This window comes from Methylobacterium sp. A54F (assembly GCF_053346035.1).
This window is the reverse complement of sequence record NZ_JBKFBF010000006.1, coordinates 277,881-329,912: the sequence shown is the minus strand read 5'-3', so window position 1 is coordinate 329,912 and position 52,032 is coordinate 277,881. Positions and strand designations below refer to the sequence as shown.

The following is a 52,032-nucleotide window of genomic DNA, read 5'->3' as shown; positions in this document are numbered from 1 at the left end:
GCCTCGGCCAGACGACGGCGGTGGGGATTGGGGGCGACCCCGTGAAGGGCACGGAGTTCATCGACGTGCTGGAGCTGTTTCTGGGCGATCCGGAGACGGACGCGATCGTGATGATCGGCGAGATCGGGGGCTCGGCGGAGGAGCAGGCTGCGCAATTCCTGGCGGACGAGGCGAAGCGGGGTCGCCGGAAGCCGATGGTGGGCTTCATCGCGGGCCGCACGGCGCCTCCGGGTCGCCGGATGGGTCACGCGGGGGCGATCATCTCGGGCGGCAAGGGCGGGGCGGAGGACAAGATCGCGGCGATGGAGGCGGCGGGCATCCGCGTCTCCCCATCCCCCGCCCGCCTCGGATCGACCCTCATCGAGGTCCTCAAGGGCTGAGCCGACCGAGGCCGCGCGGCTGACCTGCGCCCGTCGCAGGCGCCGCCGGCCCATATGACACGACGCGGCGCCGGTCGGCCGGCGCCTTCAGAGGGGCCCGCGCCGGGCGCGCGGGCAATCCGGCGGGGCGGGCGCACGCGCGATCCGGGACCTCGCCGCCAGGAGTGGGATGACCGGACGATGGCACGCCAGGACGTGAACGAAGCGCTCCTCGAAACCTCGTTCCTCTACGGCGGCAACGCCGCCTACATCGAGGAACTCCAGGCGGCCTTCGCCCGGGATCCGTCCTCGGTCGACCCCGAGTGGCAGACCTTCTTCCGGGCGCTCGGCGAGGACAGCCAGGTCGTCGCGCAGAACGCCGCCGGCGCCTCCTGGGAGAAGCCGAACTGGCCGGTGCCGCTCAACGGCGAGATCGTCTCCGCCCTCGACGGCAACTGGGGCGCCCTCGAGAAGGCGGTCGGCGACAAGATCCGCGCCAAGGAGGCCGGCACGGACAAGGCCGCCAACGGCGCCGCCGTCGTCGCCGCCACCGGCGTCTCGGTGGAGCAGGCCACCAAGGACTCGGTCCGCGCGATCATGCTGATCCGCGCCTACCGCATGCGCGGCCACCTCCACGCCAAGCTCGATCCCCTCGGCCTCGCGCCCCGCGGCGACCACGAGGAACTGCACCCGCAGCATTACGGCTTCCAGGAGAGCGACTGGGACCGCCCGATCTTCCTCGACAACGTGCTCGGCCTCGAGTTCTCGACCATCCGGGAGATCGTGAAGATCCTGGAGCGGACCTACTGCCAGACCCTCGGCGTCGAGTTCATGCACATCTCCGACCCCGCCGAGAAGGCGTGGATCCAGGAGCGCATCGAGGGCAAGGACAAGGAGATCTCCTTCACCCCCGAGGGCCGCCGGGCGATCCTCAACAAGCTCATCGAGGCGGAGGGTTTCGAGAAGTTCCTCGACCTCAAGTACACGGGCACCAAGCGCTTCGGCCTCGACGGCTCGGAGTCGATGGTCCCGGCGCTGGAGCAGATCATCAAGCGCGGCGGCGCCCTCGGCGTCGAGGAGATCGTGCTCGGCATGGCCCATCGCGGCCGGCTGAACGTGCTCACCAACGTGATGGCCAAGCCCTTCCGGGCCGTGTTCAACGAGTTCAAGGGCGGCTCGTCCTCGCCGGCCGAGGTCGAGGGCTCGGGCGACGTGAAGTACCATCTCGGCGCTTCCTCCGACCGCAACTTCGACGGCAACAACGTCCACCTCTCGCTGACCGCCAACCCCTCGCACCTGGAGATCGTCGATCCCGTGGTGCTCGGGAAGGTGCGCGCGAAGCAGGACCAGAAGGCGCACCCGAACGTCGAGCGCAAGCGCGTGCTGCCGCTGCTCATCCACGGCGACGCCGCCTTCGCGGGCCAGGGCGTGGTGGCGGAGTGCTTCGGCCTGTCAGGCCTGAAGGGCCACCGCACCGGCGGCTCGATCCACTTCATCATCAACAACCAGATCGGCTTCACGACCGACCCGCGCTTCTCCCGCTCCTCGCCCTACCCGTCGGACGTGGCGAAGATGGTCGAGGCGCCGATCTTCCACTGCAACGGCGACGACCCCGAGGCCGTCACCTTCGCGGCCAAGGTCGCCACCGAGTACCGGCAGAAGTTCGGCAAGCCGGTGGTGGTCGACATGCTCTGCTACCGCCGCTTCGGCCACAACGAGGGCGACGAGCCGGCCTTCACCCAGCCGAAGATGTACCAGCGCATCCGCAAGCACCCGACCGTGCTGGAGAACTACGGACGCAAGCTCGTCGAGGCGGGCGCCGTCACCCAGGAGGCGCTGGACGCCCGCAAGGCCGAGTTCCGGGCGGTGCTGGACAGCGAGCTGGACGTCGCCGGCAACTACAAGGCGAACAAGGCGGACTGGCTCGACGGCCGCTGGTCCGGCTTCAAGGCGGTGCGCGAGGACGTGGACGATCCCCGCCGCGGCCAGACCGGCGTGCCGGCCGCGACGCTGCGGGAGATCGGCCAGAAGATCACCCAGGCGCCCCCCGGCTTCCACCTGCACCGCACGATCCAGCGCTTCCTCGACAACCGCGCCAAGGCGGTGGAGACCGGCATCGGCATCGACTGGGCGACCGCCGAGGCCCTGGCCTTCGGCTCGCTGATGCTCGACGGGCACCGCGTCCGGCTCTCGGGCCAGGACGTCGAGCGCGGCACCTTCTCGCAGCGCCACGCCGTGGTGATCGACCAGGAGAACGAGCAGCGCTTCACGCCGCTCAACGCCGTGCGCGAGGGGCAGGCGCCCCTCGAGGTCATCAACTCGATGCTGTCGGAGGAGGCGGTGCTCGGCTTCGAGTACGGCTACTCGCTGGCCGAGCCGAACGCCCTGGTGCTCTGGGAGGCGCAGTTCGGCGACTTCGCCAACGGCGCGCAGGTGGTGGTCGACCAGTTCATCTCGTCGGGCGAGCGCAAGTGGCTGCGCATGTCCGGCCTCGTGATGCTGCTGCCCCACGGCTACGAGGGTCAGGGCCCCGAGCACTCCTCCGCTCGCCTGGAGCGCTATCTCCAGATGTGCGCCGAGGACAACATGCAGGTCGCGAACTGCTCGACGCCGGCGAACTACTTCCACATCCTGCGCCGGCAGCTCAACCGCGACTTCCGCAAGCCCCTGATCCTGATGACGCCGAAGTCGCTGCTGCGCCACAAGCGGGCGGTCTCGACGCTGGAGTCGCTGGCCGAGGGCTCGACCTTCCACCGCATCCTGTGGGACGACGCGGAGCACGAGGATGACGGCATCAAGCTCGTCAAGGACGACAAGGTCCGCCGCGTCGTGCTGTGCTCCGGCAAGGTCTACTACGACCTCTACGAGGAGCGCGAGAAGCGCGGCGTCAACGACGTCTACCTGATGCGCGTCGAGCAGCTCTACCCGTTCCCCCTGAAGGCGCTCGCCACCGAGATGAGCCGCTTCCGCAACGCGGAGGTGGTCTGGTGCCAGGAAGAGCCCAAGAACATGGGCTCCTGGGCCTTCGTGGAGCCCTACCTCGAATGGGTCCTCGGCCAGGCCGGCGCCGCGGTGAAGCGCGTGCGCTACGTCGGCCGTCCGGCCTCCGCCTCCACGGCGGTCGGCCAGATGTCGAAGCACCAGGCCCAGCTCCAGGCCTTCCTCAACGAGGCGCTGGCGGTCTGAGGGACCCCGGCGACGCCAGCGCGGCGCCCCGGCGCGCCGCCCCCGATCCCGGGCCGCCAACGGCCCCAACAGAACCGGCATGAAGACCCATGGCAACCGACATCCTCGTCCCGACGCTCGGCGAATCCGTGAGCGAGGCCACCATCGGCCGCTGGTTCAAGAAGCCGGGCGACGCGGTGCAGGCCGACGAGCCCCTGGTGGAGCTCGAGACCGACAAGGTCACGCTGGAGGTGAATGCCCCGGCCGCCGGTGAGCTCGGCGAGATCCTGGTCAAGGACGGCGAGACGGTGGAGCCCGGCGCGCTGCTCGGCTCGATCGTCGAGGCGGGCGCGGGCGGGGGCGCGAAGGCGGCGCCGAAGCAGGCCCAGAAGCCCGAGAGCCGCAGCGGGTCGGCCGCCAAGGCCGAGGCGGCGCCCCCGAAGGACTCGGCGGCGGCCTACGGCAACCACGGCGACGCGGCCCCGCCGGCGGCTGAGGCGGACGCCCGCGAGGCCGGCGATCACGGGCCGGCGGTCGGCAAGCTCGCCCGCGAATCCGGCGTCGATCCGGCCGGCGTGAACGGCAGCGGCAAGGACGGCCGCGTCACGAAGGGAGACATGCTGGCGGCGATCGCCAAGGGGCCGGACGGCAAGGCTCCCGAGAAGGCGCCGGCCCGCGAGGCCCGCCCGAGCCTGCCCCGCGCGCCCTCCGCGCCGGACGATGCCGCGCGCGAGGAGCGCGTGCGCATGACGAAGCTGCGCCAGACCATCGCGCGCCGCCTCAAGGACGCGCAGGACACGGCCGCGATGCTGACGACGTTCAACGACGTCGACATGTCCGCCGTGATGGCGATGCGCGCCCAGTACAAGGACATCTTCGAGAAGAAGCACGGCACGAAGCTCGGCTTCATGGGCTTCTTCACCAAGGCGGTGATCGGGGCGCTCAAGGACGTGCCGGCGGTCAACGCCGAGATCGACGGGCAGGATCTCGTCTACAAGAACTACTACCACATCGGTATCGCGGTCGGCACCGACAAGGGCCTCGTGGTCCCCGTGGTGCGCGACGCCGACGACCTCTCGATCGCCGGCATCGAGAAGAAGATCGCCGGCTTCGGCAAGAAGGCCCGCGACGGCAAGCTCTCCATCGACGAGATGCAGGGCGGCACCTTCACGATCACCAACGGCGGCATCTACGGCTCGCTGATGTCGACCCCGATCCTCAACGCGCCGCAATCCGGCATCCTCGGCATGCACCGCATCGAGGAGCGCCCGGTGGTCCGCGCCGGCAAGATCGAGGCGCGCCCGATGATGTACCTCGCGCTCTCCTACGATCACCGGATCGTCGACGGGAAGGAGGCCGTGACCTTCCTCGTCCGGGTCAAGGAGGCCCTGGAGGACCCGGCGCGGCTCGTGCTGGACCTGTAAGCCCGGCATGGCGGATGCGCCGGCCCCTGCGAGGTCCGGCGGCTTCCGCGTGCCCATCTTCCTGAGAGCGGACCCGCGTCCGCGCCTCGCCCGCGCATCGGAATCAGCATGTCCTACGATCTCGTCGTCATTGGCACCGGCCCCGGGGGCTACGTCTGCGCCATCCGGGCGGCACAGCTCGGCCTGAAGACGGCGGTGGTGGAGAAGCGGGCGACCCACGGCGGCACCTGCCTCAACGTCGGCTGCATCCCCTCCAAGGCGCTGCTCCACGCCTCCGAGGCCTTCGAGGCGGCGAACCACCACTTCGCCGAGCTCGGCATCGAGGTCGGCACGCCGAAGCTCGACCTCAAGAAGATGATGGGCTTCAAGGACGAGGGCGTCGCCGGCAACACCAAGGGCGTCGAGTTCCTGCTCAAGAAGAACAAGGTCGACACCTTCCGGGGCACGGGCCGCATCGCGGGGGCCGGCCGGGTCGAGGTGGTCGCCGAGGACGGCGGCAACCAGATGCTGGAGACGCGCAACATCGTCATCGCCACCGGCTCGGACGTCACCCGGCTGCCCGGCATCACGATCGACGAGCGGGTGGTGGTCTCCTCCACCGGCGCCCTCGAACTCGACCGGGTGCCGAAGCGGCTCCTGGTGATCGGGGCGGGCGTGATCGGGCTGGAGCTCGGCTCCGTCTGGCGGCGCCTCGGCGCCGAGGTGACGGTGGTCGAGTTCCTCGACCGCGTCCTGCCGGGCATGGACGGGGAGGTCGGCAAGCAGTTCCAGCGGATCCTGTCCAAGCAGGGCATCGCCTTAAAGCTCTCCTCCAAGGTCACCGGCGTCGAGGTGGGCAAGAAGGGCGGCGCCACCGTCACGGTGGAGCCCGCCGAGGGCGGCACGGCGGAGACGCTGCAGGCCGACGTGGTCCTCGTGGCCGTCGGGCGCGTGCCCTACACCGAGGGCCTCGGGCTCGAGACGGTGGGCGTCGGCCTCGACAATAAGGGCCGCATCCAGACGGACAGCCACTATGCCACCAACGTCACCGGCATCTACGCCATCGGCGACGTGATCGCGGGGCCCATGCTCGCCCACAAGGCGGAGGACGAGGGCGTCGCGGTCGCCGAGATCCTCGCGGGCCAGTCGGGCCACGTGAATTACGGGGTGATCCCGAACGTCGTCTACACCTTCCCGGAGGTGGCCTCGGTGGGGCGGACCGAGGAGGAATTGAAGAAGGAGGGCATTGCCTACAACGCCGGCAAGTTCCCCTTCACGGCCAACGGCCGCGCCAAGGCCAACGGCACCACCGAGGGCTTCGTGAAGGTGCTGGCGGACGCGGGCAGCGACCGGGTGCTCGGCGTCCACATCGTCGGCGCGGACGCGGGCAACCTCATCGCGGAGGTAGCGGTGGCCATGGAGTTCGGCGCGAGCGCCGAGGACATCGCCCGCACCTGCCACGCGCATCCGACGCTCACCGAGGCCGTCAAGGAAGCGGCCCTCGCGGTGGGCAAGCGCGCGATCCACATCTGAGGGCGCTCGGCCCTCATCGGCCGCCGCCGACCTCGAGGATCGCTCCGGTCGTGTAGGCCGCCTCGGCGGAGAGCAGCCAGACGATCGGGGCGGCGATCTCCTCGGCGGTGCCGGGGCGCCGCATGGGCACGCCCGGCGCGAGGTGCCAGGCCCGGCCGGGCTGGCCGCCGCTCGCGTGGATCTCGGTGTCGATGAGGCCCGGCGCGACCGCGTTGACGCGGATGCCCTCCTCGGCGACCTCCCGGGCGAGGCCGCGGGTGAAGGCGTCGATGGCACCCTTCGAGGCCGCGTAGTCCACGTACTGTCCGGCGCTCCCGAGCCGTGCCGCGATCGAGGACAGGTTGACGATCGCGCCGCCCCGGCCGCCGTGCCGGGTCGACATGCGCCGCACCGCCTCGCGGGCGCACAGGAAGCTGCCGACGACGTTCGTCGCCATCATGCGCTGGAGGCGCGCCGCATCCATCGCGTCGACCCGGGCCGCCACGTCGACCACGCCCGCGTTGTTGACGAGGGCGGTCACCGGCCCGAGGCGGTCGGCCTCCCCGAACAGGGCGACGACGTCGGCCTCGGCCGCCACGTCGCAGCGGACCGCCGCCGCCCTGCCGCCCGCGGACGCGATCGCGGCGACGACCTCCTCGGCGGCGGCCCGGTCGGAGACGTAGCTGAGGCAGACCCGGTAGCCGCGGCGCGCCGCCAGCAGCGAGACGGCGCGGCCGATGCCCCGCCCGCCCCCGGTGACGACCGCGACCTCACCCGTCGCTTCGCGCATGTTCAGGCACTCCCGGGCCCGAACCGTGCGGGCACCGTCAGCCTAGTGCCCGGCACGCGCGGGCGCACCCCGTCAGGCGGAGCGCCGGTTCGGGGCGAAGTCGGCGATGCGCAGGAGCGCGGTCGGTGCGGGGGGCGCCGTGACGGCGTTGAGGAGATAGGGCCGGCGCAGGCCGAGCGCGTGGTGCAGCGCGAGGTCGATGTCCCGGGCGTAGAAGGGCATCCGCAGCACGAAGTCCACGCCGAAGTAGCGCCCCGCCTGGGCGATCGGCTCCGGGTCGCCCGCGGTCATCAGGGTGAGGGAGGTCGGCAGCTTCAGGGGCTGGAGCTGGCAGGCGAGTTCAAGCCCGTCGAGGCCCGCGAGGTTCGAGTCCAGGAAGGCGAGTTCGTGGGCGCCGGCCTTCAGGACCTTGAGGGCGTGGCGGCCGCTGTCGGTCTCCTCGACGGTCAGGTTGAAGCCGCTCCGCGTCAGGACCCGCGCCACCATGCCCCGGCCGGCCTCCGAGGAGGAGGCGAGCAGGACCCGGGTCGGCTTGATCCGGCGTGCGTTGGCGACGAGCAGGTTGCCGATATGCTCCGGGTCGAGGGGCGTCTTGAGCACCTCGTAGGCGCCGAGGCTCTGCGCCAGCTCCTGCCATTGCGGGATCACGCGGGCGGCGACGAGCACGAGGCAGGCCGGGGCCGCGCCGCGCTTGCGGGCGATGGCGATGGCCTCGGGTCCGCTGAAGCCTTCGAGCTGCAGGCCGACCAGCGCGAGCGAGACGGGCCGCGACAGGATCGCCTCGACGAGGTCCTGGCCGGACGCGGTCTCGATGATGGTCGCCTGCGCATCGAAGCGGCGGACGACCCCAGCGAGGGCCACGCGCCGGTCCTCATCTTGGTCGGCAATCAGCACACTGCCAGTCTGCGGTGCCGCCGGGCGGAGAGTAACGCTGTGCTCCGGCATTCAAAATCCAACCGATCAGTGCAATGTCAGAGGAGATTAAACTACCAGATGTGAGCGATGCATTAACTTGATCATTATTGACTTATTCGCCTTCTAGTTGTCTTGCCGTCAACGATCTGCCCCGCGGGCGGACAGGTCGTCCGGGCGGCTCCGGCCCGCACGGGGATGGGCGGCCTCGAACGCGCTCATCAGCCGCGCCGCGTCGACCTTGGTGTAGAGCTGCGTGGTGGAGAGCGAGGCATGGCCGAGCAGTTCCTGGATCGCCCGCAGCTCGCCCTGTCGGGCGAGGAGGTGCGTCGCGAAGGAGTGGCGCAGGGCGTGGGGGGTCGCGCCCCCGTCGAGCCCGAGCGCGCCGCGGGCCGCCGCCACGGCGTACTGGATCACGCGCGGCGAGAGCGGCCCGCCCTTGGCGCCGACGAAGAGGGGGCCCTCCGCGGCCAGGTCGTGGGGGCAGGCCGCGAGATACGCCGCGATGCTCTCGGCCACCACGGGCAGGACGGGCACCATCCGCTGCTTGCCGCCCTTGCCCAGCACGGTCACGGCGTCGATGCCCGGCACGGGCGCGTCCCGACGTGCCAGCGAGAGCGCCTCCGAGATGCGAAGGCCCGCGCCGTAGAGGAGCGCGAGGACGGCCGCGTCGCGGGCGAGGATCCAGGGTTCCCGCGCCTCGCCGGCGCGGAACTCCGGGCTCGTCAGCGCGCGGGCGGCGATCACCGGCAGGGGGCGCGGCAGGCGGCGCTCGACCTTCGGCGACCGGATCGCCCCGAGGGCCGCGACGGTGCCGTGCCCCTCCCGTTCCAGGTAGCGCGCGAAGGAGCGCAGGCCCGCGAGGCCCCGCATCAGCGAGCGGCCGCCGACGCCCTCGGCCCTGCGCGCCGCCATGAAGGCGCGCACGTCCCTGGGCTTCAGGGCAACGACCCGCGCGATGCCGGCGGGCCCCTGCCGGCGTTCGAGATGGACGAGGAACTGGCGCAGGTCCCGGTCGTAGGCCTCGGCGGTGTTGGTCGCCATGCGCCGCTCGCGCAGGAGCGCGTCCTGCCACGCCGCCACCGCCGCGCGCAGGTCCGCGTCGCCGGGGGGCAGGATCTCTGTGAGGGCTGGCATCGGAGCGCTCGAAGGTGTCGGGATCGCCATCAGAGCCCGGCCGGGTTGACGGGACGTTTCCGCGCGCCTGGCAAATGCCGGGGCCGCGCCCAGATAGCGGGGGCCACCGGAGGAGGTCCGCCAGCCCATGTCCAAGCCCGTCCACGCGATGATCCGCGTCCTCGATGAGCAGCGCTCGCGCCAGTACTACGCCCGCGCCTTCGGGCTCGAGGTCGCCGACCGCTTCGACTTTCCGGACTTCACGCTGATCTACCTGCGCGATCCGGCCTCGCCCTTCGAGCTGGAGCTGACCGTCAACAAGGAGCGGACGGAGCCATACCAGCTCGGCGACGGGTACGGGCACATCGCCGTGGTCGTCGACGACGTGGAGGCCGAGCAGGCCCGCTTCGGCCGCGAAGGGCTCCCCGCCACGGACGTCAAGACGCTCACGCACGAGGGCGTGGCGCTCGCGCGCTTCTTCTTCGCCACCGACCCGGACGGCTACAAGATCGAAGTGATCCAGCGCGGCGGCCGCTTCGGCTGAGCCTCGCTCCTCCGCGTCGCGCGCGGCGTCAGGCGCCGTCGATCAGGCTCCGCAGGGACACGTAGTCCGCGATGGCGACGAGCTCGGCCCGCTCGACGAGAGTCAGGGTGGTGCCGGCGAGCCGGATCAGCCCGTCCCGCCGCAACTGCTGCAGGGTGCGGTTGGTGTGGACGACGCTGATGCCGAGGGCGTCGGCAAGCACCTCCTGGGTCACCGGCAGGGTGAAGCCGTCCCCCGTCTCGATGCCGGCGAGCACCAGCCGCTCGTGCAGCTCGAGGAGCAGGTGGCTCGTGCGCTCGTAGGCGGTCTGGCGGCCGAGGCGCGTCACGTGATGGGCGAGGAAAAGTTCCTCGCCCGCCGCCAGCACGCGCATCGCCCGGGCGAGGGGCGCGCGATGATCCTGTGCCCGGCAGAGATCGAGCAGGGCGCTCGCGTCCGCCAGGGTCGCCGGCGTCAGGGCCTGCGTGGCGGCGTAGGGCAGGTGGATCCGATGAAGCTCGAACCCGACGAGGTCGCCCGGCAGCACGAAGCCGACGATCTGCCGGCGGCCGTCCGCGAGCACGCGCTGGCGGGCGGCCCATCCCGAGACGAGGAGGCGCGGCTGGACCCGCCCCGCGACCTCGGCGATCTCGACCCGGGCCGGCAGCGCGAGCGTCCGCGTGCCGGCGCGCCGCAGGTCGGGCATGTCCTTCCGCGAGAGGCCGGCCAGTGCCGCGAGCCGCCGGAAGAGCGGTTCGGCGAGGGACCCGGACGGGTCGGGCGCCGCATTCATGGTGTCGAGGACCTCCCGCCTTCGAGGAGCCGTGCGAGGATGCGGATCAGATCCGGGATCCGGATCGGCTTGTCGAGACGCGCGGTGTCGCGGAAGGCGCCCGGCAGGATCGCGCCGTCGACGCCCGTCGCGAAGACGATCGGCACCCCCGACTGCACGAGCTCCTCGGCGAGGGGATAGACGTCTTCGCCGTCGAGGTTGATGTCGAGCACGGCCGCGTCGATCGGCTCGGCCCGGGTGAGGGCGAGGCCGCGGATCAGGTCCGGCGCCGGACCGGCCACCTGCGCGCCGGCTTGCCGGAGCGCGCGGGCGATGTCGCCGGCGAGGAGGTACTGATCCTCCACGATCAGGATGCGGCGGCCGTCGAAGCGGGCTCCCTCAAGCATCGGCTCCCTCGTCCGCGGCTGCACCCTCGATGACGAAGGTCTGCTCCATGGGCCGCCCGGCCCGCGGCGGAATCTCGATCAGGCAGCGCACGCCGCCCGGCCGGAAAGCCAGGCTCGCCTGCGCGCCGAGTTCGTAGGCAAGGCCCTGCTCGATCAGCTCGCGGCCGAAGCCGTGCCGCGAGGGGCTCGTATCGATGATGCGCACGCCGCTCTCGACCCATTCGAGGCGCAGGCGCCGGCGGCTGATCCGCCAGCTGATCGCGATGCGGCCCTCGCCGGTCGCCAGCGCGCCGTACTTCACCGCGTTCGTGGCCAGCTCGTGCAGCGCGAGGCCCAGGGTCTCGGCCGCGCGGGCGCGCAGGCGGATCCGCGGGCCCGAGAGCCGGACCTGCCCGCTGTCGTGCCCGGTGTGGCTCACCACCTCGTCGCCGATCAGCTCGGCGAGGTCGATGCCGGTGTCGGCCGTCCGCGTCAGGATGTTCTGGGTCCGGGCGAGCGCCCCGAGTCGCCCGTCGAAATGGGCGAGGAAGTCGGCGAGCTCCCCGGTGTTCTGGGCCGTCCGCCCGGCCACCGACCGCACCACCGCCAGGATGTTCTTCACCCGGTGCCGCAACTCGGCGAGGAGCAGGCGCTGGCGGTCCTCGGCCCGCCGGCGCTGGTCGGTGTCGGTGCCGGAGCCGAACCAGCGCAGGACGCGGCCGTCCGCGTCCCGCATCGCCTCCGCCCGGGTGGTGAACCAGCGATACGCCCCCGCGGCGTCGCGGATGCGCCCCTCCCGCAGGAAGGGCTCGCCGGTCTCGCGGGCCTTCTCCCAGGCCTGCCAGAAGGCCTCGCGTTCCTCCGGATGCAGGCTCGCGAGCCAGCCCCGGCCCAGCGCCTGCCCCGCCGCCATGCCCGTGTACTCGCAGAAGCGCGCGTTGACGTAGTCGCAGCTGAGGTCCGGTTGCAGGGTGAACAGGAAGGCCGGGACCATCCGCTCCATGTGGCGGAAGCGCTCCTGCGCGTCCCGCAGCGCCTGCTCGGCCCGCGTCGTCGCGCTGATGTCGAGGAACGTGAGCACCACGCCCGCGATGACGTTGTCGACGTTGCGGTAGGGCAGCACCCGGGCGAGGTATCGGCTCTGCGTGCGCGGGTCCTCGACCTCCCGGTCCACCGTCGCGAGGGTGCGCAGCACCCGGCGGATGTCGGCCTGCAGGTCCGGATAGGCCACGCGCGGCGCGATGTGGGTGAGCGGCCGGCCGAGATCGCCCTCGATCAGGTGGAAGATCTCCACGACGGCGGGCGTGAAGTTCATCACCCGCATCTCCCGATCGAGGAAGATCGTCGCGATCTGCGTGCTCTCGAGGAGGTTCTTGAGGTCGCTGTTCGCCCGGTCGAGGTCGCCCACGCGGAACGCGAGCTCGCTGTTGACGGTCTGCAGCTCCTCGTTGGTCGATTGCAGCTCCTCCTTGGAGGTCTCCAGCTCCTCGTTGGCGAGCTGCAGCTCCTCGTTGACGGACTGGTATTCCTCGTTCGAGGATTTCAGCTCCTCGTTCGTGCTCTCCAGCTCCTCGATGGTCGCCTGAAGGCGCTCGCGGGTCAGGCGCAGCTCGGTCTCGACGCTCTGGACGTGCTCGTCCCGCGCGAGGTCCCGCGCTCCCGAGGCGGACGCGGTGGCGGACGCCGCGTCGTCGGCGCCCTCGACCTCCTGGAACAGGACTAGGAACGTCTGCGGGCCCTCCTCGTCCCGCACCGGCTCGACCAGCAGGATCACCTGGCGCCGGCGCTCGTCGGCCTCCATCACGATGCGGTCCGTCTTCACGGCCCGGCCCTCGGCCTCGGCCTGGTGCAGGGCGGCCCGGAGGTCGAGGCGCAGGTCGCGGTGGACGAGGCTGAGCAGGTTCAGGGTGGCCGCGCCGGGCGAGGGCGCGAGGTACTGGCCCGTGCGCCCGGCGAAGTGGAGGACCTCGTAGGCCGCGTCGATGACGAGGTAGGCCGGAAGGTGGCGCTCGGCGACCCGCTCGGCCTCCCGGCTGAGGCGGCCGGCACCGCGGCGGGGCCGGGGTGCGCCGGTCGCCTCGCCGAGTTCGCCGACCGCCGTGAGGGGAAAGCCCGGCAGGGCCCGCGCGGAGCCGCCGATCCGCTGGAAGATCCGGAAGCGGCGGTCGGCCGGCTCGAACATCTTGATGTGGCGCGTCACGTTCTCGGAATTGCCGAGGAACAGGTACCCGCTCGGCCGCAGGGCGAAGTGGAACAGGGGGACAACCCTGTTCTGCAGCTCGTTGTTCAGGTAGATCAGCAGGTTGCGGCAGGAGACGAGGTCGAGGCGCGAGAAGGGCGCGTCGCGGATCACGCTGTGCTGCGTGAAGATGCACATCTCCCGCAGGTCCTTGATGACCCGATAGGTCTTCCCCTCGCGCACGAACCAGCGCGTCAGGCGCTCCGGGCTGACGTGCTCGGCGATGCTGTCCGCGTAGCGCCCGACCCGTGCGGCGGCGAGCGCGCGGCCGTCGATGTCGGTGGCGAAGATCTGCACCTTCGGCACGGCGTCGAGGGTCGCCATGTGCTCGCGCAGCAGGATCGCGATCGAGTAGGCCTCCTCGCCGGTGGCGCAGCCGAGGACCCAGATGCGCACCTGGTCGCCCGCGCCCTTGCCGGCGAACAGGTCGGGCACGACGGTGCGGGCGAGGAACTCGAACTCCGCGCCGTCGCGGAAGAACTGTGTCACCCCGATCAGCAGGTCGTTGAAGAGCGCCTGCACCTCGTCGGCGCTGCCGCGCAGGTGCTCGAGGTAGCCCTCGATGGTCGCCGTGCGCACGACCTGCATCCGCCGCTGGACCCGGCGCAGGAAGGTGTTGCGCTTGTAGCCGTGGAAATCGTGCCCGGTCTTGCCGCGCAGCACGGCCGCGATCTGCTTGAGATGCTGGGCGATCGCGGTCTCGTCCCCGCCGGTCGGCCGCAGACTGGCGAGGTGGCGCGCGTACGTCGCGATGTGGCCCGGCATCGTCTCGGGGGCCATGACGAAATCGACGATCGCCGCGGCGGCCCCCGCCACGGTTCCGTCCGGCCGTGCCTGGGCCAGGGTCAGGCCGCCGCGCTCCTTCACGGCGGTCACCCCGAGGGTGCCGTCGCTGCCCGTGCCGTCGAGGATGACCGCGACGGCGTCGGCCCCGCGATCCTGCGCCAGGGAGACCAGGAAGCTGTCGACGACGCCGCGCTCGCCCGCGCCGTCCGGAGCCGCGGGGCTCACCCGGAAGCGGCCCCCATCGAGGCCGAGCAGGTTGCCCGAATCGGCGAGGTAGATGCGGCCCGGTTCCACGAGGGCGCCGTCGACGATCGGTGCCGTCCGGAGGGCCGGTCCCGTGCGCAGGTCGGACAGCAGCAGGTCCGTCTGGACGGCGTCCCGGTGACGCATGACCAGGATGAAGGCGAGGTTCACCCCGTCGACGAGATGGGCCAGGAACTGCCGCGCCGCGCCGATCGCCTCGACGGCGGCGCCGATCCCGACGATCAGCGGTCCGTCGCCGGCCCGGTCCGCCTTGTCGATCTGCGCCTCGGAGATGACTTCGGCCACGCGCGCCCCCGCTCGCGTCCCGCGTCGACCGACCTGAACCGCGCTGATCCCTCAGGTGCGCTGCGGGCCACTCAGGACGCCTATCGAAATATCTCCGTTCGCCGCCGCGCGCCAGGGAGGGGGAGCGGCTCGACGCGCGCTCAGGTCGTGTTTCGCATGCGCATGCGACTTGAAATCCCTTGCGTGCACGCCGCCCGCCTCCGATCTCCGGGCAGGACCCGCCCGCGCTCCGCGGGCGTTCGTCCACGCCAGGTTCCACCCCCGATCAGGATCCGATGAGACAGCCCACCCGCATCGTCTGCCTTCGCCACGGCGAATCGACCTTCAACGCCGCGCACCGCCTCGACGGCCGCGACCCCGGCCACATCGACGCCCGGCTGACGCCGCGGGGTCGGGCTCAGGCGGACGCGGCGCGGGCGCGCCTTGCCGGCATCCCCTTCGACCTCGTGGTCACGTCGCCGCTGACGCGGGCCATCGAGACCACGATGCGGGTGTTCGGCACGCACCCGGCGCAGCCGCGGGTGCTCGTGGAGGTCCTGCATCGGGAGTGTCAGGAGAGCAGCTGCGACGTCGGGCGCGCCGCGTCGGAGATCGCGGCGGACTTCCCCCACCTCGACATCGCGCACCTGCCGGAGATCTGGTGGCACGCGGAGGGGCAGCCCACGGCCGGCGGCTACCACGTGGAGCCCCGCCACCTCTTCGATGCCCGCGTGGCGGGGTTCCGGGAGTGGCTGCGGGCGCGTCCCGAGCGGACCATCGCCGTGGTGGGCCACGGGACCTTCTTCGCCCACCTCACCGGGATCTGGCTCGACAACTGCGAGAGCACCGAACTCGACCTCGCGGGCGAGCCGGCGACGGCCTGAACCGGCTACTTCGGCTTGTTGGCAGGCTTGCCATCGGCCTTGCCCTTGGCCTTGGCAGCCTCCGCCGCGGAGACGCGCTCGCCGGCCACGCACTCCACCACGAAGGTGTCCTTCATGGTGCCGGCCATGCCGGTCTCATCGGCGCGGGCGCTGCACCGCTGCCGCCAGTCGTCCTCGTTGCCGCCCGGCGGCGTGCGGGGCGCCTCGGCCTGCGCGACCGCGCTCGACGCCGCGAGAGCGGCCATGAGGGCGAGGGCGGCGCATCTGATCGTCATGGTTTCCTGCTCGCGCGGCGTGGTGCCAGGAACCAACACGGATCGCGCCGACCCGTTCACGCCACGGTCGCGCGTCGTCAGGCCCGGGCTGCCGCCAGCCGGTCGCGCGCCCGCGCGGGCGTGATCTCCCGGGCCTGACGGCCGATGCCGAGTGCCTCGTCCAGCAGCCCGGCCGCGCGTGTCCAGGTGCCCGGCGCGAAGGGGGCGGCGCCCTCCGCGATCTCGGCGGCGCAGCGGGCATCCGTGGCCGCCCGCACGGCCGCCGTCGCCGTGCGCGACACCGCGGCGGCGAGCGCCCCCGCGAACCAGGCGCCGCGCAGGGCCGCCGCCTGGGCCTGGGCGCCGCCCCGCCAGGCGGCGGCCTCGGCGGCCGAGACCGCATCCGCGAGGTCGGCGGCGGCCTCGCAGCGGGCGGCGTGCCCGGCGAGGCCCGCGCGGTCGAGCAGGGGCGGCAGGATGCGGCGGACGCTCTCGCGGGCCAGGAAGGCGGTGCGGGCCGCCTCGACCTCCGGGGTATCCGCGCTGCCGGAGAGCCGCAGCACGAACGCCATCAGGCGCGGGCGCTCCGCATCCGGCATGGCATCGTTGAGGCCGAGCGCGTAGGCCGCGAGCGGCCGCGAGAAGCAGGGCGGGCAATCGTCGCTGCCGCGGATCGCCCGGTAGGGCAGGCCCGCCGCCACCACGGCCGCCTCGTTGATGCAGGTGCCGCCGTCCGGGCCCGGGAAGTCGTGCGAGCCGGGGAGCAGCCGCCAGTTCAGGATGTGCTCGAAGCCCGTCATGGCCACCTTCCGTTGGCCGGGCAGCGTGCCATGGCGGGGGTGGGTTGGCGAGGCCCCCTCAGGCCCCCGCGCCGGAGAGCAGGCCGCCGAGCAGGGCGAGGCCGAGCACCAGCACGAAGGCGCCCGCCAGGAGTTCGAGCCCGCCGACCGCGACGGCGCCCGCGCGGCCCCGCCCGCCCGCGAGCCGCAGCGCCAGCCCCTTAGCGAAGACCGCGAGGCTCGCGAGCGCACCGGTGGTCAGCGCCGTGCCGGCGGCCATCGCCAGGACGGCCAGGATGCCCGCGGGGAGCTGCCCCTGCGCCAGGGCGAAGACGAGGATCAGGACGGCTCCGGCGCAGGGCCGGGTTCCGGCCGCCAGGACGACACCCACGCGGGAGCGCCAACTGTCGAGACTCGCGATCGTGCGGGCATCCGAGAGGTGCGCGTGGCCGCAATCGGGCCCGCAGGCGGCGGACGCTCCGAGGTTGGCGAGGCGGCCCGCCTTGCGCCATGTCACCCCGAGGCCGACGAGCGCCACGAGGGCGAAGCTGACGCTCTCGATCAGGGTCCCGGCCCGGTTCATGCCGGCGGCCGTCGCCCCGAGGACGAGGCTGCCGACGCCGACGATCGCGATGGCCACCAGGGCCTGGAGGAGGGCCGCGGCGCTGCTCAGGGCGAAGCCGCGGAGGAGCGCCCGCTCGCTCGCCAGGATGTAGCCCGCGATCACGGCCTTGCCGTGGCCCGGCCCGGCCGCGTGGAAGACGCCGTAGGCGAAGCCGAGGAGCGCCAGGGGCCCCCAGCCGCCGCCGGACCGGAGGGCGCCGACCGCCCCCTGGAGATTGCGGGAGAAATTCCCCTGCACGGCGAGGAGCCAGCCGCCGAGGCCCGTCGCGGCCGGGGCGGCCTCGCGGAAGCCGATGCCGAAGGGCGAGCGGGGCGGCGGTGCGGCGAGACCCGGCGCCACCAGCCACGCGAGGCCGGCGACGAGCAGGGCCGCCACCGCGACCGCGCCGGCCGCCAGGGCCAGCCGCGGGCCGAGGCGGCTGCGATGCGGGGCGAGGGCGAGCGCGAGCGCGAGGCTCACGGACACACCACGAGGATCCGGTTGGCGAACTGCACGCCGTAATTGGAGGCGGCGGTGAGCGCCTCGAAGAAGGCCTCCGTCATGCCGGGCTTGGCGTCGGCGGTCTTCGGCGTCTCCGTCTTGGGACGCGTCACCGTGGCGGCGCAGCCCTGGGGGGCGTCCGCGAGCTTCGCGGCCTCCGGGCCCTCGGCGAGGCCGAAGGAGACGAAGTAGGTCGGGTCGTAGACCTCGAGCGCGACGACCCCGCGCCCCTGGGCCACCGGGCTCTTCAGGGGCAGCAGGAAGGTCAGGGTGAGGGCGCCGCCCTCCATCGCCATGCGGGGCTCGGTCGGGCCCGCGAAGGCCTGCTCCCGCCCGCCGACCTTGAGCTTGGTGAAGTAGGAGAACTCGGCGAGATTCGCGGTGTTCTCGCTCGCGAGCTCGGCCAGCTCCTCCGGCGAGAGCTTGCCGTCGCCGTTGGCGTCGAGCCCCTGGGTGACGAAGGCCGAGTAGGCCTCGTCGAAGGTCCAGGCGTGGCGGATGCCGCTGACCTTGCCGTCCGCGTAGGCCACCTCCTCGCGGGCCGTCACGAAGACGTGCGGGTGCGCCGCGGCCGGCAGGGGGAGGAGGGGGATGAGGGCCGCGAGGAACGCGGCGACGGGGCGGAGCGCGATGGTCGGCATGGCTGTCGCTGGACGCTCGCGTCTCGTGGTTAACGAACCCTTGTCCTGCGCCCGTCCGGGGGCCGGACGGTTCGCGACCGTCCAGACTTCGGGGTTGGCGTCTCATCCCCGAGTTTCGGGGCGAAAGCAGGGCGGCGCACCGCGGCCCGTGCCGCGATGCGCCGAAGCGAGTTCACCAGGTCGTCGGCTTCGGGTTGCGCTCGTCGAAACCCTTCTGGTGCCAGTAGGGGTAGATCGGCGTCTCCTGGCTCGCCGCATCGAGCCGGGCCACCTGATCGGCCGTCAGCGTCCAGCCGACCGCGCCGAGGTTCTGGCGGAGCTGCTCCTCGTTGCGGGCGCCGATCACGATGTTCATCACCGTCGGGCGGGAGAGCAGCCAGTTGAGCGCGACCTGCGCCACCGTCCTGCCCGTCTCGGCCGCCACCGCGTCGAGGGCGTCGACGACCCCGTACAGGTGCTCGTCGGAGACGGGCGGCCCGCCCTCGGCGCCGCCGGACGCGATGCGGCCGCCCTGCGCGGCCTGCCCGCGGCGGATCTTGCCGGTCAGGCGGCCCCAGCCCAGCGGGCTCCACACCATCAGGCCGACGCCCTGGTCGAGGCCGAGGGGCATCAACTCCCACTCGTAGTGGCGGCCGATCAGCGAGTAGTAGCCCTGATAGGCGACGTAGCGGGCGAGACCGTAGCGCTCCGAGGTGGCGAGCGCCTTCATGAGCTGCCAGCCGGAGAAGTTCGAGGCACCGATGTAGCCGATCTTGCCCGCCCTCACGAGGTCGTCGAGCGCCCGCAGCGTCTCCTCGACGGGGGTCAGCGCGTCGAAGCCGTGCATGAAGTAGACGTCGATGTGGTCGGTGCCGAGGCGCTTCAGGCTCGCCTCGCAGGCGCGCACCAGGTGGAAGCGCGAGGAGCCCTTGTCGTTCGGTCCCTCGCCCACCGGGAAGGTCGCCTTCGTCGAGATGATGGCCTCGCCGCGCCGGCCCTTGAGCGCCTGGCCGAGGATCTCCTCTGAGGCGCCCTGCGAGTAGATGTCGGCCGTGTCGAAGAAGTTGACGCCGGCCTCCAGGCAGAGATCGACCATGCGGGTCGCCTCCGCGACGTCCGTCTGGCCCCAGCGCTGGAAGAACTCGTTGGAGCCTCCGAACGTGCCGGTGCCGAAGCTCAGGACCGGCACTTTCAGGCCGGAGCGTCCGAACTGCCGATATTCCATGTCCCGCGTCCTCATTGTTCCTGGCCGCCCCCGCTGTCCGCGACCTAGCGCGGACCGACCCTCCGACCACCGGCGCGGGGGCGGGGCAGCCGCGCGGCGGACGCCGGCCGGGTTCGCCATCGGGTCCGATCCGGCGTAGCGTCCGCGCCGCCGAGGAAGCGAGGAGGACGCGCCCGTGCCCCGATTGTCTTTCAGCCCGGCGCTCGCCGCCGTGCTCGTGCCGCTCGCCGTCGCTCCGGCGGCGGGCGCCGACTTCCGGCTGCGGCTGCCTCTCGATTGCGAACTCGGGCGCACCTGCTTCGTTCAGCACTACGTCGACCGCGATCCCGGCCCGGGGGCGCGCGACTACGCCTGCGGCAGCCGGACCTACGACAAGCACAACGGCATCGACTTCCGCCTGCCGAGCCTGCCCGCCGAGGGGCGGCCGGAGGGCGTCGTGCGCGCGGCGGCGGCCGGGACGGTGCTGCGGCTGCGCAACGACGCCGAGGACGTCTCGGTGCGCGACACCGGGGTCGAGCGGGTGAGCGGCCTCGAGTGCGGCAACGGCGCGGTCGTGGCGCATCCGGACGGCTACGAGACCCAGTACTGCCACATGGCCCGCGGCAGCCTCACGGTGCGCCCGGGGCAGGCGATCGCGGCCGGCCAGGCGATCGGGCGGATGGGCCTGTCGGGCGCCACCGAGTTTCCGCACCTGCACTTCACGGTCCGCCGCAACGGCCAGGTGGTCGATCCGTTCGCCCCGGACCTCGCCGAGGGCAGCTGCGATCCGAAGGCGCCGGGCGGCCTGTGGGAGCCCGGCGTCGCGGCGGCGCTCGCCTACCGGGCCGGCACGGTGCTGAATGCCGGCTTCGCCGGAGGTCCCGTCGCCATGGCACAGGTCGAGGGCGAGACGGTCCCGGCCCCCGGCGCGGACGCCCCCGCCCTCGTGGCCTTCGTGCGGACGATCGGCCTTGATGCCGGCGACGTCCGCCGCCTCAGCCTGACCGGGCCGGACGGCCGGGTGCTCGCCGAGAACGCCGAGGCGCCGCTCCCCCGCGCCCAGGCACAGGGCCTCGCCTTCGTGGGCCGCAAGCGGCCGCCGGAGGGCTGGCCGGCCGGCACCTACGCCGCGAAGCTGACGGTTCAGCGCGGGGGCGCGGTCGCCCTCGAGCACGCCTTCGCCTTCACCATGCCGGCGCGCTGACGGCCTCCAGACGCGGAACGGCCCGCCGGGGGGTCCCCGGCGGGCCGTCCTGATCGTGGCATCCGGGCGATCAGCCGACGCTGACGTGCCCGTGCGGGTCGGCACCCTGGACCTGGATGTCGTGGTACCCGTCCGCCGTGTGGTAGGTCACGGTCCAGCTGTCGCCGCTGCCGGAGATCCCGTAGGAGCCGACCTGCGGGGCGTTGGTGTTGCCGCCGAACGTGTAGTTCCCCTCGAGCTTGATCGTGTCGTTCGCGGAGAAGTCGTGGATGACGTCGGCCTTGCCCTGGAACATGTCGCCGGTGTCGCCCTTGGCGAAGTAGAACGTGTCCGCCCCACCGCCGCCGTAGAGGTGATCGACGCCCGCGCCACCGTGGATCTGGTCGTTGCCGACGCCACCGTGGATCTCGTCGTTGCCGGCCCCGCCGAACAGCTTGTCGTTGCCGGCATCGCCGTAGAGCTTGTCGTTGCCGGCTCCGCCGTGGAGCTCGTCGTTCCCGGCCCCGCCGTGAAGCTCGTCGTTGCCGGCGCCGCCCCACATCTTGTCGTTGCCGGCGTCGCCGTAGAGCTTGTCGTTGCCGGTGCCGCCCTGCATCTGGTCGTTCCCGGCCCCGCCGTGGAGCTCGTCGTTGCCGGAGCCGCCCTGCATCTTGTCGTTGCCGTCGCCGCCGTTGAGCTTGTCGTTGCCGGCCTGGCCGTTCATCACGTCGTTGCCCGGGCCGCCGTTGATCACGTCGTTGCCGGTGCCGCCGTAGAGCTTGTCGTCGCCGGGGCCGCCGCCGAGCTTGTCGTTGCCGGCGTCGCCGTAGACCACGTCGTTGCCGGCCTGGCCGTGCAGCTCGTCGTTGCCGGCTCCGCCGTGGATCTGGTCGTTGCCCGCACCGCCGAAGGCGATGTCGTTCGTGTTGCCCAGGACGACGGAGTCGTTCGCGGCGGTGCCATTGAAAGTAGCCATGATCGTATCCTTTCAGGTTCTGATGTGATGCGGACTCTGCCGCGGGGGATAGTGTCTTCAGGTTCCGTTGATGCTGCCCGTTTGCCCGATCTGTTTTCGGAAGACCGTGTTTCGATCTGCGGACGAGGAGATGAATACTCTGGGTCGAAGGGCGCGACTGTGAGGCGGATCACGTTCGCGAAAATGATTTCGCCGGGGCTCCGCGGGGGCCCTCGACCGTGCCTCGCGCGGATCGGATGCCGCCCCCGTGCGGCGCTGGGGCCCGCGTGGGCGCGCCTCGCGCGCGAGCGCCGCGGCCGCGGCGCGGACGCCCGCCTTCGCTCGCGGCGGCAGCCGGAGGCGGCTCGGACCGCGAGCGGATCACGGACGCGCGAAAGCCGGCCTCCGCGGGTGCGGAGTGCCGGCTTTCGGGACGATCGGGGTGCTGATCCGAGGGGACTCTCGGATCAGCCCAGGTAGGTGCGGATCCAGACGGGGGAGAGCATGTCGCCCTCCTCGGTGACGATCCAGGCCTCGGTGGCGGGACGGGCGAGGGCCCGGCCGGCGGCGAAGATCGCCTCCCGCAGGGTGCCGAACCGGACGGCCGGGCCGAAGCCCGCGGCCGCGTGGCGGAAGACCTTCAGGTCGGCGGGGCGTTCGAGGGCTTCGGTTTCCATGGCGCGAACTCCGGAGGGTGGGGGCGATCGGGGCGGGGCTGGTTAGGGCCGCCGCTCGGGGGTTGCGGGAAGGCCGGCGGCGCGGCGGCTGAGGGCGCGGTCGAGCTCGCGCAGGACGCAGGCCTTGGCGAGGAGGGCTGAGGAGCGCTTCACGACCGCCCCCCCATCGCGAGGGCGGCCTGCGCGGCGCGGGCGGCGTGCGGGTGGGGCACGACCACGGCCGGCACCGGCTGGCGGACGGGGCGGCGGACCGGGACCTCGATGGTCACCACGGTGCCGGTTCGGGGATCGAGGACGGTGAGGGTCATGGGAGCCTCCTGCTGCTGTGGATCGGAGCATCCCACCGCCGGCCGGCCGCATCCGTGACGCGGATCACCCTCGGGGCGCCGCGCGCGCCTCCGTGCGCTTACCCATGCGCTTACCCGCGCGGCCTCTTCTCACCGTCGAGGGAGTGAACGGATCCGCGAGCGTGATGCGCATCACGGAAGGGGCCGGGGGCGGCTCCTAGAACGGCTGAGGTCGCCCGGGGAGCCGGCGGTCGCGGAATTCCTCCCGCCGCCCGCTCCACCCGCCCGGGGGCCCGCAGGAGCCAGCCATGAAGCCCGCCTCGCAGGAACTCGGTGCCGCCCTGTCGGGCTGCCGCTCCGCCCTCGTCGCCCTCGCGGTGGTGAGCGGCCTCGTCAACGTCCTCTGCCTCACGGGCTCGTTCTTCATGCTGGTGGTCTACGACCGGGTGATCCCGAGCCGGTCGATCCCCTCGCTCATCGGCCTCGTGCTGCTCGCCCTGATGCTCTACGCCTTCCAGGGGGTGCTCGAGACGATGCGCGCCCGCATGCTCACCCGGATCGTCGCGGTGCTCGACGAGTGCCTCAGCCCCCGGGTCTTCACCGCGGTGGTGCAGGCGCCCCAGGGCGGCCCGACGCCGGGCGCCGCCTACCTGCCGCTGCGCGACCTAGACCAGATCCGCGGGTTCCTCTCGAGCCCGGCTCCGGCGGCCCTGTGCGACCTGCCCTGGATGCCGCTCTACTTCGCGATCTGCTTCCTGTTCCACCCGCTCATCGGGCTGTCGGCCCTCGGCGGCGCGCTGTTCCTCGTCGGCATCACGATCCTCACCGACCGCCTCACCCGCGGCCCCCTGCGGGCGGTGAGCGAGAACGCGATGACCCGCAGCGCCGTCACGGAGGCCGCCTGCCGCAACGCCGACGTCCTCGTCGCGATGGGCATGCAGGGCCATTTCGGCGCCCGCTGGGACGCCGCCAACCAGGCCTACCTGCTCTCGCAGCAGCGCGTCTCCGACGTCGCGGGCAGCCTCGGGGCTGTCTCCCGGATGGCCCGGATGGGGCTGCAGTCCGGCGTGCTCGCCATCTGCGCCTACCTGGTGATCTCCGGCGACGGCACCTCGGGCGTGCTGCTCGCCTCCTCGGTGCTCCTCGGCCGGGCGCTGGCGCCCCTCGATTCCACCATCGCCAACTGGCGGAGCGTGGTCGGGGCGCAGCAGGCCTGGGGTCGCCTCGCCGACCTCGCCCGGCGCAGCCCCGCGGCCGGCAGCGCCGTCCTGCCGGCCCCGCGCGGAAACCTCCGGGTCGAGGGCATCAGCATCGCCCCCCCCGGCGCCGAGCGCCTCACCGTGCGCGACCTCAGCTTCAGCCTGCGGGCGGGCCAGGCGGTCGCCGTGACGGGGCCGAGCGGCTCCGGCAAGTCGACCCTGGTGCGGGCCCTCCTGGGCGTCTGGCCGACCGTCCGCGGCGCCGTGCGCCTCGACGGGACCTCGATCGGCCAGTGGGAGCGGGGCGCCCTCGGCCGGCACATCGGCTACCTGCCGCAGGACGTGGCGCTGTTCGCCGGCACGATCGCCCAGAACATCGCCCGGTTCTCCGCCGACGCCACCCAGGAGGCGGTAGAGGCCGCCGCGCAGGCCGCCGGCGTCGACGGGCTGATCCGCGACCTGCCGGAGGGCTACGAGACGCTGCTCGGCGAGGGCGGCGCCGGCCTCTCGGGCGGCCAGCGCCAGCGCATCGGGCTCGCCCGCGCCCTCTACGGCGACCCCTTCCTCGTCGTCCTCGACGAGCCCAACGCCAACACCGACCAGGCCGGCGACGCGGCGCTCACCCGGGCGATCCTCGGGGTCCGGGCCCGCGGCGGCGTCGTGGTGATCGTGGCCCACCGGGCGAGCGCCCTCAACGGGGTCGACCTGATGCTGACCCTCGAGAACGGCCGGGCCGTGGCCTTCGGCCCGAAGGACGAGGTGCTGCGGCACATCCGCGGCGGCAAGGCGGCCGCGCCCGCCCCATCCTCCCAGCCGCGGATGCCGGCGGCGAACGCGGCGGTGCCGCAGGTGCAGATCAAGGAGATCGCGTGATGCCCACCAGCCTGCCCCTCGCCGCCGGCCAGTCCGCGCCGCGTCCCGCCGCCGACCGCGCCCGCGCCGCCATCGGCGCCCAGGTCCGCGCCACCGCCCTCGTCGTCCTGGCCCTCGTGGGCGGGGTCGGCGGCTGGGCCGCCTTCACCCGGATCGGCGGTGCCGTGATCACCTCCGGCCAGCTGGTGGTGGAGAGCGAAGTCAAGAAGGTCCAGCACCCGGTCGGCGGCATCGTCGGCGAGCTGCGGGTGCAGGAAGGGGACCGGGTCCGGGCCGGCGACATCCTGATCCGCCTCGACGAGACGCAGCCCCGCGCCAGCCTCGACATCGTGCTCCGCGCCCTCGACGCCCTCGCGGCGCGCCGGGCCCGCGAGGAGGCGGAGCGCGACGGCGACATCGCCATCGGCTTCCCGAGCGACCTGCAGGCACGCGCTGCCTCCGACCCCGCGGTGGCCCACCTGATCGACGGCGAGACCCGGGCCTTCATCGCCCGCTCGCGGGCCCGGGCCGGCCAGAAGGCGCAGCTGCGCGAGCGCATCACCCAGCTCGACCAGGAGGTCGCGGGCATCACCGACCAGATCAAGGCGAAGGCCGCAGAGGCCGCGGCGGTCGAGCGGGAGCTGCGCGGCATCCGCGAGCTCTGGCAGAAGAACCTCGTCCAGCTCTCCCGCCTGACCAACCTGGAGCGCGAGGCCGCGCGCCTCGAGGGCGAGCGCGGGCAGTTCACCGCCTCCATCGCCCAGGCCAAGGGCAAGCGCAGCGAGGTCGAGCTGCAGATCCTTCAGGTCGACCAGGACATGCGCAACGAGGTGACGAAGGACCTTACCGAGATCCGCGCCCGCTGGTCGGAGTTCGAGGAGAAGCAGGTGGCCGCCCTCGACCAGCTCCGCCGCACGGACATGCGCGCGCCCCAGGACGGCATCGTCCACCGGATGACGGTGCACACGGTGGGGGGCCTCGTCACTCCGAGCGAGCCCGCCATGCTGATCGTGCCCGAGACGGACGAGCTGATGGTCGAGGTGCGGATCCACCCGCAGGACATCGACCATGTCCGCGCCGACCAGCCGGCCATGCTGCGCTTCTCGGCCTTCAACCAGCGCACGACGCCCGAGATCAACGGCAAGGTCGGCCGCGTCTCGGCGGATGTCAGCCAGGACCCGAAGACGGGCCTGAGCTTCTACACCGCCCGCATCCAGGTGCCGGAGGCCGAGCGCAAGCGCCTGGGCGACGTGCGCCTCGTGCCCGGCATGCCGGTCGACGCCTTCCTCCAGACCGGCGAGCGCACGGTGTTCTCCTACCTGACGAAGCCGGTCGCCGACCAACTCGCCAAGGCCTGGCGGGAGCATTGATCAGCCGGGCTCGTGCCGCAGCGCCACGAGGTCGAAGGCCGGCACCGGGCGCAGGAAGCCCTTGAGACTCAGGTTGCCGAGGGCCTGCGCCTCCACGAGGCTCTCGACGGCGCTGAGCACCGGCCGGCTCACGACGATCTGGCCGGCCCGCGCCTCGTCGCACAGGCGCGAGGCGAGGTTCGTGACGCTGCCGAGCGCCCCGTATTCGAGGCGGCCCTCGAAGCCGAACTGGCCGAGCGTCGCGTAGCCGCGGGCGAGGCCGAGGCCGAAGCCGATGGCGTGGCCCCGCGCCTCCCAGAGCCGCGCCAGGGCACCGACCCGCTCGCGCAGCGCGAAGGCCATGCGCACGGCGCGCTCGGTGTGGTCGGGGCAGGGGCAGGGATCGTTGAAGAACACCATGATGCCGTCGCCGGCGAAGTGCTCCAGGGTGCCGGCGAAGCGGAACACGATCTCGCCCACCGTCGCATGGTACTCGCGCAGGACCTGCACGGCCTCCTCGGGAGCGGCCGAATCGGTGAAGGCCGTGAAGCCGCGCAGGTCGCAGAACACCACCGTGATCTCGCGCCGGTGGGTCTCGAGGAGCGATTCGTCCGCGCGCTCGGAGGCCACGAGGTCGGCGATCTGGGGCGAGAGGAAGCGGCGCAGCCGGCCGATGCGCTCGATCTCCGCGACCTTCACGGCCACCTCGCCAGCGAGGTCCCGGTTCGCCTCCGCGAGCGCCGCCCGCTGGCTTTCGAGTTCTTCCGCCTGCGCCCGCACGGTGTCGGTCAGCCCCTTCAGGCGCAGCATCGAGCGGACCCGCGCCATCAGGGCGGCGTGCTCGTAGGGCTTCGTCAGGTAGTCGTCGGCGCCGGCGTCGAGCCCCTCCACGAGGTCGCGGGTCTCGGCGCGCGCGGTGAGCAGCACCACCGGCACGAAGCGCAGGACGGCATCGGCCTTCAGGCGGCGCAGCACGTCGAGGCCGCTCAGGCGCGGCATCATCACGTCGAGGAGGATCAGGTCCGGCGGCTCGGCCGCGGCGAGGTCCAGCGCAGCCTGCCCGTCCGGCGCGGTCACGACCCGGTAGCCCTGCGCCTCCAGGCGCATGCGCAGGATCTCCAGGTTCTCGGGGCTGTCGTCCACCGCGAGGATGCGCGCCGGCGCGGCCTCGGCCACGGTCACGCCTCCACCAGCATCTGGCGGACGAGGCTGAGGATCTTGCGGGGGCTGAAGGGCTTGGCGACGTAGCCGTCGCAGCCCGCCGCCAGCGCCTTCCCCTCGTCGCCCGACAGCGCGTAGGAGGTCACGGCGACCACGGGGATGTGGCGCGTCGCCGGGTCGGCCTTGAGGCGCCGGGCCGCCTCGTATCCGTCGATCACGGGGAGCTGGATGTCCATCAGGATCAGGTCGGGCAGCTCGGCCCGCGCCGCCTCGACGCCGCGGCCGCCGTCGGTGGCCTCGACGATGTCGTAGCCCGCCGCGGTGAGGAGGTCGCGCAGGATGCGCCGGTTGTCCTCCGTATCCTCGACGATCAGGATCCGCTTCATCAGGCCGCTTGCCTCTCGGGTTGCGCGCGGATCGGCAGGACGACCCGGAAGACCGCCCCGTGCCCGATCTCGGATTCCACCTCGATCCGGCCGCCGTGGAGGAGCACGAGGCGGCGCGTGATCGATAGGCCGAGCCCGGTGCCGCCCTGACGGCGGGTGCTGGAGCTGTCGACCTGCTGGAACTCGTCGAAGATGCGGGCCTGGTCGGCCGGCGCGATGCCGGGCCCCGTATCCGCGACCGTGATCACGAAGGCGTCGCCGTCCGCCGCCGCGCCGATCCGCACCGAGCCCGCATCCGTGAACTTGATGGCGTTGCCGACGAGGTTCATCAGCACCTGCGTCAGGCGCCGCTCGTCCCCCTGGCCGATGGGCAGGCCCGGCGCCACCTCGACCTCCAGGCCGAGGCCCTTGGCCTCGGCGAGGGAGGCGGCCGCGGCCGCGACCGACTCGATCAGCGCGCCGAGCGCGTAGTCCTGTAGGCTCAGGGTCAGGAGGCCCGCCTCGATCTTGGTGAAGTCGAGGACGTCGTTGATGAGGCTGAGCAGGTGCCGGCCGTTGATCTGGATGCGCTCCAGCGCGTCGCAGGCCTTCTCGGACAGCGGCCCGTAGAGCCCGTCGGCGAGGAGCTCCGAGTAGCCCAGCACCGCGTTGAGCGGCGTGCGCAGCTCGTGGCTCATGTTGGCGAAGAACTGGGTCTTGTGCATGTCGGCGGCGGCGAGCTGGCGGCCCTTCTCGTCGACCTCCTCGAACAGGCGCGCGTTGCGGATCGCGAGCGCCGCCTGATGCGCGAAGGTGTGCAGGACGTTCTCCGAGGCGGTCGGGAACCCCGACGATACGCGTGCGAGCAGGAGGATGAGGCCGAGCGGCCCCTCGACCTCGGCCAGGGGCACCAGCGCGGCCGCCCGAAAACCCTCCGGCGCCGGCAGCCAGGCGGCTTCGGACAGGTCGGAGACGAGGACGGCCTCGCCCGAACCGTCCCCGAGGCGGTCCAGCAGGTCCGCGGGGAGAGTGTCGGCGCCGCGCGCGAGGGCAGCGGGGAACTGATGGCCGCCGGCGAGGCGGAACGGCGCGCCGGGCGCCGCGGCGAGGTAGACCGCCCCGGCCTCCGCGCCGGCCAGGGCCGTTGCCCGGGTGGCGACCGCCTCCACCACGTCGTCGAGGCGCAGGGAGGCGACGATGGCGCGGCCGGTCTCCTCCAGGGCGCGCAGCTCGCTGACCGAGCGGGCAAGGTCCCGGGTCTGGCGGCGGATCTCGCTCTCGAGGCCCGTGTAGGAGGTCGCCAGGGCGTCGGCCATGTCGTTGAAGCGCGTCGCCAGCACCTCGAACTCGTCGCCGGTGCGCACGGCGATGCGGTGCTCGAAGCGGTTCGCCGCGAAGTTCTCGGCCCCGGCATGGAGCGCGCGGATCGGCACCAGCATGCGGCGGGCGAGGAGCAGGCTCGCCGAGATCGCCACGACGAGCCCCACGGCGAGGAGCCAGGCGAGCCGGACGAGCAGGTCCCGCAAGGGGGAGAGCGCCTCGTTCAGGGGCTGCTCGACCAGGATCCAGGCCGGCAGCGCCGTGAGGGCGAGGGCGGTGGCGAGAACCGGCCGGCCCGCAGCGTCCCGCGCGTAGGACCCGGCGCCCTCGCGCTCCGCCTCCGGAGGCGCGACCCGGTCGCCGACCGCGAGCGGTGCGGGCTCCGACCGGGCGAGGATGCGCCCCTCCGCGTCGATCAGGTAGGCGTAGCTTCCCGTCCCGGCCGTCGAGGGCGGCACGCTGCCGGCGAGGCCGGCGAGGCGGACCCGCGCGATCGTCGTGCCGGCCCCGACCCCGGAATGCGGGATGACGAGGTCGGCGTAGAGGGCGCCCTCGTGGAAGGCCGCCGGGCCGAAGCCCCGCCGCTCGGTCTCGAGGCGCAGGTCGCCGAGGGCTGCGAGGTCCGGGCTGTCCGCCCGGCGCGCCCGGATCCGCTCGCGCCCCTCGCCGTCCACGAAGGCCAGGGCCATCACGATGGGGGACTGCTCCAGGAGGGCGTCGTAATCGTCCCGGTGCTGGGCGAGGGTCTGGGCGCTGGCGCGCGTGACCCAGCTCACCTGCCGCTCGATCTCGGCGAGCGCGTCCTCGACGGAGACGCTGGCCGCCGCGGCGTATTCGGCCTGCGCGCGGGCCACCTTGTCCATCGTCTCCCGGTAGAGAAACCAGGTCTCGACCGCGGCATTGATGGCGAGCACCAGGGCGACGAGGCTCACGAGCGTGAGCACGTACTTGCGGAACAGGCTCCCGTGCCAGGAGCGCGCCAGGGATGGGGACCCCGAGGAACCGCCCGCCGACCGCATCAGCGGGTCCCGCGCGGTCGGGGGCCGCGGCGATCGGGCTGGCGCTTGCGCCTGTCGGAGGGGGAGGATTGCAGAAACATCTGTGAAACGGAGCCGGTCCGGCCCACAATAGACTGATTTCGCGGGGAATGCTGCCGCCTTCTCTCGGTCTCGGAGAGCCGCCATGTCGAGGGGTGCTGATTTCGCCGTCCTGCTGCGCCTCAACCCTCTGTTCGCAGATCTCGGGCCGGAGGTGATCGATCGCCTCGCCGGGATGAGCAGCACGCGAACGCTGCAGGCGGGCGAGACTCTATTTCAGGTCAACGATCCGGGGGACGCGCTCTACGGCATCCGGCGCGGCGAGGTCCGCATCGAGACCGGGACCGAGGGCGGCCGGCGGATGGTGCTCAACACCCTGGGGGCCGGCGACCTGTTCGGCGAGATCGCCCTCCTCGACGGTCGGGAGCGCACGGCGGACGCGGTGGCGGTCGAGGCGAGCGAGGTCTTCGTGCTGCGCCGCGCCGACCTCCTCGCCTACCTGGCGCGCGAGCCGAGCGTGGCGATCCGGTTGATCGGGCTGCTCTGCGCGCGCATCCGCTACATCGCCGGGCAGATGACCGAGATGACGACGCTGCCGCTCGCCGCGCGGCTCGCCCGGCGCCTCACCCTGCTCGCCGAGGATTTCGGCAGCGAGGTCCAGATCTCGCAGGAACAGCTCGGCGCCTACGTGGGCAGCACCCGCGAGAGCGTGAACCGCCAGCTCCAGGCCTGGCGCCGGGCCGGGCACCTCGACCTGCGCCGTGGCTGCATCGTCCTGCGCGACCCGGCGGCCCTCGCCCGTGCGGCGCGCGAGGCCGAGATGCGCGGCTGACGCGCCGCGCGGACGGGGTCCCGTCCGCCGTCAGTCCGCCGTCAGTCCTTGGGCGCGTCCTTGGTGGCCCGCACCATCGCCTCGGTGAGGAGGGCGAGGAGGTCGCAGCCCGCGTGCAGGAAGGCGTGGACCCCCGCGGCGCGCAGGGGCTCGGCGAGCTCGGCCGGGCGTCCCGCGAGGTAGATCGTGCCGGCGCCCGCCGCCCGGAGGGCCTCGGCGGCCGCGACCGCCTGCTCGGCGTAGATCGCGTCCGACGAGCAGATGCAGGCGAGCGGCGCACCGGATTCCCGGAACGCCCGCGCCAGGGCCTCCATGTCCGCGAAGCCCTCGTTGCCGGGCGCCTCGATGCCGCCTGCCGCGAAGGCGTTCGCCGCGAAGGTCGCCCGGGCATTGAAGGCCGCGACGGGGCCCAGATTGGCGAGGAACACCTGCGGGCGCCGGCCGGACCGGGCCAGCACCGCGTCGGAGGCGTCGCGCAGGCGCTCGAAGGGCTCGGCGAGGCGCTGCGAGGGGAGGGGGTCGCACGCGACCGCCCCGCCCGAGCCGAAGCTCGCCGAGGCCGGGGGCGCGGCGGGGGCGACGTCGAGCACCGCCACCGGCTTCTCGGCGAGGTAGGGGAACTCGGTGGCGCCCGTCAGGGCCTCGCGGCGGGTCGCGACATTGCGGGCGTGGGTCTCGCGGCTCTCCGCGACCCGGCGCTGGATCTTGCCGACGCTGAGGCTCGCGACGATGCCGCCCTCGCGCTCGATCGTCTGGAACGCCTCCCAGGCGGCCTCGGCGAGGTTCGCGGTCAGCGTCTCGAAGCCGCCCGCTCCGGCGGCCGGATCGACCACGCGGAAGAGGTTCGACTCTTCGAGGAGGACGATCTGGCTGTTGCGGGCGACGCGGCGCGCGAAGGCGTCGGGCAGGCCCAGCGCCTGGGTGTAGGGCAGGGCCAGCACCGCGTCGGCGCCGCCGAGGCCCGCCGAGAAGGTGCCCATGGTGGCGCGCAGGATGTTCACGAAGGGATCGCGCCGGGTCATGCTGCGCCAGGCCGTCTCGGCATGGATGCGCAGCGGCTTCGGGTCGAGGCCGCAGGCCGCCTCCACCCGCGCCCAGAGCCGGCGCATGGCCCGGAACTTGGCGATGGTCAGGAACTCGTCGGGGTCGGCGACGAGGAGCACCGCGACCGCGTCCCGCGCCCGCTCCAGGCCGTGGCCGTCCGCTTCGAGGGCCCGCAGGTAGGCGACCGCCGTGGCGAGCACCGCGCCGAGTTCCGTGGCCTCGCTGGCGCCGGCCTCGTGGTAGGGGCGGCCGTCGGCGAGCAGCGCGCGGCCTGTGAAGCCCGCCCCGTCGAAGTCGCGCAGCAGGCCCGAGAGCTTCGGGGCCACCTCGTCCCAGACGGCGCCGAGGCCGCCGCTCGCGGCGAGCGTGCCGATCGGATCGACGCCGAGGTCGATGTCGAGGGCGCCGAGATCGTCGCCGCGCTTGGCCACGAGCTCGCGCAGCAGGCCAGCCGCTTCGAGCCCGCGTGGGCCCGCATCGAGCCGCAGGCCGATCAGCGGCAGCATCACCCCGCCCAGCGCGGCGTCGAGGTCCTGGACGCTCGCGGCGTTCAGGCCGAAGCCGCGGGCGGCCGGCGCCCCGGCGAAGACGAGGGCGAGGGCGTCGGCGCCGCCCTCCAGGTCGGCGAGCGCCTGGGCGGCGGCCTTCGCGGGCTCCGGATGGTCCACCCGCTGCACCACGCGCCAGGGGCCCGGCCCCCGCGTCGGCTGCGGGCTCGCCTCGGCCGGCTCGTAGAGGGGCTCGATGCGCAGCCCGTCGGCGGTCTTCGCGACGAGCCGCTTCTCGAACTCGGCCCCCTTCAGGACGCCCTCGACGAGGCCGAGCCAGCGCTCGCGGGTGGCGGGCTCGAAGAGGTCGGCGAGCGGTCTGTCTTCCATCGCGGGGCCTTCGTGCAGTGACGGTCCTGCGGCCGCGATCGGGGAGCCCGCGCCGGACGTGTCAATCGGCGCGGATCGTAACCCGGTTCTCGGCCAAGTTCGTTGCACTGCCCTGGCACGAGCCCGCGCCGCTGGCAATCGGCCAGCATTCGTCCGGGCGGCGGGAACCTTCCGCCTCAGCCGAAGATGATCAGCCCGGCGAAGCCGAGGGAGCCGACGATGATGCGCCACCACGCGAACAGCCAGAAGCCGTGGCGGGAGACGTAGTCGAGCACCGTGCGCACCACGACGAGGGCCGAGACGAAGGCGACCACGAAGCCGATCGTGATCAGGCCGAGGTCGTCACTCGACAGGTTCTTGTAGTTGTCCAGGAGGTCCTTGGCGAAGGCGCCCGCCATGGTCGGCATGGCGAGGTAGAACGAGAACTCGGTGGCCGAGCGCTTGTCGGCGCCCATCAGCATCGCGCCGACGATGGTGGCGCCCGAGCGCGACACGCCGGGGATCATCGCGAGGCACTGGAAGATGCCGATCTTCAGGTCCATCGGCAGGGTGAAGTCGTAGACGTCGGTCCGCTTCACCTCGAGCTCGGTGTCGTCGAGCACGAGGAGCACGAGGCCGCCCGCGACGAGGGTGGCGCAGACGATCCAGGGGTTGAACAGGTAGGCCTTGATCGCCTTCGAGAAGATGCCGCCGATGATCGCCGCCGGCAGGAAGGCGATGAGGATGCCGAGGACGAAGCGGCGCGCCTTCGGGTCGCTCGGCAGCGCCATCGCCACGCCGAGGAGGCGCCGGAAGTACACCGCCAGGATCGCCAGGATGGCGCCGAGCTGGATCAGCACCTCGAACGTGTTGTTCGGCGAATGGAAGCCGATGAAGTGCCCGACGAGGAGCTGGTGGCCGGTGGAGGAGACCGGGATGAACTCGGTGGCGCCCTCGACCACGGCGAGCACGACCGCCTTCGCGACGCTCATCGCATCCATCATCTCGTCGCCTCGCAGATCGTCACGGGAGTTTCGGGCCAGCGTTCGCCGATCAGGGTTGACGACCGGTTACCGGCTTCGCGCGGGGCGTGTTAATGAGGCGGCAACGATCGGGCAATAACGCTGATCGCGCGCAAATAATCCGGGCCTGCCAGCGCGACCCGCCGGGACCTCCGGCCGGATGCAGGTTTTTTTCGGGAAACCGATGACCACGCTCCCGAAGCCTGCTTAGCGACCCCGATGGCGACGCTGCACCATTTCCCCTTCTGCGCCAATTCCCGGTTCGTCCGCCTCGTCCTCGCCGAGATGGGGATGGAGCCGGTGCTCGTGGAGGAGCGCCCCTGGGAGCGGCGCGACGCGTTCCTGCTCGTCAACCCGGCCGGCGTCACGCCGGTGCTCATCGAGCAGGGGGGCCTCGCGGTGCCGGGGGCCAACATCATCGCCGAGTACCTCGACGAGACCCGCGGCCTCGGCCTCGGCGACCGGCGCCTGATGCCGGACGGCACGGCGGCCCGCGTCGAGGTGCGCCGCCTGCTCGAATGGTTCCTGGCGAAGTTCGATGCCGAGGTGACGGGCTACCTCGTGACCGAGAAGATCTCGAAGCGCTTCATGTCGAGCACGGAGGGCGGCGGCCCGCCGGACATGAACGCCATCCGCGCGGCGCGGATCAACGTGCGCTACCATCTGCAGTACATCGGCTACCTGATGGCGCGGCGGCGCTGGATCGCGGGCGACCATCTGACCTATGCGGATCTGGCCGCGGCCGCCCACCTGAGCTGCGTGGATTATCTCGGCGACGTGCCATGGGACGAGGACGAGATCGCGAGGGACTGGTACGCGCGGGTCAAGTCGCGCCCGAGCTTCCGCGCGCTCCTGGCCGACCGGGTGCCGGGCATGGCCCCGGCCGCCCACTACGCGGACCTGGATTTCTGAGCGCACGCCGGACGTTCGCGGGCGCGGCGTTGCGCGGCCTCGTGGAGGAGCGCGCCCGCCGCCTCGGCTTCGACGCCGTCCGGGTCACGCGGCCCGACGCGGTGCCTGAGCTGCCCGGACGCCTCGCGGCGTGGCTCGCCTCGGGCGCCCACGGCGACATGGCCTGGATGGCCGAGCGGACCGACCAGCGGGCCGAGCCGAGCCGCCTCTGGCCGGGGGTGCGCAGCATCATCATGCTCGGCATGAACTACGGGCCGGAGGGCAATCCTCTCGACCTCCTGAAGGCCCGCGACCGCGCCGCCATCGCGGCCTACGCCCAGCGGCGCGACTACCACGACGTGGTGAAGGGCAAGCTCAAGGAGCTCGGCGGGTTCATCGCCGCCAAGGGCGGCGTGCAAGTGAAGGTTTTCACCGACACGGCGCCCGTGATGGAGAAGCCCCTGGCCGCCGCCGCCGGCCTCGGCTGGCAGGGCAAGCACACGGTGCTGATTTCGCGCGCGCTCGGCAACTGGCTCCTCCTCGGCGCCATCTACACGAGCGCCGACCTCGCCCCCGATCCGCCCGAGCCGGACCGGTGCGGCACCTGCCGCGCCTGCCTCGACATCTGCCCCACGGGCGCGCTGCCGGAGCCCTACCGCCTCGATGCGCGGCGCTGCATCGCCTACCTGACCATCGAGCACGAGGGGACGATCCCGCGCGCGTTCCGCGCGGCCATCGGCAACCGGGTGTTCGGCTGCGACGACTGCCTCGCGATCTGCCCCTGGAACAAGTTCGCGCAGGGCGCCCGCGAGGCGCGGCTCGCCGCCCGCGATGACCTCGCGGCGCCGGCGCTCGCGGAACTGGCGGACCTCGACGAGGAGGCCTTCCGGGCGCGCTTCACCGGCACCCCGATCCGGCGCACCGGCCGCGACCGCTTCCTGCGCAACGTGCTCGTCGCGATCGGCAACTCGGGCGACCCGAGCCTCGCCGAGGCCGCGGTCCGGCGCCTCGGCGACGACTCTCCCCTCGTGCGCGCCATGGCCGTCTGGGCCTGCGGCCGCCTCGTCCCGGAGCGCGTCGGCGCGCTGTTCGCGCGCTTCGGCGACGGGGAGGCGGAGCCCGCCGTGCGGGCGGAATGGACCGAGATCCTCGCCGACCGCGCGGTGCACCACGATCATCCAGGGAGCGGATAGCCGCATGAACCTCTTCGTCTTCGGCCTCGGCTTCACGGCCCGGCGGTTCGTGGCCCTCGAGCGGGGGCGCTTCGCGCAGGTGCGGGGCACGGTGACCGAGCCCGACAAGGTCGCGTCCGCGGCCGCCGCCACCGGCGCCGAGGTCCGCGCGTTCGGGCCGGAGACCGACGACCCCCGCATCGGCGCCGACCTCGCCGACACGGACGCGCTCCTCGTCTCGGCCCCGCCGGACCGGGAGGGGGACACGGTCCTGCGCCGCTACGGGGCGGAAATCCGCCGGAGCCGGATCGGCTGGATCGGCTACCTCTCGACCATCGGCGTCTACGGAGACCAGGACGGCGCCTGGATCGACGAGGCGACGCCGGCCGTCCCGCGCAGCGAACGATCGAAGGCCCGGCTCGCCACCGAGGAAGCTTGGCTCGCCCTCGGCGCGGAGACCGGCAAGGCCGTGCAGGTCTTTCGCCTGTCGGGCATCTACGGGCCCGGCCGCAATCCCTTCGTGAAGCTGCGGACGGGCCGGGCGCAGCGGATCATCAAGGCGGGCCAGGTCTTCAACCGCATCCACGTGGACGACATCGCGGCGACGCTCGCAGCCTCCCTGGAGCGGCCCCGGGCTGGCGCGACCTACAACGTCACGGACGACGAGCCGACGCCGCCGCAGACCGTGACCGAGCACGCGGCCGCCCTCGCGGGCCTGCCCCTGCCGCCCGCCATCGACTTCGAGACGGCCGACCTCAGCCCGATGGCGCGCAGCTTCTACGGCGAGAATAAGCGCGTGCGGAACCGCCTGATCCGCGAGGAACTCGGCGTCGACCTGCGCTATCCGACCTACCGCGAGGGGCTCGCCGCCCTGAGGGACTGCGAGACCTGAGCGGCGGCGGGCGTCCGCGCGGCGTCGCGCGCGCCGATCATCCGGAACAGCACCCGCCGGAAGAAGCGCGGCCGCTCGACCACGAGGGCCGCCGCGTAGGACGCAGCCTCTGCGACGACGAGCGCCACAGCGAGGGTGCCGACCGTGCCGCCGAGGCCCGGCGCGAGGCCGAGATGGGCGCGCAGCGAGAACACCAGGGTCATCACCGGGACGTGGATGACGTAGAGCGTGTACGAGAAGCCGGCGGCCGACGCCGCCCGCGCGAAGGCGCCGGAGACCCGGCCCTCGCTCACCGCAAGCCCGAGGAGGCAGAGGGCGACCGGCACCCCGAGGAGTGCCTGGTAGCCGAGGAACAGGGCATTGTCGCTCATCGCGTCGATGAAGCCCGGATGGCCGACGAAGGCCAGCGGCGCCGCGAGCAGGGCGAGGGTCACGACGGCGACGCCGGGCGCCTGAGCCAGCCCGCGGAGCCGGGCGTGCCCGCCCCAGAGGGCCGCGGCCGCGCCTGCCGAGAACAGGGCGAGCGACTGCAGGTAGAAGAAGCGGCCGGCGGTGGCGCCGACGAGCCCGAGGACCGCCAGGATGCCGAGCGCCCGTCCGGCACCCCGCCCGACGAGGGCGAGCGCCGCGAAGGCCGCGACGGCGTAGAGGTAGACCTCCTGCCGGAGGGACCAGAGGGCGCGATCGATCACAAAAGTCGCATCGCCCGGCGCGAAGGTCAGGGTGATGCCGCGCAGGAACGCCACCGCGTCGAGGCGGTAGGGGTCTCCGGTCTTCGTCAGGAGGGTGAGGCCGTTCAGGCCGAGCCAGCCCACCCCGAAGGTCACGAGGATCGCGAGCACCAGCGGCGGCCAGATCCGGGCGAGGCGGTGCACCGCGTAGGGTACGGCAAAGCGCCCGCCCTCGCTCGCCACGAGGCGCGACAGGCTGGTGGCGATCACGAAGCCCGAGAGCGAGAAGAACACCATCACGGCGAGCCGCCCGAACCACTCGGCCGCCGCCGCGCCGGGGCTGTGCACCGGGAAGAACGCCATGCCGAGGCCGTGGCTCACGAGAACCACCTGCGCGGCGAGCGCGCGCACGCCGTCGAGCGCCTCGTACCGATAGCCGCGCATCCGGCCAGCCTCCCCGCATCCCGCGGCGCGGATCATGCGCGCCCGAGGCGGCTCTGCCAGTGGAATCGGGCGCCAGCGCGGCCGAGCGGGCCACCCTGTGGGTTTCCCGCAACGGGCCTCATCCGGCCTTCGCCTGAGCCCCCAGGGATCCGCGGCCACCGCGCGGGCTTGCCGCCACAGGACCGCTTCAGCCGACCGGAGCCTGAATCAGGCGGCGCGGCGGTTCGCGGCCGGGCCGAAATGGCCGAGGTAACGCGCCGCGATGGCGGTGACCGGCAGCACCACGAACACGTCGGTGGTGCCGAACTGATGGTCCACCACCGCGCCGTCCCCGAAGGTCGCGCCGACGCGCAGGTAGCCCTTGATCAGCGGCGGCAGGGCCTGCAGCGCCGCCTTCGGGTCCACCGCCTCGCGGCTGAGGCGGTCCATGGCGACGTAGCGCCCGGGCAGCGCGCGGGCGCACCAGCCCTCGGCCGCCCGGGCGTGATGGTGCAGGAAGCTCAGGGGCAGCGCGAGGCGGTCAGGGTCGGTGCCCTCCAGGCTCGCGCAGCCGAGGAGAGCGTCGATCCGATGGTGCAGCACGTAGGCGTAGATGCCGTGCCAGAGGAGCTCCACCGTGCGCTTCGTCCGGTAGGGCTTCAGCACGCAGGAGCGGCCGAGTTCCAGGATGCGCTTGCCCGCCTGCGCGGCGAGCACCGGCGCGATGTCGTACTCGCCCGCCGTGTAGAACCCGAAATTGCGGTCGGCCACGTCCTGGCGCAGCAGCCGATAGGTGCCGACCACCTTCGGGCGCGGCTTGCGGAAGGGCTTGGGCTCGGCCGCGTGGTCGATCACCAGGAGGTGGTCGCAGACCCCGTCGTACTCGTCGACGTCGCGGCGCGAGAGCAGGGCGCGCCCGCTCGCGATCGCCGACATCTCCTCGAAGAACACGCGGTAGCGCAGGCGCTGGGCGCGCCGGATCTCGGATTTCCGGGTCGCGAGCCGGACCTCGAGGGAGCCGATCCGGCCGAGGCTGGGGTCGAGCCCCGTCGGGGGAGCCCGGAAGCGCTCGCCGAACTGGATGGGGGTCGTGCCCGGCGGGATCAGGCTGCGGCCGCCGAAGCCCGGCAGCCCGGCCTCGGCGGTCTTCTGCCTGAGCCGCGCGATCGGAGCGTTGACGCCGCGCTCCCACCCGCTGAGCCACGCCGCCGAAGCACCCCGGGCGAAGTTCGCGACCATCGTTCCCACGCCTGCCGTGCGGTCCGTAGCGGGAGGGGCCCCGCGGGTTGTCCGGTCCCGTCGGACGAGGACATCACCATGAAGCGCGCACGCTTTTATGACAGCGATCCGCCTTGCCGATCAACGGATTACAAAGGACGACCGGAGCGCCCGCGAGGCCGCCCCGGTGCATAGCCGCCGAAGGGTGCGGGCCGCGGTGCGGCCGACCCCTCAGACGAACTGGTTGAGGCCCGGAACCGAGCCGACGATCGGGCCCATCACGTCCTCGCCGGCCTTCTCGCGGCCGTAGGCGAACAGCTCCTGGCCGAGGGGCTGCATCTGCCCCATCGGCACGCCGGCCGACATCAGCTTCTGGCCGAGGGCCATCACGCCGCCGCCCATCATGCCGCCGAGCATGCCCATCAGCCCGCCGCCGCCCTCGGCCGCGTTCGACTCGGCCACCAGCGCCTCCGAGCCCGGCATCGCCGCCATCAGCTGGCTCACCTCGGTCGCCGGCCCTTCCTTCTGGAGGAAGGCGAGGATGTGGCCGATCGCGGTCTGCGCCGTCGCGGCATCGAGGCCGGTCCGGTTCGTCACGCGGGCAATCAGTTCTTCCATGGTTCAGGGCTCCGGGGAGGAAGGGGTCGGCCTCTTGGCGATCCGCGTAGGCGATCCGTTTCGAGGAAACGGGCGAGGCCGGCTCCTTCGTCCTTCGGGCCTCGCCGCGCCGAAATCAAGCGGATGCCCGCGATCGACCGGGTCGTTCGGGGGACCTTTACGAGTCCCCCGTAGGCTGCGCGCCACTCCGCGATGGGCCGCCATCGCAGCCGCCGAGGCCCCGATGCCGCAGCATCCCGTTTCCCCGCAGGACAGCGACGAGGCTCGCCTCGCCTGGGTCGACGTCGCCAAGGGCATCAGCATCATCCTCGTGGTGGTGATGCACGCCACCCTGGGTGTCGGCGAGGCGATGGGCGGCGAGGGCTTCCTGCACCCCGTGGTCGCCTTCGCGAAGCCCTTCCGGATGCCGGCCTTCCTGTTCCTGTCCGGCCTGTTCCTGGGGCGGGTGATCGACCGCGACTGGCGGCGCTTCGGCGACCGCCGGGTCGTGCACTTCGCCTACTTCTACGGGCTCTGGACGCTGATCCAGTCGGCCTTCAAGTTCCGGGAGGTGAGCCACGGCGAGGGTGCGGCGGGCTTCCTGGAGCATCTGGCGCTCGCCCTCGTGGAGCCCTACGCCACGCTCTGGTTCATCTACGCGCTCGCGGTCTTCTCGGTCGTGACCAAGCTGCTGCGGCCGGTGCCGGGCCCGCTGCTGCTCGGCCTCGGGCTCGCCCTCCAGGCGCTCGCACCGGAGACGCGCTCGGGCCTCGTGAACGAGTTCTGCGCCCTCTACGTCTACTTCGTCGCCGGCTACGTCCTCGCCCCCAAGGTCTTCGCGGTCGCCACGGCGGCTGCGCGGCGGCCGGCGCGGGCACTCCTCGCCCTCGCCGCCTGGGCGGTCCTGAACGGCATCCTCGCCCTGACCCCGACAGGCTCGGACGCGCACCCGACCCTCGCGAGCCTGCCCGGCGCCGCGCCCCTCCTCGGCGCGGCCGGCGCCTTCGCGCTGGCGAGCCTCGCCGCGCTCCTCGTGCGGGCGGGCGGACCCCTGACCGCGGCCCTTCGGGCCTGCGGATCACGCTCCATCGTGATCTACCTCGCCTTCTTCCTGCCGATGGCGGGGCTGCGCACGGTCCTGGTCAAGACCGGCCTCATCCAGGATATCGGCCTGGCATCCCTCCTCGTCAGCGTTGCGGCCGTGCTGGTCCCGCTCGTCCTCGCGCGCGCCGTGCGGGGGACCCACCTCGACATCCTGTTCCGGCGGCCGAGGGCCTTCCACATCGACGGGCCGGCGACGGCCCGGCCCGTTTCGCTCGCCGCCTGAGCTTCGCCGCAGTGGATCTCCGCGGGCCGGACCGCCATAACGGGCGGGCGAATTCGCTGAGAGGCTCGCGATGGCAGGCGACGGCACGGTTCTGATCGGCAAGAGCCAGGGCAAGGACGGGTGGAAGCCCGAGGCGTTGACGCTGCGGCTCGCCAACCGGCACGGGCTCGTGGCGGGCGCCACCGGCACCGGCAAGACGGTGACCCTCCAGGTGATGGCCGAGGGCTTCTCCAACGCCGGCGTCCCGGTCTTCGCGGCCGACATCAAGGGCGACCTCTCGGGCCTCGCGGCGGCGGGCGAGGCCAAGCCGGTGTTCGTCAAGCGGGCCGAGGAGCTCGGCATCCCCTACGAGCCCGACCGCTTCCCCACCGTGTTCTGGGACTTGTTCGGCGACCAGGGCCACCCGATCCGCTGCACCGTGACCGAGATGGGCCCGCTGCTGCTGGCGCGGCTCCTCGAGCTCAACGACACCCAGGAGGGCGTCCTCAACATCGCCTTCCGGGTCGCGGACGAGAACCAGTGGCCGGTCATCGACCTCAAGGACCTGCGGGCGCTCCTCGGCTTCCTGTCGGAGAACCTGAAGACGGTCTCGGGCACCTACGGCAACGTCTCTGCCGCGAGCGTCGGCGCGATCCAGCGCCAGCTCCTGATGCTGGAGAACCAGGGCGCGGACCGCTTCTTCGGCGAGCCGGCACTCAACCTCGCCGACTTCATGCGCGTCGACCGGGAAGGGCGGGGGATCGTCAACATCCTCGCTGCCGACAAGCTGATGCAGAAGCCGCGCCTCTACGCGTCGTTCCTGCTCTGGATGCTCTCGGAGCTGTTCGAGGAACTGCCCGAGGTCGGCGACCTCGACAAGCCGAAGCTGGTGTTCTTCTTCGACGAGGCGCACCTCCTGTTCAACGACGCGCCGAAACCCCTGCTCGACGCGGTCGAGCAGGTGGTGCGCCTGATCCGCTCGAAGGGCGTCGGCGTCTACTTCGTCACCCAGAACCCCCTCGACGTGCCCGAGACGGTGCTGGGCCAGCTCGGCAACCGCGTGCAGCACGCCCTGCGCGCCTTCACGCCCCGGGACCAGCGGGCGGTGCGCGCCGCGGCCGAGACCTTCCGGCAAAACCCCGGCTTCGACGTCGCGAAGGCGATCACCGAGCTCGGCGTCGGCGAGGCGCTGGTGAGCGTCCTCGAGACCAAGGGCACGCCCTCGATGGTGGAGCGCGCGCTGATCGCTCCGCCCCAGGGCCGCGTCGGGCCGCTGACGCCCGAGGAGCGCGCCGCCCTGATCGCCGCGAGCCCCCTGCGGGGCAAGTACGACGCGGCGGTCGACAACGAGAGCGCCTACGAGATGCTGGCCAAGCGCAAGGGCCTCGACGCAGGCCCGGCCGAGGCCGCGCAGCAGACGGAGGGCGGCCTCGGCGGCCTCCTCGGCAGCCTCGGCGGGATGCTGGGCGGCGTGCTCGGCTCGAAGCCGGCCGCGAAGGGCGGCCGCCGCCCGCCGCAGAGCCTCGCCGAGCAGGTCGTCTCGAACGCGGCCCGCTCCATGGCGCGGTCGGTCGGCACCCAGGTGGGCAACGCCATCCTGCGGAACGTGCTCGGCGGCCTGATGAAGAAGTAGGGGCGCCGCCTATCGAGAGATGCGCGACTCGCGTATATGTGGGCGGCGGCGGACGTCAGCATCGAGATCTCGGATGTCGACGGGCAGGTAATGCTCGTCGCCATCGCGACGCCGGCCGGGCGGATCGAACTGATCGGCCGCGTCGGCATCCGCGATGGACTGCTCCGGATCGAAGCCGCCCACGTGCAGGGCCTCTCGCCCGGCGCGCTCGGGCGGAGCGGCCTGCATGCGATCGCCCGCAGGATGATGGACGAGGCGGATGTCCAAGGTGTTGTCGTTGAAGGAAGCACTCGCACGACGGGGCGAACCCGCGGCCGTCGGCAGAGACCCTTCCGGTACCCTCATCCGGCTCCGGCTTCGCATGAACGGTGACGTGGACCGCCCCGTCGACCTTGCGCGCCTGTTGATCGACGCCGGCGTGACGCTGCGGAGGGCGCATGCCCTGCTGGATCGAATGGCGGCGGGCGAATCCGTGGTGATCAGCGCTGCGGCAGGCGATCGGGACGAGAGGATCGCCCGCTTCGCCGCCCTCGGCATCGAGGCGCGGGAGATGCGGATCCCCGAAGTGAGCAGCCGTGCGGTGCGAACGAGGCTCAAGCTCTCCCAGGCCGATTTCGCCCTGAAGTTCGGGTTCGAACTCGACACCGTTCAGAACTGGGATCAGGGCCGCAATCAGCCGGATCCCGCCGCGAAAGTCCTCCTCGCGATCATCGACCGCGATCCCGCCCTCGTGGAGGCCGTTCTGACCGAACAGGAGGACGGCGCGCGTTGACAAACCGCCCCGGCTCGGCCTATCCACCCGCCACCACGCGCGGCTTCCTTGCAGAAGTCCGCGCGTTTCGCGTTTCGCCGCGGGCTTCGGTCACGGGCGGGACGAACTGATAAGAAGCCGGCCCACGGGCACCCCCTCGGGTGCGTGCCCCGGAGGTCGTCGGGAACACGAGAGAGAACGATGTTCGCAGTCATCAAGACCGGCGGCAAGCAGTACCGCGTCGCCGCCAACGACACCATCACGATCGCCACCCTCGCGGGCGAGGCCGGCGAGGCCGTCACCTTCGGCGAGGTCCTGCTGTTCACCAACGGCACGGGCGAGACCCAGGTCGGCGCGCCGCTCCTGTCGGGCATCAGCGTCACCGGCGAGATCGTCACGCACGGCCGCGGCAAGAAGGTCATCGCCTTCAAGAAGCGCCGTCGCCAGAATTCCCGCCGCAAGCGCGGCCATCGGCAGGACCACACGGTCGTGCGCATCACCGGCATCGAGTCCGGTTCGAAGAGCGCGTAAAGGCGTCCCGCCCGCACGCGATCCGCACGATCACCTGACAATTCGGAGACCTCGATCATGGCACACAAGAAGGCAGGCGGCTCGTCCCGCAACGGCCGCGATTCGGCCGGCCAGCGCCTCGGCGTGAAGAAGTTCGGCTCGGAGGCCGTCGTCGCTGGCAACATCATCGTGCGCCAGCGCGGCACGAAATGGCACCCCGGCACCAACGTCGGCATGGGCAAGGACCACACCCTGTTCGCCCTCGTCGACGGCCACGTGCAGTTCGGCCAGCGCCGCGGCCGCGCCTTCGTGGCGGTGGTACCGCAGCTCGCAGCGGCCGAGTAAGCGGCGGATAAGCTCGACGGACGAAGGAGCTTCCCGCCGGTGTCCCACACCGAACCGGCGGACGGCTCCCATCAGGTCCTCGCGAGAGGGCCGGCGGCGAACGAAAGCGACGGGGAGGATGGGATGCCATCTTCCCCGTTCTTCGTCCGACGATCAGGGTGCCCGTGAGGCCCCTGGCATCGGAGCCGAGACGATGTTTCCCGACCTGACCCGCGACGACGTCTTCCGCCTCGAAACGAAGCGGCTGTGGCTGCGCTGGCCCTGCGCGGCCGATGCCGGTGCCATCGTCCGGCTCGCCGGCGACCGGGCGGTCGCCGAGATGACGGCCCGGATCCCGCACCCGCTGGATCGCTCCACCGTCGACGCCTTCATCCTCGACGCGCGCCGCACGAACGCCGAGGGCCACGGCCTCGTGATGGGGCTCGCGCTCCGCGGCCGGCCGCAGGCCCTCGTGGGCATCGTGTCGGTCGAGCACGACCCGGAGGCGGCCGGACCGCATCTCGGCTACTGGCTCGGCGCACCGCACTGGGGGCAGGGGCTCGCCACCGAGGCCGTGAGCAGCCTCGTGGAGGCCACGTTCGCGTTCACGCACGCCGCGGTCCTGACCTCGGCCGCCCGCGTCGAGAACACCGCGTCCCGGCGCGTGTTGACGAAGTGCGGGTTCGTCCGCGAGGACACGGCCTGCCTGCCGTTTCCCGCCCGGGGCGCCAGCCTGCCCGTCGATCGCGTCCGCCTCCGCCGGCGCGACTGGGAGCGGCGCCACGCCCGCCGGGCCGCCGACCTCCTGGCGGTCCACGTCTGATTCTCTGCCCCGTGCCCGCGGCCGACCCCGCGGGCACGCCGTTCCTGAAATGAGCCGTTCCGTGAAGTTCCTCGACGAAGCCAAGGTCTACATCCGCTCCGGTGACGGGGGCGCGGGCTGCGTCTCGTTCCGCCGCGAGAAGTTCATCGAGTTCGGCGGGCCGAACGGCGGCGACGGCGGCCGCGGCGGCGACGTCTTCGCCGAGTGCGTCGAGGGGCTCAACACCCTGATCGACTACCGCTACCAGCAGCACTTCAAGGCCCGGAAGGGCGAGCACGGCATGGGCTCGAACCGCCACGGCGCCAAGGGCACGGACGTGGTGCTCAAGGTCCCCGCCGGCACGCAGATCCTCGCCGAGGACGGCGAGACCCTGATCGCTGACATGACCGAGGTCGGCCAGCGGGTCCGCCTCGCCAAGGGCGGCAACGGCGGCTTCGGCAACGCCTACTTCACCACCTCCACGAACCGCGCCCCGAAGCACGCCAACCCGGGCCTCGAAGGCAGCGAGCAGTGGATCTGGCTGCGCCTCAAGCTCATCGCCGATGCGGGACTCGTCGGCCTTCCGAACGCCGGCAAGTCGACCTTCCTGGCCACCGTCACGGCGGCGCGCCCGAAGATTGCCGATTACCCCTTCACCACCCTGCATCCGGGCCTCGGCGTGGTGCGGTCGGACAACCGCGAGTTCGTGCTGGCGGACATCCCGGGCCTGATCGAGGGCGCCCACGAGGGCGTCGGGCTTGGCGACAGGTTCCTGGCCCACGTGGAGCGCTGCCGCGTGCTGCTCCACCTCGTCGAGGGCACGAGCGAGCATGCCGGCAAGGCCTACAAGCTGGTGCGCGGCGAGATCGAGGCCTACGGCAACGGGCTTGCCGACAAGCCCGAGATCGTCGCCCTCTCGAAGGCCGATGCGCTCGACTCCGAGACCCTGAAGGAGCAGGCGGCCCGGTTGAAGCGGGCCGCCAAGCGCGCCCCGCTCATCCTGTCCTCGGCCTCCGGCCAGGGCGTGGCGGAGGCGCTGCGCGCCGTGCTCGCGCACATCGACGCCGACAACGCGGCCGCGGCGGAGGCGGCCCCCGCTGCGGCCTGGCAGCCGTGACCGCGAGGACCGGACACGCTCGGAGGTCGTAGCGCCGATCATCGTGGCGTGTCGGTCGTCCGAGCAGTCGCGGCCTCGCTCCGCGGAGCACCGGGGACGGAGAAACCCGCCCCTCCGCCGAAGGCGGGACCGACCCGGGCGCCCAATCCCGTGCTGTTCAAGGGCGAGGATTTCCGCCACACGGATTGCGGGCCCGCTCCCGACGCGGCGCAGGCGATCCCGGCCACAGAATTTCACGACGTAGACCGTCTCGTTCCATGACCCCGAGCCTGAAAGAATTCCGCCGCGTCGTCATCAAGGTCGGCTCGGCCCTGCTGGTGGACCGCGGCCGCGGCCGGCTGCGGCACGCCTGGCTCGCGGCGCTCGCCGAGGACATCGCCGAGCTGCACGCTCGCGGCGTCGACGTGCTCGTCGTCTCCTCCGGCAGCATCGCGCTCGGCCGCACGGTGCTCGGCCTCGCCCCGGGTGCGCTGCGCCTTGAGGAGAGCCAGGGCGCGGCCTCGGTCGGCCAGATCGCGCTGGCGCGCCACTGGGCCGAGGCACTCGGACACCACGGCATCGTGGCCGGCCAGATCCTGGTCACCCCGCAGGACACCGAGGAGCGCCGCCGCTACCTCAACGCCCGCGCCACGGTGCTCAAGCTCCTCGACATGCGCGCCGTGCCGGTCGTCAACGAGAACGACACGGTCGCGACGAGCGAGATCCGCTACGGCGACAACGACCGGCTTGCGGCCCGCGTCGCCACCATGATCGGGGCCGAGGTCCTGGTGCTGTTCTCCGACATCGACGGGCTCTACACGGCGCCGCCGCAGAACGACCCGGACGCCCGCCACCTGCCCGTGATCGAGCGCATCACGCCCGAGATCGAGGCCATGGCCGGCGGCCCCGCCTCCGAGCTGTCGCGGGGCGGCATGCGCACCAAGGTCGAGGCCGCCAAAATCGCCACCGGCGGCGGCACCCACATGGTCATCGCCGACGGCCGCGAAAAGAACCCCCTGCGCAGCATCGTCGAGGGGGGGCGGTGCAGCTGGTTCCTGTCGGCCTCGACCCCGACCGCCGCGCGCAAGACCTGGATCGCGGGCAGCCTGGAGCCCCGCGGCACCCTGGTGATCGACGACGGCGCCGCCCGGGCCCTGCAGGGCGGTGCGAGCCTCCTGCCCGTCGGCGTGCGCAGCATCGAGGGCAGCTTCGGCCGCGGCGACGCCGTGACGATCCGGGACCTCTCGGGTCGCACCCTCGGCCGCGGCCTCGTCGGCTACGACAGCGCGGAGGCCGCCCTCATCATCGGCCGGCCGAGCGCGCACATCGCCGAGGTGCTGACCTATCCGGGGCGCTCCGAGATGGTCCACCGCGACGACCTCGCCCTTGCGGGCGGCCCGCACCGGGACGGCTGACACCCGGGGCCGCAGCGCCTCGGAATCATTCTGAGGTTGCGGCAGCGACTTGTTTCGCGCTGCCTCAGGATGCATGAGCTTGCGCCGAAGGATTGCGCCAAGAGCTTGCGCGATGCGAGGCGGCTTCCCTTATGACGGAGCCGCGAGGAAGGTTGCCGTGCCCGTCCTGAACCTGAAGTCCGAACTCGCCGATCCCGACGACCTGCAGGCACAGATGCAGGCCATCGGACAGAGCGCCCGCAAGGCGGCGCGCCGGATGGCGCTCGCCTCGGCCCAGACCAAGGACACCGCACTGCGCAGCATCGCCGAGCGGCTGCGGGCCAGCCGTGAGACCATCTTGCGCGAGAACGCCCGCGACGTGGCGGCCGCCCGCGCCGCCGGCCACTCCGCCGCGCTGATCGACCGGCTGACCCTCGACGAGGCGCGCCTCGAGGGGATCGCCGGGGCGGTGGAGAAGATCGGCGGCCTCGCCGATCCGGTGGGGCGCCAGGTCGCCGCCTTCGAGCGGCCGAACGGCCTCCTCATCGAGCGCATCGCCGTGCCGCTCGGCGTCGTCGGCGTGATCTTCGAGAGCCGCCCGAACGTGACGGCGGATGCCGGCGCCCTCTGCCTGAAGGCCGGCAACGCCGCCATCCTGCGCGCCGGCTCCGACAGCCACCGCACCGCCATGGCCATCGCGGCGGCGATGGGCGAGGGACTCGCGGCCGCGGGGCTCCCTGCCGACGCGATCCAGATCGTGCCGACCCGGGACCGGGCGGCGGTCGGCGCGATGCTGACCGGCCTCGACGGCTGCATCGACGTGATCGTGCCGCGCGGCGGCCGCGGCCTGGTCGAGCGCGTCCAGGCCGAGGCCCGGGTGCCCGTCTTCGCCCATCTCGACGGCATCTGCCACGTCTACGTCCACGCGGGCGCCGACCTCGACATGGCCCGCACGGTGCTCGTCAACAGCAAGCTGCGCCGCACCGGCATATGCGGTGCCGCCGAGACCCTGCTGGTCGACCGGGCCTGCGCGCAGACCCACCTGGCCCCGCTGATCGCCGCGCTCCTGGACAAGGGTTGTGCGGTCCGTGGCGACGCGGCCGTCCAGGCCGCGGATCCCCGGGTGACGGCCGCGAACGAGCAGGACTGGCGGACCGAGTACCTCGACGCGATCATCTCAGCTCGTGTGGTCGACGGGCTCGATGCCGCCATCGAGCACATCGAGACGAACGGCTCCCATCACACCGACGCGATCATCACCGAGGATGCCGAGGCCGCGACCCGCTTCCTCGCGGAGGTCGATTCGGCGATCGTGACGCACAACGCCTCGACGCAGTTCGCCGACGGCGGCGAGTTCGGCTTCGGCGCCGAGATCGGCATCGCCACCGGGCGGATGCATGCGCGGGGCCCCGTCGGCGTCGAGCAGCTCACCACCTTCAAGTACCGGGTGCACGGCAACGGCCAGACCCGGCCGTGACCGCGGCCTGAGGCGGGGGTGCTCCCGCGCCTGCCGCCGACCGCCCCGGGGATGCGCGTCGGCCTCTACGGCGGATCCTTCAACCCGGCCCATGCGGGCCACCGGCACGTCGCCCGGCTCGCCCTGCGCCGCCTCGGCCTCGACCGGGTGTGGTGGCTCGTGACCCCCGGCAACCCGCTGAAGAGCCGGCGCATCCTGGCGCCCCTCGCCGAGCGCGCGGCCTCCGCCCGCGCCGCGGCCGAGGATCCCCGCATCGTCGTGACCACCTTCGAGGATACGATCGGCGCGCGTTTCACGGTCGAGACCCTGCGCTACCTGAAGCGGCGCTGCCCGGGGGTCCGCTTCGTCTGGATCATGGGCGCCGATTCGCTCGCGACATTTCACCGCTGGCGCGGTGCCGCCGAGATCGCGCGGCTGATGCCGATCGCCGTCGTGGACCGTCCGGGCTTCACCCTGGCCTCGCCCGCCGCCCGGGCGGCGCGGCGGCTGGCGCGGTACCGCGTGCCGGAAGCCGCGGCCCGGTCGCTTGCCGGACGCCCGCCGCCCGCCTGGACCTTCCTGCACGGCCCCCGCTCGACGTTGTCCTCCACGGCCATCCGGCGACAGCGATCGCGGCGGACACGTATTGAAAATGGTGCCGGAACCATCCACTCTCTCGTGTGAATCGTGCGCACGCGCGGTGTGGTTGAAGTTCGCAAGCAGGAATTGGGACGCTGTCCGAGACGATCCGAGCCGGAACCGAGGGTTCCGAGAACGCCGCCCTGGAACGGGCCGGGAACCTGAGGGTCCTCGCCCTGGGCTGCCTCGACGAGATGAAGGCCGAGGAGACGATCGAGATCGACCTGGCGGGCAAGACCTCGCTCGCCGACACGATGATCATCACCTCGGGGCGCTCGCAGCGCCACGTCGGCTCGATCGCCGACAAGATCATCCAGGAGATGAAGGACAAGGGCTTCGGCACCGCCCGGGTCGAGGGCATGCCGGCCTGCGACTGGGTGCTGATCGATGCGGGCGACATCCTCGTCCACATCTTCCGGCCCGAGGTGCGCGGCTTCTACAATCTCGAGAAGATGTGGGGCGCCGACCGCCCGGTCGGGCGGCTCGCAGGCTGAAGCGCGGCGCTTGCGCCTGCTGCTCGCTGTCGTCGGCCGCCTGAAGAACGGGCCGGAGCGCGACCTCGCCGTGCGCTACCGGGACCGGGCCGTCCAGGTCGGGCGCGGTCTCGGCGTCTCCGGCTGCGACGTGGTCGAGATTTCGGAGAGTCGTGCGCGCCGCGCCCCCGACCGCTGCGCCGAGGAGGCGGGCCAGATCCTCGCCCACGTCCCGTCCGACGGCGTCCTCTGGGCCTACGACGAGCGCGGCCGCGCGGACCTTTCGAGCGAGCGCCTCGCCGAACGGCTCGGGACCGCCCGCGATGCTGGGAGGCCGTCCCTCGTCGTGGCGATCGGCGGGGCGGACGGCCTCGCGCCGGCCGTGCGGACGCGAGCCGAGCTCACCCTGTCCTTCGGCGCGGCGACCCTGCCGCACGGGCTCGTGCGAGTGCTGGCCCTGGAACAGCTCTACCGGAGCCTCACGATCCTCGCGGGCCACCCCTACCACCGCGGCGAACCCGATGCGGGCTAGGCTCCGCGCCGCAGCCGCCACGGACTTGTGATTGATTCTCGCGCCGGCTCGCGCCACCGTCCCGGAAATCGCCGCAACCGTCACGGCACGATGGCCCACAACCGCGTCCCCGAACCGCTCCAAATCAGCGACCGCCTTGCCTGACCGCTCCCGAATCGCGTCGTGCCTGATCCTCGGCCTCCTGGCCGCCGGGGTCGCGCGCGCGCAGGACGCGGCCGTCCCCGATCCCGACAAGCTCCAGCGGGCGATCGACGAGCGAAACCGCCGGGCCGAGAGCCTGAAGCAGGTGGAGGATGCGCTGGCGGCGAGCACCGGCGCCCGCACCCAGTTCGAGACGGAGATCGCCGCGATCGGCGGTGACCGCCGCAAGCTCGACGCCGCCCTCCTCGACGCCGGGCGCCAGTCGCAGGCCACCGAGGACCGGATGAGCCGCCTCGAGGAGCGGCTCAAGACGCTCGGCGACAGCGAGGTGGCGATCCGCCGCTCCCTCAACGCGCGTCGCGGCGTGATCGCCGAGATCCTGGCGGCCCTCCAGCGCATGGGGCGGCGGCCGCCCCCGGCGGTGCTGGTGCAGCCCGAGGACATGCTCGCCGTGATCCGGACTTCGATGCTGCTCGGCGCGGTGGTGCCCGAGCTGCGCGGGGAGGCCGAGACGCTGGCGGGCGACCTCGCCGAGCTCGTGCGCCTGCGCGGCCTGATCGCCGCCGACCGGCAGGGCCTGCAGAACGACCTCGCCGGCTGGGCGCGGGAGCAGCAGCGCCTCAAGGCGCTGGTGACGGCGCGACGCGCCCGCTTGGCCGAGGTCGAGAGCAACCTCGCCGCCGAGCGCACCCGGGCCGCGGCGCTCGGTGTGCAGGCCAAGAGCCTGAAGGAGCTCGTCGACCGCGTGGAGGGCGAGGTCTCGGCCGCCCGCCGGGCCGCGGACGAGGCCCGCGCCGCCGAGCAGCGCGAGCTGCGCGCCACTCAGGAGCGCTTCGCTGCGGCAGGCAGTCGCGACCCCGCGAAGCTCGCCCCGAAAATCCGCTTCGCGGAGGCCCGGGGCGACCTGCCGAAACCGGTCAGCGGCCGCCTGCTCCGGGGCTTCAACGTGCCCGACGGCAACGGCGGGATGACGCGCGGCATTTCGTTCACCACCCGTCCGAAGGCCGTCGTCGCCTCTCCGGCAGACGGCTGGGTGTCCTTCGCGGGGCCCTTCCGGTCCTATGGCCGTCTCTTGATCATCAACGCGGGCGACGGCTACTATCTCTTGTTGGCAGGGATGGATCAGATCAGCGTCGAGGTTGGCCAGTTCGTGCTCGCAGGCGAGCCGGTGGGCAGCATGGGCGAAGGGGGCACGGCTCCTCCGGCGACGGACGGAGACCGAAGCGATCCAGTGCTCTACGTCGAGTTCAAGAAAGACGGCGGCTCCATAGACCCGGAGCCGTGGTGGGCGAAGGGCCCCAGCGAGAAGGTTCGCGGATAATGCGCAAGACTTCCCTCATCATGCTCGGCGCCTTCCTGGGGGCGGGCACCTCGATGATCGCGACGCAGACCCAGTTCCTGTCCGGCCCGAGCGCGGTGGCGGCCTCCGCCGAGACCTATCGCCAGCTCAGCCTGTTCGGGGACGTCTTCGAGAAGGTCCGCACGGACTACGTCGAGAAGCCCGATGAGTCGAAGATGATCGAGGCGGCCGTCAACGGCATGCTGACCTCCCTCGACCCGCACTCGAGCTACATGGACGCGAAGGCCTTCCGCGACATGCAGACGACGACGCGCGGCGAGTTCGGCGGCCTCGG

Annotated in this window: 49 protein-coding genes and 1 pseudogene (1 of these 50 cut by a window edge); 27 read left to right on the top strand and 23 right to left on the bottom strand. The window is 72.5% G+C overall.

Annotation, left to right across the window (positions count from 1 at the left end):
• The 4 genes and pseudogenes from ACLBXP_RS12760 to lpdA all read left to right on the top strand — a co-directional run.
• A pseudogene (locus ACLBXP_RS12760) lies at window positions 1–380 on the top strand (succinate--CoA ligase subunit alpha); the annotation flags it as partial.
• Between the two features lie 180 nt (window positions 381–560).
• Window positions 561–3,545 carry a 2-oxoglutarate dehydrogenase E1 component gene (locus ACLBXP_RS12755; RefSeq protein ID WP_447668030.1) on the top strand — a complete coding sequence of 995 codons (2,985 nt, stop codon included), beginning with the start codon at window positions 561–563 and terminating at the stop codon, window positions 3,543–3,545.
• Between the two features lie 89 nt (window positions 3,546–3,634).
• The gene (odhB, locus tag ACLBXP_RS12750) at window positions 3,635–4,948 is read left to right on the top strand and encodes a 2-oxoglutarate dehydrogenase complex dihydrolipoyllysine-residue succinyltransferase (RefSeq protein WP_447668029.1); all 1,314 of its coding nucleotides are present in this window, start codon (window positions 3,635–3,637) and stop codon (window positions 4,946–4,948) included.
• A gap of 108 nt (window positions 4,949–5,056) precedes the next feature.
• A complete protein-coding gene (gene lpdA, locus ACLBXP_RS12745; protein ID WP_447668028.1) occupies window positions 5,057–6,460 on the top strand; it encodes a dihydrolipoyl dehydrogenase in 1,404 nt (467 codons plus the stop codon).
• Between the two features lie 13 nt (window positions 6,461–6,473).
• On the opposite strand, the gene ACLBXP_RS12740 is transcribed toward lpdA, so the two are convergent.
• The 3 genes from ACLBXP_RS12740 to ACLBXP_RS12730 all read right to left on the bottom strand — a co-directional run bounded on the left by ACLBXP_RS12740 (window position 6,474) and on the right by ACLBXP_RS12730 (window position 9,278).
• Window positions 6,474–7,229, bottom strand: a complete 756-nt coding sequence (locus ACLBXP_RS12740; protein ID WP_447668027.1) for an SDR family oxidoreductase — start codon at window positions 7,227–7,229, stop codon at window positions 6,474–6,476.
• Window positions 7,230–7,301: 72 nt separating this feature from the next.
• Window positions 7,302–8,090, bottom strand: a complete 789-nt coding sequence (locus ACLBXP_RS12735) for a response regulator (RefSeq protein WP_447668026.1) — start codon at window positions 8,088–8,090, stop codon at window positions 7,302–7,304.
• A gap of 192 nt (window positions 8,091–8,282) precedes the next feature.
• Window positions 8,283–9,278 carry a tyrosine recombinase XerC gene (locus ACLBXP_RS12730; protein ID WP_447668025.1) on the bottom strand — a complete coding sequence of 332 codons (996 nt, stop codon included), beginning with the start codon at window positions 9,276–9,278 and terminating at the stop codon, window positions 8,283–8,285.
• A 127-nt stretch (window positions 9,279–9,405) separates the two neighbouring features.
• On the opposite strand from ACLBXP_RS12730, the gene ACLBXP_RS12725 reads away from it, so the two are divergent.
• On the top strand, window positions 9,406–9,801 hold the full coding sequence (locus tag ACLBXP_RS12725; protein WP_447668024.1) for a VOC family protein: 396 nt from the start codon (window positions 9,406–9,408) through the stop codon (window positions 9,799–9,801).
• Window positions 9,802–9,829: 28 nt separating this feature from the next.
• On the opposite strand, the gene ACLBXP_RS12720 is transcribed toward ACLBXP_RS12725, so the two are convergent.
• Genes ACLBXP_RS12720 through ACLBXP_RS12710 form a run of 3 tightly spaced genes read right to left on the bottom strand, consistent with a single transcriptional unit; the run spans window position 9,830 to window position 14,512 of the window.
• Window positions 9,830–10,573, bottom strand: coding sequence for a Crp/Fnr family transcriptional regulator (locus tag ACLBXP_RS12720; RefSeq protein ID WP_447668023.1), 744 nt, complete (start codon window positions 10,571–10,573; stop codon window positions 9,830–9,832).
• A complete protein-coding gene (locus ACLBXP_RS12715) occupies window positions 10,570–10,959 on the bottom strand; it encodes a response regulator (RefSeq protein WP_447668022.1) in 390 nt (129 codons plus the stop codon). Before ACLBXP_RS12715 ends, ACLBXP_RS12720 begins: the two co-directional genes overlap by 4 nt.
• Window positions 10,952–14,512 (bottom strand): CheR family methyltransferase, encoded by a 3,561-nt coding sequence (locus ACLBXP_RS12710; protein ID WP_447668021.1) that lies wholly within the window; start codon window positions 14,510–14,512, stop codon window positions 10,952–10,954. The genes ACLBXP_RS12715 and ACLBXP_RS12710 overlap by 8 nt, the downstream gene beginning before the upstream one ends.
• 275 nt (window positions 14,513–14,787) lie before the next feature.
• Here ACLBXP_RS12710 and ACLBXP_RS12705 point away from each other — a divergent pair, with 275 nt between their 5' ends.
• Window positions 14,788–15,375: a histidine phosphatase family protein gene (locus tag ACLBXP_RS12705; RefSeq protein WP_447668020.1), complete on the top strand. Its 588-nt coding sequence runs from the start codon at window positions 14,788–14,790 to the stop codon at window positions 15,373–15,375.
• A gap of 5 nt (window positions 15,376–15,380) precedes the next feature.
• Here ACLBXP_RS12705 and ACLBXP_RS12700 read toward each other — a convergent pair whose 3' ends face one another.
• The 5 genes from ACLBXP_RS12700 to ACLBXP_RS12680 form a co-directional block, all read right to left on the bottom strand.
• On the bottom strand, window positions 15,381–15,650 hold the full coding sequence (locus tag ACLBXP_RS12700; RefSeq protein WP_447668019.1) for a hypothetical protein: 270 nt from the start codon (window positions 15,648–15,650) through the stop codon (window positions 15,381–15,383).
• A 77-nt stretch (window positions 15,651–15,727) separates the two neighbouring features.
• Window positions 15,728–16,429 (bottom strand): hypothetical protein, encoded by a 702-nt coding sequence (locus ACLBXP_RS12695; protein WP_447668018.1) that lies wholly within the window; start codon window positions 16,427–16,429, stop codon window positions 15,728–15,730.
• Between the two features lie 58 nt (window positions 16,430–16,487).
• On the bottom strand, window positions 16,488–17,492 hold the full coding sequence (locus ACLBXP_RS12690) for a nickel/cobalt transporter (protein WP_447668044.1): 1,005 nt from the start codon (window positions 17,490–17,492) through the stop codon (window positions 16,488–16,490).
• Complete coding sequence (locus tag ACLBXP_RS12685) at window positions 17,489–18,154, bottom strand: DUF1007 family protein (protein ID WP_447668017.1); 666 nt, start codon at window positions 18,152–18,154, stop codon at window positions 17,489–17,491. Before ACLBXP_RS12685 ends, ACLBXP_RS12690 begins: the two co-directional genes overlap by 4 nt.
• A 172-nt stretch (window positions 18,155–18,326) precedes the next feature.
• Window positions 18,327–19,358 carry an aldo/keto reductase gene (locus ACLBXP_RS12680; RefSeq protein WP_447668016.1) on the bottom strand — a complete coding sequence of 344 codons (1,032 nt, stop codon included), beginning with the start codon at window positions 19,356–19,358 and terminating at the stop codon, window positions 18,327–18,329.
• A 175-nt stretch (window positions 19,359–19,533) separates the two neighbouring features.
• On the opposite strand from ACLBXP_RS12680, the gene ACLBXP_RS12675 reads away from it, so the two are divergent.
• A complete protein-coding gene (locus ACLBXP_RS12675; RefSeq protein WP_447668015.1) occupies window positions 19,534–20,541 on the top strand; it encodes a M23 family metallopeptidase in 1,008 nt (335 codons plus the stop codon).
• A 70-nt stretch (window positions 20,542–20,611) separates the two neighbouring features.
• Here the strand turns inward: ACLBXP_RS12675 and ACLBXP_RS12670 are convergent, their stop codons facing one another.
• The 3 genes from ACLBXP_RS12670 to ACLBXP_RS12660 all read right to left on the bottom strand — a co-directional run bounded on the left by ACLBXP_RS12670 (window position 20,612) and on the right by ACLBXP_RS12660 (window position 22,460).
• Window positions 20,612–21,496 carry a calcium-binding protein gene (locus ACLBXP_RS12670; RefSeq protein WP_447668014.1) on the bottom strand — a complete coding sequence of 295 codons (885 nt, stop codon included), beginning with the start codon at window positions 21,494–21,496 and terminating at the stop codon, window positions 20,612–20,614.
• A 446-nt stretch (window positions 21,497–21,942) separates the two neighbouring features.
• Window positions 21,943–22,152 (bottom strand): hypothetical protein, encoded by a 210-nt coding sequence (locus ACLBXP_RS12665; RefSeq protein ID WP_447668013.1) that lies wholly within the window; start codon window positions 22,150–22,152, stop codon window positions 21,943–21,945.
• Between the two features lie 149 nt (window positions 22,153–22,301).
• On the bottom strand, window positions 22,302–22,460 hold the full coding sequence (locus ACLBXP_RS12660; RefSeq protein WP_447668012.1) for a hypothetical protein: 159 nt from the start codon (window positions 22,458–22,460) through the stop codon (window positions 22,302–22,304).
• Between the two features lie 287 nt (window positions 22,461–22,747).
• On the opposite strand from ACLBXP_RS12660, the gene ACLBXP_RS12655 reads away from it, so the two are divergent.
• Together ACLBXP_RS12655 and ACLBXP_RS12650 are read left to right on the top strand one after the other, a co-directional pair.
• Complete coding sequence (locus tag ACLBXP_RS12655) at window positions 22,748–24,511, top strand: type I secretion system permease/ATPase (RefSeq protein ID WP_447668011.1); 1,764 nt, start codon at window positions 22,748–22,750, stop codon at window positions 24,509–24,511.
• Window positions 24,511–25,860 carry an HlyD family type I secretion periplasmic adaptor subunit gene (locus tag ACLBXP_RS12650; RefSeq protein ID WP_447668010.1) on the top strand — a complete coding sequence of 450 codons (1,350 nt, stop codon included), beginning with the start codon at window positions 24,511–24,513 and terminating at the stop codon, window positions 25,858–25,860. Before ACLBXP_RS12655 ends, ACLBXP_RS12650 begins: the two co-directional genes overlap by 1 nt.
• Here the strand turns inward: ACLBXP_RS12650 and ACLBXP_RS12645 are convergent, their stop codons facing one another.
• The 3 genes from ACLBXP_RS12645 to ACLBXP_RS12635 are packed head-to-tail and all read right to left on the bottom strand — an operon-like array spanning window position 25,861 to window position 29,704.
• Window positions 25,861–27,015 (bottom strand): adenylate/guanylate cyclase domain-containing protein, encoded by a 1,155-nt coding sequence (locus ACLBXP_RS12645; RefSeq protein ID WP_447668009.1) that lies wholly within the window; start codon window positions 27,013–27,015, stop codon window positions 25,861–25,863. It lies immediately after the preceding gene.
• A 2-nt stretch (window positions 27,016–27,017) separates the two neighbouring features.
• Window positions 27,018–27,386 carry a response regulator gene (locus tag ACLBXP_RS12640; protein WP_447668008.1) on the bottom strand — a complete coding sequence of 123 codons (369 nt, stop codon included), beginning with the start codon at window positions 27,384–27,386 and terminating at the stop codon, window positions 27,018–27,020.
• Window positions 27,386–29,704 carry a HAMP domain-containing sensor histidine kinase gene (locus ACLBXP_RS12635; protein WP_447668007.1) on the bottom strand — a complete coding sequence of 773 codons (2,319 nt, stop codon included), beginning with the start codon at window positions 29,702–29,704 and terminating at the stop codon, window positions 27,386–27,388. Before ACLBXP_RS12635 ends, ACLBXP_RS12640 begins: the two co-directional genes overlap by 1 nt.
• Window positions 29,705–29,867: 163 nt before the next feature.
• Here ACLBXP_RS12635 and ACLBXP_RS12630 point away from each other — a divergent pair, with 163 nt between their 5' ends.
• Window positions 29,868–30,554 (top strand): Crp/Fnr family transcriptional regulator, encoded by a 687-nt coding sequence (locus ACLBXP_RS12630; RefSeq protein WP_447668006.1) that lies wholly within the window; start codon window positions 29,868–29,870, stop codon window positions 30,552–30,554.
• 41 nt (window positions 30,555–30,595) lie between these two features.
• Here the strand turns inward: ACLBXP_RS12630 and ACLBXP_RS12625 are convergent, their stop codons facing one another.
• Window positions 30,596–32,476: a methylmalonyl-CoA mutase family protein gene (locus tag ACLBXP_RS12625; protein WP_447668005.1), complete on the bottom strand. Its 1,881-nt coding sequence runs from the start codon at window positions 32,474–32,476 to the stop codon at window positions 30,596–30,598.
• 176 nt (window positions 32,477–32,652) lie between these two features.
• Window positions 32,653–33,456 carry an undecaprenyl-diphosphate phosphatase gene (locus ACLBXP_RS12620; protein ID WP_447668043.1) on the bottom strand — a complete coding sequence of 268 codons (804 nt, stop codon included), beginning with the start codon at window positions 33,454–33,456 and terminating at the stop codon, window positions 32,653–32,655.
• Window positions 33,457–33,696: 240 nt separating this feature from the next.
• Here ACLBXP_RS12620 and ACLBXP_RS12615 point away from each other — a divergent pair, with 240 nt between their 5' ends.
• The 3 genes from ACLBXP_RS12615 to ACLBXP_RS12605 are packed head-to-tail and all read left to right on the top strand — an operon-like array spanning window position 33,697 to window position 36,432.
• The gene (locus tag ACLBXP_RS12615; protein WP_447668004.1) at window positions 33,697–34,389 is read left to right on the top strand and encodes a glutathione S-transferase family protein; all 693 of its coding nucleotides are present in this window, start codon (window positions 33,697–33,699) and stop codon (window positions 34,387–34,389) included.
• A 29-nt stretch (window positions 34,390–34,418) separates the two neighbouring features.
• The gene (gene queG, locus ACLBXP_RS12610; RefSeq protein WP_447668003.1) at window positions 34,419–35,561 is read left to right on the top strand and encodes a tRNA epoxyqueuosine(34) reductase QueG; all 1,143 of its coding nucleotides are present in this window, start codon (window positions 34,419–34,421) and stop codon (window positions 35,559–35,561) included.
• Window positions 35,562–35,565: 4 nt separating this feature from the next.
• Entirely contained in the window at window positions 35,566–36,432 is an 867-nt protein-coding gene (locus tag ACLBXP_RS12605) for an SDR family oxidoreductase (RefSeq protein ID WP_447668002.1), read from the top strand.
• On the opposite strand, the gene ACLBXP_RS12600 is transcribed toward ACLBXP_RS12605, so the two are convergent.
• From ACLBXP_RS12600 to ACLBXP_RS12590, 3 genes are all read right to left on the bottom strand, one after another.
• Window positions 36,390–37,547: an acyltransferase family protein gene (locus tag ACLBXP_RS12600; RefSeq protein ID WP_447668001.1), complete on the bottom strand. Its 1,158-nt coding sequence runs from the start codon at window positions 37,545–37,547 to the stop codon at window positions 36,390–36,392. The two genes, ACLBXP_RS12605 and ACLBXP_RS12600, sit on opposite strands and share 43 nt — an antisense overlap.
• A gap of 207 nt (window positions 37,548–37,754) precedes the next feature.
• Window positions 37,755–38,765: a GNAT family N-acetyltransferase gene (locus ACLBXP_RS12595; protein ID WP_447668000.1), complete on the bottom strand. Its 1,011-nt coding sequence runs from the start codon at window positions 38,763–38,765 to the stop codon at window positions 37,755–37,757.
• A gap of 210 nt (window positions 38,766–38,975) precedes the next feature.
• Window positions 38,976–39,362: a DUF2267 domain-containing protein gene (locus ACLBXP_RS12590; protein WP_447667999.1), complete on the bottom strand. Its 387-nt coding sequence runs from the start codon at window positions 39,360–39,362 to the stop codon at window positions 38,976–38,978.
• A 223-nt stretch (window positions 39,363–39,585) separates the two neighbouring features.
• Between ACLBXP_RS12590 and ACLBXP_RS12585 the strand changes: the two genes are divergently transcribed.
• The gene (locus tag ACLBXP_RS12585) at window positions 39,586–40,668 is read left to right on the top strand and encodes an acyltransferase family protein (RefSeq protein WP_447667998.1); all 1,083 of its coding nucleotides are present in this window, start codon (window positions 39,586–39,588) and stop codon (window positions 40,666–40,668) included.
• 70 nt (window positions 40,669–40,738) lie between these two features.
• Window positions 40,739–42,280, top strand: a complete 1,542-nt coding sequence (locus ACLBXP_RS12580) for a helicase HerA-like domain-containing protein (RefSeq protein ID WP_447667997.1) — start codon at window positions 40,739–40,741, stop codon at window positions 42,278–42,280.
• A gap of 9 nt (window positions 42,281–42,289) precedes the next feature.
• Here ACLBXP_RS12580 and ACLBXP_RS12575 read toward each other — a convergent pair whose 3' ends face one another.
• Window positions 42,290–42,547, bottom strand: a complete 258-nt coding sequence (locus ACLBXP_RS12575) for a hypothetical protein (RefSeq protein ID WP_447667996.1) — start codon at window positions 42,545–42,547, stop codon at window positions 42,290–42,292.
• Between ACLBXP_RS12575 and ACLBXP_RS12570 the strand changes: the two genes are divergently transcribed.
• The 12 genes from ACLBXP_RS12570 to ACLBXP_RS12515 all read left to right on the top strand — a co-directional run.
• A complete protein-coding gene (locus ACLBXP_RS12570; protein WP_447667995.1) occupies window positions 42,540–43,052 on the top strand; it encodes a helix-turn-helix domain-containing protein in 513 nt (170 codons plus the stop codon). The genes ACLBXP_RS12575 and ACLBXP_RS12570 overlap by 8 nt on opposite strands.
• Window positions 43,053–43,232: 180 nt before the next feature.
• Complete coding sequence (rplU, locus tag ACLBXP_RS12565) at window positions 43,233–43,562, top strand: 50S ribosomal protein L21 (protein WP_447667994.1); 330 nt, start codon at window positions 43,233–43,235, stop codon at window positions 43,560–43,562.
• Between the two features lie 57 nt (window positions 43,563–43,619).
• On the top strand, window positions 43,620–43,886 hold the full coding sequence (gene rpmA / locus ACLBXP_RS12560; protein WP_447667993.1) for a 50S ribosomal protein L27: 267 nt from the start codon (window positions 43,620–43,622) through the stop codon (window positions 43,884–43,886).
• Between the two features lie 193 nt (window positions 43,887–44,079).
• Entirely contained in the window at window positions 44,080–44,688 is a 609-nt protein-coding gene (locus tag ACLBXP_RS12555; protein ID WP_447667992.1) for a GNAT family N-acetyltransferase, read from the top strand.
• 61 nt (window positions 44,689–44,749) lie between these two features.
• On the top strand, window positions 44,750–45,784 hold the full coding sequence (obgE, locus tag ACLBXP_RS12550) for a GTPase ObgE (RefSeq protein ID WP_447667991.1): 1,035 nt from the start codon (window positions 44,750–44,752) through the stop codon (window positions 45,782–45,784).
• 257 nt (window positions 45,785–46,041) lie between these two features.
• Window positions 46,042–47,178, top strand: coding sequence for a glutamate 5-kinase (proB, locus tag ACLBXP_RS12545; RefSeq protein ID WP_447667990.1), 1,137 nt, complete (start codon window positions 46,042–46,044; stop codon window positions 47,176–47,178).
• Window positions 47,179–47,335: 157 nt separating this feature from the next.
• Window positions 47,336–48,634, top strand: a complete 1,299-nt coding sequence (locus tag ACLBXP_RS12540) for a glutamate-5-semialdehyde dehydrogenase (protein ID WP_447667989.1) — start codon at window positions 47,336–47,338, stop codon at window positions 48,632–48,634.
• An 18-nt stretch (window positions 48,635–48,652) separates the two neighbouring features.
• Window positions 48,653–49,297 (top strand): nicotinate-nucleotide adenylyltransferase, encoded by a 645-nt coding sequence (locus ACLBXP_RS12535; RefSeq protein WP_447667988.1) that lies wholly within the window; start codon window positions 48,653–48,655, stop codon window positions 49,295–49,297.
• A gap of 62 nt (window positions 49,298–49,359) precedes the next feature.
• Window positions 49,360–49,746, top strand: coding sequence for a ribosome silencing factor (gene rsfS, locus ACLBXP_RS12530; protein WP_447668042.1), 387 nt, complete (start codon window positions 49,360–49,362; stop codon window positions 49,744–49,746).
• Between the two features lie 10 nt (window positions 49,747–49,756).
• On the top strand, window positions 49,757–50,257 hold the full coding sequence (gene rlmH, locus ACLBXP_RS12525) for a 23S rRNA (pseudouridine(1915)-N(3))-methyltransferase RlmH (RefSeq protein WP_447667987.1): 501 nt from the start codon (window positions 49,757–49,759) through the stop codon (window positions 50,255–50,257).
• 136 nt (window positions 50,258–50,393) lie between these two features.
• Window positions 50,394–51,719 carry a murein hydrolase activator EnvC family protein gene (locus ACLBXP_RS12520; protein WP_447667986.1) on the top strand — a complete coding sequence of 442 codons (1,326 nt, stop codon included), beginning with the start codon at window positions 50,394–50,396 and terminating at the stop codon, window positions 51,717–51,719.
• Window positions 51,719–52,032, top strand: the beginning of a protein-coding gene (locus tag ACLBXP_RS12515) for a S41 family peptidase (protein ID WP_447667985.1). Its footprint extends 1,009 nt past the window's final position; 314 of the gene's 1,323 nt are visible here — the first part of the coding sequence; it begins with the start codon at window positions 51,719–51,721; its stop codon lies off the right edge, out of view. The genes ACLBXP_RS12520 and ACLBXP_RS12515 overlap by 1 nt, the downstream gene beginning before the upstream one ends.

Excerpts from the sequence above, each read along its gene's own strand:
- ACLBXP_RS12755 (WP_447668030.1), top strand. The coding sequence starts at position 561 with ATGGCACGCCAGGACGTGAACGAAGCGCTCCTCGAAACCTCGTTCCTC.
- odhB (WP_447668029.1), top strand. The coding sequence starts at position 3,635 with ATGGCAACCGACATCCTCGTCCCGACGCTCGGCGAATCCGTGAGCGAG.
- lpdA (WP_447668028.1), top strand. The coding sequence starts at position 5,057 with ATGTCCTACGATCTCGTCGTCATTGGCACCGGCCCCGGGGGCTACGTC.
- ACLBXP_RS12740 (WP_447668027.1), bottom strand. The coding sequence starts at position 7,229 with ATGCGCGAAGCGACGGGTGAGGTCGCGGTCGTCACCGGGGGCGGGCGG.
- ACLBXP_RS12730 (WP_447668025.1), bottom strand. The coding sequence starts at position 9,278 with ATGCCAGCCCTCACAGAGATCCTGCCCCCCGGCGACGCGGACCTGCGC.
- ACLBXP_RS12725 (WP_447668024.1), top strand. The coding sequence starts at position 9,406 with ATGTCCAAGCCCGTCCACGCGATGATCCGCGTCCTCGATGAGCAGCGC.
- ACLBXP_RS12720 (WP_447668023.1), bottom strand. The coding sequence starts at position 10,573 with ATGAATGCGGCGCCCGACCCGTCCGGGTCCCTCGCCGAACCGCTCTTC.
- ACLBXP_RS12715 (WP_447668022.1), bottom strand. The coding sequence starts at position 10,959 with ATGCTTGAGGGAGCCCGCTTCGACGGCCGCCGCATCCTGATCGTGGAG.
- ACLBXP_RS12705 (WP_447668020.1), top strand. The coding sequence starts at position 14,788 with ATGAGACAGCCCACCCGCATCGTCTGCCTTCGCCACGGCGAATCGACC.
- ACLBXP_RS12700 (WP_447668019.1), bottom strand. The coding sequence starts at position 15,650 with ATGACGATCAGATGCGCCGCCCTCGCCCTCATGGCCGCTCTCGCGGCG.
- ACLBXP_RS12695 (WP_447668018.1), bottom strand. The coding sequence starts at position 16,429 with ATGACGGGCTTCGAGCACATCCTGAACTGGCGGCTGCTCCCCGGCTCG.
- ACLBXP_RS12685 (WP_447668017.1), bottom strand. The coding sequence starts at position 18,154 with ATGCCGACCATCGCGCTCCGCCCCGTCGCCGCGTTCCTCGCGGCCCTC.
- ACLBXP_RS12680 (WP_447668016.1), bottom strand. The coding sequence starts at position 19,358 with ATGGAATATCGGCAGTTCGGACGCTCCGGCCTGAAAGTGCCGGTCCTG.
- ACLBXP_RS12670 (WP_447668014.1), bottom strand. The coding sequence starts at position 21,496 with ATGGCTACTTTCAATGGCACCGCCGCGAACGACTCCGTCGTCCTGGGC.
- ACLBXP_RS12665 (WP_447668013.1), bottom strand. The coding sequence starts at position 22,152 with ATGGAAACCGAAGCCCTCGAACGCCCCGCCGACCTGAAGGTCTTCCGC.
- ACLBXP_RS12660 (WP_447668012.1), bottom strand. The coding sequence starts at position 22,460 with ATGACCCTCACCGTCCTCGATCCCCGAACCGGCACCGTGGTGACCATC.
- ACLBXP_RS12655 (WP_447668011.1), top strand. The coding sequence starts at position 22,748 with ATGAAGCCCGCCTCGCAGGAACTCGGTGCCGCCCTGTCGGGCTGCCGC.
- ACLBXP_RS12650 (WP_447668010.1), top strand. The coding sequence starts at position 24,511 with ATGCCCACCAGCCTGCCCCTCGCCGCCGGCCAGTCCGCGCCGCGTCCC.
- ACLBXP_RS12640 (WP_447668008.1), bottom strand. The coding sequence starts at position 27,386 with ATGAAGCGGATCCTGATCGTCGAGGATACGGAGGACAACCGGCGCATC.
- ACLBXP_RS12635 (WP_447668007.1), bottom strand. The coding sequence starts at position 29,704 with ATGCGGTCGGCGGGCGGTTCCTCGGGGTCCCCATCCCTGGCGCGCTCC.
- ACLBXP_RS12630 (WP_447668006.1), top strand. The coding sequence starts at position 29,868 with ATGTCGAGGGGTGCTGATTTCGCCGTCCTGCTGCGCCTCAACCCTCTG.
- ACLBXP_RS12625 (WP_447668005.1), bottom strand. The coding sequence starts at position 32,476 with ATGGAAGACAGACCGCTCGCCGACCTCTTCGAGCCCGCCACCCGCGAG.
- ACLBXP_RS12620 (WP_447668043.1), bottom strand. The coding sequence starts at position 33,456 with ATGGATGCGATGAGCGTCGCGAAGGCGGTCGTGCTCGCCGTGGTCGAG.
- ACLBXP_RS12615 (WP_447668004.1), top strand. The coding sequence starts at position 33,697 with ATGGCGACGCTGCACCATTTCCCCTTCTGCGCCAATTCCCGGTTCGTC.
- ACLBXP_RS12605 (WP_447668002.1), top strand. The coding sequence starts at position 35,566 with ATGAACCTCTTCGTCTTCGGCCTCGGCTTCACGGCCCGGCGGTTCGTG.
- ACLBXP_RS12600 (WP_447668001.1), bottom strand. The coding sequence starts at position 37,547 with ATGCGCGGCTATCGGTACGAGGCGCTCGACGGCGTGCGCGCGCTCGCC.
- ACLBXP_RS12595 (WP_447668000.1), bottom strand. The coding sequence starts at position 38,765 with ATGGTCGCGAACTTCGCCCGGGGTGCTTCGGCGGCGTGGCTCAGCGGG.
- ACLBXP_RS12590 (WP_447667999.1), bottom strand. The coding sequence starts at position 39,362 with ATGGAAGAACTGATTGCCCGCGTGACGAACCGGACCGGCCTCGATGCC.
- ACLBXP_RS12585 (WP_447667998.1), top strand. The coding sequence starts at position 39,586 with ATGCCGCAGCATCCCGTTTCCCCGCAGGACAGCGACGAGGCTCGCCTC.
- ACLBXP_RS12580 (WP_447667997.1), top strand. The coding sequence starts at position 40,739 with ATGGCAGGCGACGGCACGGTTCTGATCGGCAAGAGCCAGGGCAAGGAC.
- ACLBXP_RS12570 (WP_447667995.1), top strand. The coding sequence starts at position 42,540 with ATGTCCAAGGTGTTGTCGTTGAAGGAAGCACTCGCACGACGGGGCGAA.
- rplU (WP_447667994.1), top strand. The coding sequence starts at position 43,233 with ATGTTCGCAGTCATCAAGACCGGCGGCAAGCAGTACCGCGTCGCCGCC.
- rpmA (WP_447667993.1), top strand. The coding sequence starts at position 43,620 with ATGGCACACAAGAAGGCAGGCGGCTCGTCCCGCAACGGCCGCGATTCG.
- ACLBXP_RS12555 (WP_447667992.1), top strand. The coding sequence starts at position 44,080 with ATGTTTCCCGACCTGACCCGCGACGACGTCTTCCGCCTCGAAACGAAG.
- proB (WP_447667990.1), top strand. The coding sequence starts at position 46,042 with ATGACCCCGAGCCTGAAAGAATTCCGCCGCGTCGTCATCAAGGTCGGC.